The sequence below is a fragment of the Kribbella sp. NPDC004875 genome, from assembly GCF_042873375.1.
In the GTDB taxonomy this organism is placed as follows: domain Bacteria; phylum Actinomycetota; class Actinomycetes; order Propionibacteriales; family Kribbellaceae; genus Kribbella.
The window spans coordinates 424,003-481,673 of the sequence record NZ_JBIALI010000003.1 but is presented as its reverse complement, the minus strand read 5'-3'; the positions used below and the strand labels follow the sequence as shown (position 1 = coordinate 481,673).

The window sequence follows — 57,671 nt, the reverse complement described above, 5'->3', positions numbered from 1 at the left end:
CCAGCGCCACGGCTTGTCGGGCTCGGCCGGCGGGTCGGGTTCGGGGAATTCGAGCTTCGCGCCGTACCCGCCGTACTGCTGGTCGAGGCGGTCGAACTCCTGTGACACCAGGCGAAGCCGGGCTTTGATGCCGTCGGCAAGCGATGCGCGGTGCGCGCGGGCCGTGCTCTCCGCTTCGCCGAGTCCCTCGCGGGCCCGCTCGAGCGCGGCGTTCCGCTCGGCGCGCTGGCTGGCGATCTGCTGTTGCTGCAGGCTGTCGAACGTCTCGTGCTGCGCGAGGTGACTGCTCAGCGTCCGGTGCAGGGCCGGCACCAGCCCGACGCGGTCGCCGAGCGTGCCGTTCGTCCAGCCGTCGGGGCCGTTCAGGATCTCCCACAGCTCGGTCGGGATCTCCTCCCGCGAGCGGGCGTTCGGGAAGCAGCGGCGGATGACATCGTCGAGCTGGGTGCAGGCCTGGTGGTTCCAGTCGGCCGTCGTCCGGCGTTGCGCATCGTCGGGCAGGCCAACGATGAACTCCGCGGCCTCCGCAGGTGTCCCGCCCCACGCCGTGGTCCGCGTGGTGAGGTCGAGTGCGGTCTGCTCCTCGATCAGGGTGAGCCGGCGACCCGTCAGGTCGTCGAGGATCCGGTCGTGGTCGCGGCGGGTCGCCTCCAGGTTCTTCAGTCGCTCGTCGCGGACGAGCTGCTGCCCGGCTGCGGTCTCGGCCGACTCCTTGGCCGCCTGGAGCCGCGGCGCGAGCGAATCGCGGTCCGACTCGTGCCGGTCGACGGTCTCGCGGAGCGCGAGAATCTGTTCCTGCACCGACTCCGCGTCGGCGAGCGCGCGAGCGGCCGCCGTACGGCGTTCTGCCTGGTCGACCCGGGAGCGCGCCTGCTCGAGCGCGGCGGATGCTTCGGCGCGGGCTTCGACCGCCGCCTCGACGCGGCGGCGCGCAGCCTCGATGCGCGCCGTTCGGCCGGTGATCGGTTCGTCGAACTGTCCGACCGCGACCACACCGGCGACGTCGTCGATGTTGTCCTTGGTCGCGCGCTCGCCGATCGTCGCGAAGAACGCGTCCAGCTCGAACCGTTTGTCCGCCGACTTCGGCCCGCGCTTCGTGGATGCCTTCTTGTTCGCGCCGGGCCGATTCGCCAGCACCAGCAGGAATCCGGCATACCCGGCGTCGGCCAGCGCGGTCGACGCCACGGCCGCGTCACCGGCGTCGATGACAACAGCTTCCCGGTACGGCGCGAGGCGCGGCTCCCACTCGGCGCGGTCAGCGTTCGGCAGCTCGGTGATGTCGGTCAGCGCACCACACTCGATGCCCGCGTTCTCCAGGACCTGCTGTTGCGGCGCGGACACGGTCTGCCCGCTCTCCGCCTCGCGCAGATCCGCTGTCGCGTGTTCGACCGCGATCCGGGCCGCGTGGTCCTGGCCGATGTGCTCCTCGAGGACCACGCGCGCCTCGGCCTGCTCCGCGCCGGCCGCGGCGAGGTCGCGGCCGTCCGCCGAACGACCCGCCTCCAGCAGCCGCCGATGCTCCTGACCGAGCCGCTCCAGCTGCTCACGCACCGAACGCTGCGCCAGGTCCAGCTCGCGGTCGCGGGCGTCCAGCTTGTCCCGCTCCTGGCGGGTGAGCTGGACGTCCCGGAGCATGCCCTCCTCGTTGCCAAAGGCATCGATCTCGGTCTCGATCGCTTCCTTGCGGGCCTGCTGCTCGGCGACCCGCTCGTCCAGAACGGCAAGCTCCTGGACGATCTCGTCGTTCCGCGCGGCGCCGTCGATCAGGTGCCGGGCCGAACGCGCCTGCCAGGACTCCTTCGCGGCGGCGAGGGCCTCACGGGCCGCCGCGCGCTGCAGGATGCCGGCCTCGACGGTCGCCATCTCCTGCTCCCAGCGCTGCAGGTCCGCGGCCGCCTGCTTGGTCGCCTCGCGCTGCGTGTGCTCGGCGGATCGGTGCGCCTGCTCCTGCTCCAGCTCGTGGTCGAGACCGGTGAGGGTAGCGATCGCGTTGAAGATCCGGGCCGGGCCGAGCTCGTTCAGCGGCTCGGCGAGCAGGTTCGCGGTCGGGCTCGAGCGGACCGACGTGGACAGGAACGAGACGCAGCGGACCTGACCGCCGTACAGCACCTGGGAGAGCTTGTTGGCGTGGAAATCGGTGCGGCCGTTCGAGTGCGGGAGGGCGGCCCACAGTGCGTCGGCGCCAGCGGCGCGCTCGGCCTCGGTGGCGCCGTACGGGATGTGCAGGCCCTGTTTCCAGCGCAGATCGAGGTACGACGCCTTGCGGTTGATGCGGATCCAGACGGTCACAGCGGCCGCTTCGATCTCGTCGAGATCGGTCAGGTCGGGGTCGGAGAAGACACCGACGATGTAGCCGCGGTCGACGTTCGACCAGTTGCCTTCCTGGCCGGCGGCCTCCGCGGTGAACAGCAGCTCGGCCGCGCCCGGGGCACCGCTGGTGAGGCGCCACTGGTCGTCGGCATGCAGCAGACTGAGCGCCGCGATCCAGGACGACTTGCCGGCGCCGTTGGAGTCGGTCGGGCCCTGGCCGGCGACCGTGATCAGGCCGCGGCCGATCATCGGGATCGGATGCGTGGACAGCCGCGACAGGTCGACGACCTGAACGCCGAGCAGCACCTTCGACCCGAGGATGTCGAACGGCCCGTCTTCCGCAGCGCTCACGCGTCGTCTCCCGTCGTCGTCACTACTTCTGCTGGACCGCCGTTGCGCGCCCGGATGGCTTCGGCGATCGGGCTGGCCGGAGCGGCCGCGAGGATCAATTGGTCCTGCAACCGGCGGCGCGCGGCCGGTGTGAGGCGTTGCAGCTGCGGACCGGGGATGTACGACGGCCCGCCCGAGTGATCGCCGGACAGCTGGATCAACCCGGCGGCGCGGAGTCGCTGCAGCGCCAGGCGCCGCTCCTCGCCGCTGATCCTGGTGGTCCGCAGCTCGTCGACCGTCGTCGGGCGTGCGGACTGCCAGCTGTCGCCGGTGAGGATGCCCTCGCTGCGCGGGATCGCGACGGAGTGGATCAGGACCAGAACCAGCACCGCGCGATCGACGACCGACAACGGCTGCCACCCCTGCGCGGAGAGGCTCGCCGCGATGTCGTCGTCGTACCCCGCGGTCCAGTGGGTGCCGTCGACGTGGACGAGGGTGCGCCCGATGAGCTTGAGCATGCGCTGCACCTGGCGGCGCAGAGTCACGTCGCGCAGGCCGGCGAGCTGTACTTCGGGGACCGGGTGCGCGGCATACTGCACCGCGCTGAACGCGGCGAGCACCTCGTCACGCGACCGATCGCTGAGGTCTTGGAGCAACGAGTCGAACAACGCATGCTGCTCACTCATCCAGAACCTCCACCTCGCCGGTCGGCGCGTCGCCGGTCCGGGTCTTACCCGTCCGAGTCCCGTCGGGTCGCGCCTCATGCGGCGCCGCCTCGTCCGACGAGTCGGGGAGGGCTTCGGCGGGCTCGGGGTCTGGGTGGTGGGCCGACAGAACTGCGGGTGGTGGCTCGGGGAGGTGGCGACAGAGGTCGCGGAGGGCGGAGAGGTCGGCGGCGGTCCAGGTGACGACCCGGGGGCCGAGTCGGACCTCGGCGTTCTTCTCGTCCCAGCGGATCCAGTGCGTGGCGTGCAGGCGACGCAGGCTGCCGATGATCAGGGTGAGATCGCTCGACTGCTCGGCACGCCCGCGCATCCCGGCGTACACGGACCTGATCTGCGCGAGGGTGCCCGTCGTACCAGGCCAGGCCGGTGCGCTGCGGTCGGTCCAGCAGCAGGCGACGCAGATCGCGAGCAGGCGGGCTGTCTCGTTCGGCTGCTCGACGGCGACCGGGGGAGCGCCGAGCTCCTCAAGTACGCCGTGGCCCGCGCCGGACGGGAGCGTCGGCACCAGCCAGACGGTCGCGCCGTCCGGAGCAGCAGCCCGGGTGAGACCGGCGACGGCCGGGGTATCGGGGTCGACCTCGAGCGGACCGGCGGACTGCACCTTGGCCCACCAGAGCGCGTTGTACAGCCGCCGCTCGACCGCCTCGCTCATCGCGTCACCCGGCGGAACACGCCCTCGGTGGCCCACGGCGTCCCCGCCGTCGGGTCGATTCGCATCCCGTCGGACCAGACCAGCTCGTAGTCCAGTTCATCGTGCAGATGCGCCGCGGTCAGCTCCGCCAGCACGCGGCGCGCGGTGATCCAGTCACCGGCCTGGTCGATGACCTCGACGATGTCCACCGAGGGGCGGCCGGCCAGCACCCGGTCGGCCTCGGCGCGCAGGTCCTCGCGGTCCGTCGCGGCCGCGGACTCGGGCGCCTCCGCGTCGGCGGTCGGGCGTGGTGGCGCCATCCGCGCCGTACCGCTGCGGCGTCCTGTCTCCACTGCCTCGACCATTGTCTGTGCGGAGAAGTCCGGCGCGGCGGCATCGAACAGCAGACCGTCGAGTACGGCGGCCAAGGTCTCCGGCTCGCTGCCTCGGGTGAAGGTCAGCCAGGTCTCGATCGGGAGGAGGCCGAGCGCCCGCGTCGTACCGGCTCGCTCGACGAGGCGGCCGGCGGCGAGCTGGACGGCGTCGGCGTACGCGGCCAAGGCCATGCGGAGCGAGGTGCAGTCGCGGTGTAGCTCGGGCCAGCGGTCGAGGACGAGCCGGTGCACCTTCTCGGCCTGCTCGATGAGGCGTTCGTTGCCCCAGGCGAGCTGGGCGTTCTCCCGGAGCTGGGCTGTCGTGCTGGTCGAGACCAGGATGGCGAGTTCGTTGCCGAGCAGGCGGAAGACCTTGGTCAGGCGGCCGATCGAGGCGCTACCGTCGTCGGCGGTTGCCTGCGGGTCGCTGACGCTGTGCGCCTCGAGGGTGAGCAGCTGGTGCAGCTCGGCCTGACCGCCCTGGACGGACATCCGGCGGAGGAACATCAGCATCACGTACGGCGCGAAGGCGGCGCGGTGACGCAGCTCGTTCGGACGGTCGACCAGTTTGGTGATCGCGCCGTACTGCCGGAGGACGTCGAAGCGGCGGACGATCACGTCGTGCGGGTAGGCGCGGCAGGCGAGGGTGGCTTGCTCCACGGTGAGGCCGTCGCTGCCGGCCTCGGCGAACGCGTCCAGGATCGCCTGGTCGACGTCCAGCAGGTCGGGGTCGACGATCATCGCGCCGGCCTCGCGGGCGAGCACGGCGAACACCTGACGGTAGACGCGCAGCACAGCCGCTTCGGCTTCGGCGTCGAGCAGTGTCGCGTCCATCCGCACTCCCTCCCGTGTGATAGCAACCGCGGCTACCAGAGGAAAGGACTCTAACCACCGCCGCCGACAGACCAAAACTGACGCTCGCCCGGGCTGTGGAAAACGCGCTGGGGTGCTTGGGGTCCGTCGACGGACCAAGACTGACGCTCGCCCGGGCTGTGGAAAACGCGCTGGGGTGCTTGGGGTCCGTCGGCAGACCAGCTCACGCCCACCCGGCTGTGGGAGATCCGGGTGGTGCGCGTGGAAAACCGGGTGACGGAGGTGTTGGGGGTGTTTAGCATCCGGGGTGTGATGAGAATCCTTGGCTGACGCGGTCGGGAAGGCCGCGTCAGTACCACGGCGCCTCGAAGGCGTCGCCCCGCCGGTGCGGGCCCTGTCGCAGGGTCCCCGGCGCGCTTGCTGATTCTCTCCGTTCGGAGCTCTGCACATGACTGTGCATCACGCGCGTTCCATCGGCGCGCAACACCCCCGTGTCCGTGACCTGCTCACCCTGCGGAAGGACGGTTCGCCCGGCCGCATCATGGTCGAGGGAGCCTGGGAGCACAACCGCCTGCTCACCACGGCCACCACCATCGACACGTTCTTCTGGTGCCCCGAGGCGGGCACGACAGACCTCGATCCGATCGTCGAACGGATCGCCGCCCGCGCCACCGAGGTGTACCGCATCTCGGAGAAGCTGCTCGCCCGCCTCTCCCGCAAGACCCGGTCCGACGGCCTGATCTCGATCGCCCGCATCCCCGACTGGCAGCCGCACCTGCTGCGCTTCACCAGCCGGTCCCTGGTCCTGGTCGCCGACGGCGTCGAGTACGCCGGCAACCTCGGCACCCTGATCCGGACCGCGGACGCCGCCAACGCCGACTGCCTCGTCCTGACCAGTCGCCGCGCCCGCCCGACCCATCCGGCCGTGTACTCCGCGAGTCGCGGCACCGTCCTGTCCACTCCGATCGTGGAGTTCGACGACATCCCGGCCGCGGCGGACTGGCTGCGGAGCCACCGTTTCCGCGTCCACCTCGCGGACCCCGCCGCCACCGGCACCTACCGAGTTCCGCAGTACGACGGGCCGACGGCGTTCGTGGTCGGGTCGGAGGGCTCGGGACTGTCGAGGCAGTGGCATGCGGAGGGGTTCGACGCGGTGTCGATCCCGATGCTCGGGCACGCGGACTCGCTGAACGTCGCGCTGTCCGCGGGCATCCTGCTGTTCGAGGCGCGGGCTCGGAAGGAAGGGTGGTGACGCGCCAGGCAGAATGTCCGGGATTGGCGCCGCCGTCGACGAAGAGGAGCAAGTCGTGCCGTTCGAGCCTGGCGAAGTGGTCGCCCCGTCCGATCCGCGCATCGTCCTGGAGGGACAGTGGGGACACCAGCCCGGCGTCGCGGTCACCGTGAACTCCGGGTCGCGGATCTCGTTCTCGTACGCCGGTGAGCGGCTGCAGTTGCTGTTCGACACCGACGGCCTGACTGTCGCGCCTCACCTGTGGATCACGCTCGACGCAGGCGAACCCGAGTTGCACGTCATCGACGAGCCGGTCGTCGAGCTGTCCGCGCCGGACGGCCGGCACCAGGTGACGGTCGCGGTGAAGGACGTCAACGAGCACGCGAACCGGTGGAACCCGCCGTTCGAGTGCGCGGTCGTGTTCGCCGGGCTGGTCCTCGACGCGCGGTCGGTACTGCGGTTGAGCGGCCGGCCGAGCGGCCCGCGGCTCGAGTTCTACGGCGACTCGATCACCCAGGGCGTGCGGTCGCTCAGCACCCACCCCGAGTCCGAGGGCGCGGACGGTACGACGTCGTACGCGTATCTGACCGCGCAGGCGTTCGGCGCGACGTCGTACCAGGTCGGGTTCGGGAGTCAGGGGATCAGCAAGCCGGGGAACGGCGAGGTGCCGGCCGGTGTGGACTCGTTCGGCTGGAACTTCGCGGGCTCACCGGCCGAGCGGGTCGAGCCGTCCGAGGTCGTCGTCATCAACCTCGGCGTGAACGACCCGACGCTGGAGATCGACGAGTACGCCGGCTACGTACGCCGGGTGCGTGCGGCGTACCCCGAGACGACGATCGTGTCGCTCACACCGTTCAACGGGAAGCACGCGGAAACGATCCAGGCGGCGGTGAAGTCCCTCGACGATCCGAACCTCGTCTGCATCGACTCGACCGGCTGGATCACCGAGGACGACTGCACCGACCTCGTGCACCCGACGGTCGCGGGCCACGCGAAGATCGCCGAGCACCTGGTCGCCGAGCTGGAGAAGCACACCACGCTGCGCCGCCGCGGGTAACCCGCTCTTCCTTCTATCTATGACAAAAACGGGCTCCGCGCAACAGACTGTTCTTCGTCCAGCCGGACCGTCACACTGAGTGGCGGAATCCGGCGAAAGGACCAGGAATGGTGACGGCGGAAGACCTCGAAGTGGCGACCGACTGTGTCGTCGACGCGCTCCGGCCCGCGACGGACGCGGACTGGAGTGTCCCGGCCGGCTCGCTCGAGTGGAGCTGCCGGGACACGGCTCAGCACATCGGGCAGGCCCATTTGCATTGGGCTTCGCAGCTCGTGGTGGGGGCGCGGACGCAGTACGTGCGATGGTCCGCGCGGCCGCAGGAGCTGGCTCCACCGGCCGGCGTCCTCGACTTCGTGGAGGCGGCCGGGCGGATCCTCGCCTGCGTGGTTCGCGCCAGTCCGGCGGAGACCCGAGCCTTCCATCCGTATGGGTACGGCGATCCGGAGGGGTTCGCCGGGATGGGGTGTGTCGAGATGCTGCTCCACGGACAAGATCTGGCGACTGGTCTCGCTTGCTCGCTGGAGCCGCCGGCCGGGGTGTGTGAGCGAGTGCTGACGCGGTTGTTCCCGCACGAACCGCGAGTCGCCGACGACGCGTGGCTGGAACTTCGGCGGGTGACCGGGCGCGCCGTGGTCCCGGGTGCTCCCGCGCGAGATTCGTGGAAGTGGCGGTCGACGCCACTGAACGAGCCGTGGGACGGGTCCCCGACGCCGGAGCCGATGCCGTTCGTTCCGCTGACGGAGAGGCAGTCGAATGGCTGAGAAATTCGAGACGGTCGACGAGTACATCGCGTCGTACCCGCCGGAGGTCCGCGAGGTGCTGGAAAAGGTACGGCGGACGATCCACGCGGCCGCGCCCGGGGCGGGGGAGAAGATCAGCTACCAGATCCCGACGATCACCCTCGACGGCAGCGCTCTGATCCACTTCAGCGGCTGGAAGTCGCACATCGCGCTGTACCCGATCCCACCCGCTGACGAGACCCTGACCGCGGCCCTCGCGCCGTACCGCTCGGGCAAAGGCACGCTCAAGTTCCCCCTCGACAAGCCCATCCCGTACGACCTCCTCACCCGCGTGACCCAGGCCTTCGTCACCGCCCGCAAGAATCAGGAGTAGGCGGTTGCGATGGCGCGTGGTGACTGGGGATCGGGCGCATCTCGTCGTACGGCGTCGACCTGACCTCTGCGGCCGCCACATGTGGTGACTGGGGACAGGAAATGGTGTCTGGGGACCTGGTATTGCCTGTGTCCGGACACCATTAGGGTCCCCAGTCCCGAGAGCTGGCGGCTGATTCGGCGGATATGGCGGGTGGCTGGTGCCGGGGCGGTGCGGATGGTGCGGCTAGGTGCGAGCTCACCTGCGGTGTGTGTCGGCGCGTATGACGTCCTGCGGCCGCCGCTGGTGGTGACTGCGGACAGGGAATGGGGTCTGGGGACCTGGTATTGCCTGTGTACAGACACCGTTGGGGGTCCGCAGTCCCGACGGCTGACGGCTGACGCTGACGGATGACGGCCGATTCGGGGGATGTGGCGGGTGGCTGGTGCCGATGGCGGTGCGCGAGGTGCGGGTGGTGCGGGTGGTGCGGCCGCTGCGGGAGCTGAGGGTTTGGCGCGTGCCGGGGAGCTTAGAGGAGGTCTTGGGGGTTTGGGGCGGGTGGGCGGGTGAGGGTCCAGTCGTTGAACTGCTGGTCGAAGCGGTACCAGAGGTTGTCGTGGCCGAGGCGGAGTTGGAGTTTGCCGGTGGTGACTCGGTTGGCTTCGGTCGTGGCGGTCGGGAGGACTTCCAGGGCTTCGGCTAGGGCTTCTGGGGTGACGTCGTGGGGTGGGTCGACGGTCACGGCGAGGCCGCCGGGGCCGGCTTGGCGCCAGGCGGTGGCCCAGGTGGTGAGTTGGCGGGCCGAGATGCCGGCGCGGTGCGCCAGGTCGGCGAGGGTCGGCGTACCGAGGACGTCGGCTGCTCGGCGGGCGAGGTCCTGCTCGAACGTCAGCGTGAGGCCGCCGTCGCCGTCGCCGGAGGCGAGCTCCCAGGCTCGGCGGGCGGCGTCGGTTGCGAGCGCGACGAGATCACGTACGTCGACGCCGGACGAGCGCGGTGGATCCAGGACCTGCACCGCCGCCGGCACGCCAGGCGCGGCGAGAGGCCGCGGCGGGGTCGGCACCGGAACCACACCAGCAACCCGCCGCACAGCGCCGCCCCCTGCCCCCGGCTCACCGCTCGACCCGTTCTCACCATGCGACCCGCCGCTCGACCCGGGCTCGCCGCTCGACCCGGGCTCGCCATTCGGCCCGCCGACTGCCCCAGGCTCGCCGCTCGACCCGCCGACTAACCCGGGCTCGCCGCTTGCTCGAGTGGCCGATTCGGGCTCGCCGCTTGCTCGGCTGGCTGGCCCGGGCTCGCGGCCCGACCCGTTCTCGCCATTCGACCCGCCGACTGACCCGTTCTCGCCATTCGACCCGCCGACTAACCCGGGCTCGCCGCTGGGTGACGCGGGCTCGTCATTTGGTCCGCTGGCTGGCTTCGGCTTGCCGGTGGGGTCGCTGGGTGATGCTGGTTCGCCGGCTGGTGCTGTCGGCGCGATGGGTGGGTCGGCTGACGTGGAGGTGGTAGGTGCTGGGGGTGTGGAGAGGTGGCGGGCGAAGGCGGCTATGGCTGGGATGCCGGGTGGGGCGGGGGTGCGGGGTGGTGACGTTGAGGGTGCGGTCGTGGATGCGGCGCGGCGGGAGCGGAGGCTGGTGAGGAGCTCGTCCTTGGGGCGGCCGCGGAGGAGCAGGAGGGCGAACGGATCGTCGTCCAGCGCATCGGCGATCAGGTAGCAAACGGCCGCGGAATGCTTGCACGGTACGGCGAAATCCGGGCACGTGCAGTGCGTCAGAACCTCACCAGCCCCGGGCAGCAGGTCCAACCCAGCGGCGCGGACGTCGTCCACGACCTCGGGCGGCAGCTCGCCGTCGAGCAACGCCGCGACCCGCCCGATCTGCGCCGACACGATGGCGAGTACGGCGTCCCACTCGGCACTCCCGAACGCCTGGACCCGCACCGTCACCTGGTACGGCGTGACGCGGCTGCCCTGGACGACTGCCTCGACCTCGCCAGGCTTGACCGTCAGCTCCAGCACACTGCCGCGCCGTGCGTACGACCGTCCCCGCGACAGCCGCCCCGGATCCAGCCGGGCCCGTTGCTCGAGCGCCTCCAACCACGCGCGCCCCCACCACGTCGCTCCGAACGACCGCCGGCTGCCCGGTCCCTTGGCCGCGGGCAACCCCGCGTCCTCGCCCGTACGTCGCCAGGTCTGCCAGGGCACCCGGTCCTCGTCAGGCATCGGATTTCCCAACAGCAGAAGGGTTGTACGCACTCGCCGACCCCGACTTGGCCGGACCGGTCGACAGCTCGACCAGCTCGGTCAGCTCCGCGTCGGACAGCTCGCTCAACCACGCCTCGCCGGACCCGACGACCGCGTCGGCGAGGTCGCGCTTCGCGTTGATCACCGTCGAAATGCGGTCCTCGAGTGTGTTCTCGGTGACGAGGCGATGGACCTGCACCGGCCGGTCCTGACCGATCCGGTACGCACGGTCCGTCGCCTGATCCTCGACCGCCGGATTCCACCAGCGGTCGTAATGCACGACGTGCGTCGCCCGCGTCAGCGTCAAACCGACCCCGCCGGCCTTCAGCGACAGCAGGAACACCTGCGCCTCACCGGACTGGAACTGCTCGACGAGTTGCTCGCGCTTCCGCACCCCGATCCCACCGTGCAGGAACAACGACTTGACCTGCCGCGCCGCCAGATGCGCCTCGATCAGGCGGCACATCTCGACGTACTGACTGAAGATCAGCACCGACTCGCCCTCGGCCAGGATCACGTCGAGCAGCTCGTCGAGCGCGGCGAGCTTGCCCGAGCGCCGCTCCAGCGGGCCAGGCTCGTGCAGGAACTGTGCCGGGTGGTTGCAGACCTGCTTCAGCTGCGTGAGCAGACTCAGCACCAGCCCGCGCCGCGCGATGCCCTCGGCCGACTCGATCTTCGCGAGCGTCTCCTTCGCGACTGCCTGGTACAGCGTGGCCTGCTCGGTGGTGAGCGGTACGACGACGTCGCGCTCGGACTTCCGCGGCAGCTCGGGGGCGATGCCCGGATCGCTCTTGCGGCGGCGCAACAGGAACGGTCGCGTGACCCGGGCGAGCCGCGCGGTCGCCTCCTCGTCGTGGAACCGCTCCACGGGTACCGCGACGTCGTGGCGGAAGCGATCGAGGGTCCCGAGCAGACCTGGTGCGGACCAGTCGAGGATCGACCACAGCTCGGAGAGCCGGTTCTCCACCGGGGTGCCGGTCAGCGCGATTCTGGTTGCTGACGGCAACGTCCGGAGTGCGCGGGCGGTGCGCGACAGCGGGTTCTTCGCGTGCTGCGCCTCGTCCGCGACGGCCAGGCCCCACGCCACCTCACTGAGCAGACGGTGGTCCTGACGTACGACGCCGTACGTCGTGAGCACGACCTCGTCCGGGGCCAGGTCGCTGAGGGTGCGGCCGGCACCGTGGTAGCGCCGGGTCGGTACGCCGGGGGCGAATCGCTCGAACTCGCGCTCCCAGGTGCCGAGCAGGGTCGACGGGCAGACGACCAGCGTGGGGCCGCGGCGCTCGAGCTGGAGGTGCAGCGCGATCACCTGGATCGTCTTGCCCAGACCCATGTCGTCGGCGAGGCATCCGCCGAGGCCGAGGTTCGCGAGCTGCGCCATCCAGGCGACGCCGCGGCGCTGGTAGTCGCGGAGGGTCGCGCGGAGGCCGATGGGGTCGGTGAACGGGGCCGGCTCCTCGGCTGCGCGGAGCCGGGTCAGCATCGCGGCGAGCGAACCGTCGGCGTCGAACGGTACGAGCTCGCCGTCGATGTCGATGGTCCCGGTCAGGGCGGCTCCGAGCGCTTCTGCGCCGGTGAGTTCGCGGGTAGTGCCGGCGCGGAGTCTGCGGACGACGTCCTGGTCGACGCGGATCCATCGGCCGCGCATCCGGATCATCGGGCGCTTCGCCTCGGCCAGCGCGGCAACCTCGGCCTCTGTCAGGTCCGCGCCGTCGAGGGTCGGGCGCCAGCGGAACGCGACAAGGTCGTTCAGGCTGAAATCGGGGCCGGTGATCGCGCCGGGGGTCGGTGTGGCGACGGTGCCGCGGACAGCGAGTTCGCCGGCGAAGAGTTCGGTCGGCCAGAGGACCTCGATGCCGGCGCCTTCGAGGGCGGTGCTGCCTTCGGCGAGCTCCTCCAGCGCTTCGTCGTCGATCGGGACCTCTTCAGGGGCCGCGTCGCGCAGCGCGGAACCGAGCGGCGGCCAGACCCGCGCGCCGCGGCGGAGAGCGAGCAGGAGGTCGGTCTCGGCACGTTCCCCGAGCGCGGTGAGGACGGCGGCGGGGGCGTTCCACAGGTCCGCGACATCCACCAACAAACTCGGATCCACGCCACTCCGCAACTGCAACACCGCCCGAAAACTCTCCACATCACCCACTTCGTCATCCTCGTCGGATGAGCCGGGCGGTTCGATGCGGAGGACCAGGCGGGCGCCGGCTTGTTCGGCCAGGGCGGTTTCCTCCAGCCAGGTTGTCGGGCCGGGGAGGGGAGTGGGGTCGAGGGCTGCGAAGGGGGAAGCGCCGGGGCGGGTGGCGACGGCTGCGGCGGGGGTGCGGACCAATGAGTCGGCGAGCGCGTCCCAGAACGCGCGGACGAGCTGCTCAGGGTCGACCAGCCGCACCGGCCGAGTGCCTTCGATCGGGAGTGCATGCCCGTACGCCGGCATTGCGGCGCTCAGGTTGCGCAGCCAGGCGCGGTCGAGTGGATCGAGGGGCGCGACCCGCCAAGCGGCGTACCCTTCCGGACTCCGATCCGGGACCAGGCGCCCACGCCCGATCAACACCAGCCCGGCAAGCCCAGCCGCCCGCCAAGCGTCCCAACTCCCTGCCCCCTCCGCCGCACCGTCGGTCTCATCGGCGGCGGTCAGCCGGGTCAGGACCTCGTCGATGCGCAGCAGGCGGGCGGGGACCGTCGTACGTCGGACGGTGCTGCCGCGCGGGAGGACCAGGTCCACCGTCCCGTCCGCCGTCTCGCCCGCGGCCGGCAGGTCGCCGTACAGCGCCAGCCGCCCCGCGCGGGGCGGGTCGGCGGGGACGAAGACGGCGTCGAGCATGCCCTGCACAGTACGCCGGACCGCCGACAGTCCCGTGCTTGACCTGAACCAACGTTGAGGTTGCAGTCTCGGACCACCGAAGCAACGACGAGAAAGAGTTCAGATATGCGTGCAGCAGTAGTCACCGCGTTCGGCGGCCCCGACGTGATCGAGACCCGTGTCCTGCCGGATCCCGTGCCGGCCGAGGGGCAGGTCCTCGTCGAGGTCCAGACCGCCGACATCATCTTCGTCGAGACCGCCATCCGCCGCGGCCGGCACGGCCAGTTCTTCGACGTCGAGCCGCCGTACGTGCCCGGCAGCACGGTCGGCGGGCGGGTCCGCGCGGTTGGTCCCGGCGTACCGGTGGACTGGATCGGCAAGACGGTCGTCGGCCGCACGATCGGTTTCGGTGGCCATGCCGAGCTGGCCCTGACCTCCACCGACCTGGTCGAGGTGCCGCCCGAGCTCGACGTGCAGACGGCGGTCGCGGTGTACGGCGACGGCTTCACCGCCCTCATGCTCGAGGAGCTCGCGCCACCGATGGCCGGCAAGGACGTACTCGTCACAGCCTCCGCCGGCGGCATGGGTCTCCTGCTGATCCAGCTGGCACATCGGGCCGGAGCACGGGTCATCGCGGCCGCGCGAGGCGAGCAGAAGCTGGAGCTCAGCCGCGCGCAGGGAGCCGACGTACTGATCGACTACGGAAAGCCGGGGTGGGAGAAGCTGGCGCTCGAAGCCACGAACGGCGTCGACATCGTGTTCGAGGGCGCGGGTGGCGAGCTGGGCGCGGCTGCGTTCACGGTGGTGAAGGACGGCGGATGGTTCTCGGCCCACGGTGCGCCGAGCGGCGGCTTCGCCACCTTCGACCCGGCCGAAGCCGAGCGCCGCGGCGTTACGGTGAAAGGCATCATGGACCTCCGCGCCGACACGACGACCACGACGGTCACCGGCGCCGCCGTGATCGCCCGTGCGGTCGCAGGCGATCTCAAACCGGTCGTCGACCAGGTCTACGACCTCGACCACGTCGCCGACGCGCACCGGGCGCTGGAGAACCGCACCCTCCGTGGGAAAGCGCTGATCAGCGTCAGTCGGTGACCGATTGGTCGGACTGCTCCGGCTGCTCCACGTGATCCATGACGGCCGGCGGGTTCGGGCGGGCGGCGACGATCTGATTGCGCCCGGACCGCTTGGCCGTCAGCAGTGCGTCGTCAGCGGCAAGGATGAGCTGATCCATGGTCGACGCGACGTGCGGGTAGATCGCCGTACCGAACGAAGCCGGTACGCCGGTGATCGCGGCAGTCCCGCCGTTCGTCGTACTGACTGCGACCGTGAGGCCCACTAGCCGCTCGCGGATCCGCTCCGCGATCTCGAGCACCTCGCTCTCGGACGCACCCGGCAGCAGCACCGCTAGCTCGTCACCACCGACCCGGGCGACCAGATCGCCCTGCCGGACCTCCGCACGGATGCCCGCACCGACAGCACGCAGCGCCTCGTCACCCGCGGGGTGACCGTAGGTGTCGTTGATCTCCTTGAACTTGTCCAGATCCAGCATCAGCAGACCCACAGTGCTGCGCAGCGTGTCCGCGCGGGCGAGCTCTGCGGGCACTGCGCTCGCCCAGTACGACGAGGTGGCCAGACCGGTCTTCGAATCCGTCCCCGCCGCGCGCTGGTACTGCGGAAGCAGCAGATCGCGGTGCAGCGCCAGCACCGTCACCATGAGCACCGGAACGACCCACGGGTACGACGATTGCACCGCGGCGATCGCCACGCCGAGCCCGAGGCCGGCGCACACGACGAGCTGGTCCGACAGCTCACCGAGCGCTTCTCGCGCGGTGGCCTCGGGAGACGACAGCATGATCGCGCCGATCACCAGCGCGTAGTTCACCAGCCACCAGGTCGCGGCGGCCGCCAGGACGACCAGCAACGACCAGAAGCCGGTCGGCACCCGTGGCTCGGTCAGCAGACCACCTGCGCGCAGTACGGCGGCAGCGGCGGCGCTGGCCAGGATGTAGGTCGCGGTGGAGAAGACCTTGCGGTGTGCGACGGTCCGGCCGTACACGCGGAACCACGAGTAGGCGTAGGCCAGCACGACCAACGGAATGACCAGCGACAGCGGGAGCAGCAGCAGGGCCGCGAAGATCCACAGGCACTTCAGATTCGTGTGCGGCGAAGTATTCGCCGCCATCTCGCGTCGGCGCTCGATTCCGCGGGCACACTCCAGATGCAGGGTCGAGGCGACGGCGAGCACCACGAACGCCACCCACTCCGAGTGCCGGACGCCGGAATTCGGCCCGCTGAGCGTGCTCCGCACCGCGAGTGTGGTAATCGTCACCGCAATCACGTCAATCGCCAGCACATAAGCCAGCGCGGACCTCGGTAACGACCAGAGCTTCCATTGCCGGGGTGGCCCCCAACTGCTCCGACCGATCAGAATCATTTGAGCCTCACACACAGTCGATCTGAGCGGTTATGCGTTCATAGTAACGACCTGTTCACGTCAGGTCACCCCGATGGTCGGGGTATTCCACCAGTTGGTCACTAGAAGGGTCGAGAAATCATGCAGAAGGCAGCGCGCGTCAACAGCACCGGCAACGACTGGTTCACCGGCGGCAACGACTGGTTCCGCGGCGGGAACGACTGGTTCACCGGGGGTAACGACTGGTTCACCGGCGGTGGCAACGACTGGTTCACCGGAGGTAACGACTGGTTCGCGCCGAAGACCGCCGCACAGGGCAACGATTGGTGACGGAAGGTAAATCTTTACCTGTGTCTTACATTCCGGAGAACTCGGTCACGAGTTAAACCCGGGAGCCGGAGAATTTGCCGTACCGGGATTTCCGGAATCGCCGCCGATTCGGCGGGCGCGCGCCCAGGCGGCGCCCGCCAGGGCCGCCAGTATTGCACCGGCGGCACCGGTCACAGCGAGTGCGTCCGCGGCGCCCAACGGCTCCGCGAGCACGCCGGCGAGCAGAATGCCGAGGCCCTGGCTGCCTTTCAGCGCTGTACCGGCCACGCCGAATGCCTTGCCCCGTTGGTGATCGGGCACTGCCTGGATGAAGGCAGCGCTCGTCGGCAGGTGGTACGCCGACGCGGCTCCGGACAGTGCCCAGAGACAGACAGTGACGGCCAGCCCCGGCTGGAGCACGGAGAACACCAGTGGGAGACAGGCTGCGACCGCTAGCGGTCCGATCAGCCGCAGCCGTCGCTCCGGCGTCCACAGCGTGATCAGCCACATCCCGAGCACACAACCGGCCGGACTGGCAGCCAGCAGGATGCCCGCAGCTGTCGTGCCGTGGCCGATCTGGTGTGCATACGGGACGGCCAGGCCCTCCACGGTCACGTAGAACCCGGCGATCGTGGCCAGGAAGACGAGCGCGCGGAGTTGCGGCGTACGGGCGACGAGTGTGATGCCGGACTTCAAGTCGGTCAGGTAGCCGCTGGATGGCGCATCTGTGCCACTTGTCGGAACAGGCCGTTTTCGGACGCCGAAAGCGATCAGCGCGGCCGACAGGAGGAAGGTCGCCGCGTCGAGCAGCAGGCCGCCGGAGGTACCGACGGCGACCACCACGGCGCCGCCGAAACCGAAGCCGAGCACCTGGCTGAACTGCACGACCATGTCGTTCGCGGCCTTGCCGAGGACGTAGTGATCACCCGGCAGTACGGCGGGCAGCGTCGCTCCACGTGCCGCGTTGAACGGTGAGCCGAACGCCTGCAACGCGAGCAGCAGCAGGATCACCGCAATCAGCGGCAACGCCTGGATCGCCATGGCTGCAACGAGAATCGCCCGCGCCAGGTCGGTGACGATCATGACGCCCCGGCGGGGGAACCGGTCGGCGATCCCGGCCAGCAACGGCCCGAACAGCAGATCCGGTACGTACGTCAGCGCGTAGGTGATCGCGGTCAGTCCGGCGGACGCGGTCCGGTCGAAGACCAGCACCGACAGGGCCACGCGGGCGACTTGGTCGCCGGCCACCGACAGCACTCCGGCCAGGAACAGCGCGCGGAACTCACCGTGCCCGAAGACGTCGCGCCACCGCGCCCGTTCGCTCACCCCAACCGACATACCAACGACCGTAACCACATTCTGTGGCCCGACACCTCCCGGCTGTGACGAAGAGGGTGTCGAAGGGTGGTTCAAGGGTTTGCCTGCGGCGCATCTGTGCCAGTTCGAGCCGGATCGGGGGACCCGGTGGCGCGCTCTTTGGATGAACGCTCTACTCTGGAGATCTCCGGTAGCGGGGTCTGGGCGGGGCGGCCCCGACCCTGCTACCGGAGCTCTTCTTTGTCGGGCCGATCCGGCCCGTTCCCGCCGGAACTGTCGGTGGCTCCCAGTAGCGTTCTCAGTGCCAGGGGCGGCTCCTGGACGTGCTTCCTTCTCCTTCACCAGGCCAAGTAGCGCGTCCGCTCTCCGCCCCTGGCGCCTTCGTCGATGACGCGAGCGCCCAAGGGGGAGACGCCATGCCGGACCTGTCAGCGGACCCGCGGGCCGCGATTCTGCTGCGCCGCCGCCGGCTCGTCGACGCCCCGGCGCTGACTCCACCGGTCCGGCGTTCCGCCTGGCAGTGGCTGCGCCGCCCACTCACCATCCAGGCCGGTCTGTCCGCTCTCCAGGCCGACCTCATCCAGCGCGGCTTCCTGCTCTCCGTCGGCCTCTACCGGTACTGCGCTGCGCTGGCGGCTCCCGCACTCGCCGGGTTCGGCACGACGCTGCTCGGCCTGCTGGATTCGGAGTCCGGTCACGGCGCCGAACACACCCCGCTGTTCCGCGGTTTCCCGGAGAGCGTCCCGGGTAACACCGAGACCTTCTACGTGAACCGCGTCTTCGCCCGCCTGCTGCAGGAGCCCGAGCAGCCCTGTGTGCTCTGCGGCGACACCACCTCTGTGCACGCGGTCTCGCCGTGCGCGCATCTGGTCTGCCGCACCTGCTGGGACGGCAGCGACCTCAGCGCCTGCCCGCTGTGCCTGCGGCGGATCGACCCGGACGACCCGTTCCTCAAGCCGCCCGCGGCCGAGGAGCAGCCGGCCCATGTCCGCTCGGAGCGGCTGCGTCTGCTCTCGCTCGCGACAGCCGACTCGCTGCGCCAGACCATCGACGGGCTGCTGGCTCGGCGCGCGCCGTTGTCCGCTGCGGATCGTGCGGATCTGCAGGTGTTGCTGCACGGTTCGACCCCGGCCTGGCTGCCGGACGAAATCCCCGTCCGGGAGACCAGGGCGCTGGTGCTCGCGCATTTCCTCGCCGACGATCCGGGCCTGATCGAGCGCGCCACGACCGCGACCGACGTACTGCGGGTGGTCTACGCGCTGATGGATGCCGATCCCGGTCTGCGGACGCCGCCGGCCCGGCGCGCGTCGTTGCCTCGGGCAACACGGCGGCTGGTGCTGGGTCGGCTGGACCGGTTCCCGGTCGAGACCTTGGTCGAGGACATGCTGCGCCACGAGCGCGCCTGGAAGCGGATCGGGGAGAACCTGCACCCGTTCGAGTTCGCGACCCGGTTCCCGGTCGCCGCGCTGGCGTTCGCGATCCTGCGCCGTACCGATCTGGACCTGGCGACCGCGGCGGGGCGGGCGGTCGCCGGCGAGGCGTCGCGGCATCCGCTGGTCCGGGTCGAGAGCGGGCGGCTGGTGATGAGCACCTACGCCGCGCGGGTCGAAGGGGCCTTCGCGTCCGGGCGGCCTGAGCAGGCGCTCGACCTGCTGGGTCAGCGTCCGGGCGAGTTGGTGCGCCGCTTGGTGCACCTTGCGCGGGCCCTGCCGCCCGAGCAGCATGCCGCGCTCGTCGATGCCCTGACGACAGTGGTCTCGGACGTGTCGCCCGCGGTCGTGACGGCGGCGCTGGGTCAGTTGCGGACTCCGCCGGGCGATCTGCGGTTGTTCTTTCCGCGCGGCGGCACCACCCGGATCTGGACGTCCGTCGACGATCGTGAGCCGTTGCCGGCCGAGCTCAGCACCGAGCTCGCCGGTGCGCTCACCAACGAAATGTTGCGGCGGGCAACGGATCTGCCACGGTGCCGGCGCGCGTTCCTGGACGAGGAGCTGTCCCGGCTGGCCGCGCCCGGTTCGGAGCGGACCTCCTCGGCGAGCATGCTGCGGATGACACGGGGGAGTGCGGTGCCGATCCCGCAGGACGAGTTGCTGCGGTTGTTCCTGCACTGGGTCGAGCCGCGCGGCCGCCGGGTCGATCTCGATCTCTCGGTCGCGGTGTTCGACGAGGAGTGGGGGTTCGCGGGTCTCTGCGACTACACCCGGCTGCGCTTCGACGAGGACGCGCTGGTGCATTCCGGCGACCTGACGTCGGCGCCCGGGCCGGCCGGGTCGACGGAGTTCGTGGACATCGATCTGCGCGCGGTGCGCCGGGTCGGCGGTCGCTATCTGCTCCCGGTGGTGTTCAGCTACAACGACGTACCGTTCGAGGAGTTGGAGCGCGGGATCGTTGGGGTGATGCGGCAACCACATGGACTGTTCGACCCGGCCGCGGTGACGGACCGGTTCGACCTGTCCGGCCCGGCGAAGATCCTGATGCCGTTCGGCGTCGACCTGCAGACCAAGGAGCTCCGCTGGTACGACGTGAATCTCGGCGCGGCCGGCTATGGCCACAACATCGCGCGGTACGGCGGTCAGCTCGGGCTGATGGCCGCAACGCTCGAAGAGGTCCACGGCGCGGGCGACCGGGTGAGCCTGTGGGAGTTGTGCTGCTGGCACGCCGCGGCGCGCACCAACGAGATCGCGGTCCGGTGCGCCGACGGCTCCGTGGTCGGCTACCTGCGCGACCCCGCCGAGGACCTGGCGACCTTCGCGCGCCGGGTGATCGCCCGTCGCGAGCCCGACCGGCGCTGGGACGAGGACGCCGCACACCGGTCCGACTTCGTCGCGGTGCTCGCCGGTGACATCGCCCCACGACCGGGGGCGGAAGTGTACGCGCTGCATCCGCGCCTGCTGGACGGCGCGAGTCTCAGGTTGCTCGACGCGCCGCAACTGCTGGCCGTGCTGGCGCCGGACAGCCGCGCCCACGCCGGCGTCGGCGCGGCCTGAGCGGTCCTTGCACCTGCGGTCGGGCGAGTCTGGGGAGAACCTGAGAGGACTTTGACAATTCCGTGACGGACGCGCGGGGCGTCCTTTGGCGTGGTCCGGCGCAGGAGTACAACGGAAGTGACTGCGAAGGGAGCCACGCATGACGTACGACGTGGTGGTGCTCATCGAGCGGGAGATGAGCGAGGGCGACGCGCGCCGCGTTGCCGCCCTGCACGCAAGGCTCGAAGAATCCGTGGAGTACCACCTGTTGGTCTCCAGCCATCCGGAGCGTGGGTTCGGCGGCCCGATGGCGCTGCTCGGCTCGTCGTTCGCGGACGTCGCCGGTCTCACCGGCTCGGCGTCCGTGGTCGGCTCGGCCACCGGCCCGTCGGCGCGGGTCAGCCCGCCGGCGCCCAGCCGAACACCGACCGCGACCCTCGCGGACCCGGATGTCGATCTCGCCTCGGTGATCGAGCACAGTTCCCGCCAGCTCCGGATGGCGAGTGGCCGTCCGGTCAATGTCTCCATCACTCACGGCGAGGTGCTGCTCGCCCTGATGCAGATGGTGAAGACCACCGGCAGTCAGGACGTCGTGGTGGTGGCCTGGCCCGAGACCGCCGCGCGTTTCCTGTGCTCGGACTGGATCGTCAAGGCCCGCAAGCTGCTGAAGGTGCCGAGGGTCCGCATCCTCGAGCACGACACCTGAGGCCGGTGCCGAACGGCGGGAGGTAGTGCGACGCCGGAGTGGGCGGACTCCTGGCAGACCGGCGCTACCTCCTGTCGTTCTCCCCTGTCGTTGTCCCCAGGGGTACCGATCAGCCGGGCGGCTGCCGCGGCAACCGCACCTGCAGCGTCGTCTCACCGGGCCGTGAGGTGATGCCGATCGTGCCGCCGTGGTGTTCGGCCACGATCCGCTGCGCGATGTCGAGCCCGAGACCGGTGCCCTTGCCGACGTCCTTGGTCGTGTAGAACGGCTCGAACGCGCGCGCCGCGACCTCGGGCGGCATCCCCGCGCCGGTGTCGGTGATCTCGACGACGATCCGGTCGTCCTCGGTCCGGGTGGCGATCCGCAACGTGCCGGCGCCGTTCATCGCGTCGACGGCGTTGTCGATCAGGTTCGTCCACACCTGGTTGAGCTCCCCGGCGTACGCGTCGATCCGGGGTACGTCGGCGCCGTACCAGCGGACCACCTCGACGCCGTCGCGGAGTTTGTGCCCGAGCATCACCAGCGTGCTCTCGATGCCTTCGGTCACGTCGATGGTCTGGATCGAGCCGCGATCCATCTGCGAGTACGACCGGACCGCGGCGACCAGTTCGGTGATCCGCCGCGTCGACTCCTTGACCTCTCCGAGCAGGGTCGCCACGGACAGCGTGCTGGCCACCCACGCCAGACCCGGCTCCAACGCGTCTCCGAGTACGTCGGTGGCGCGCTCACACCATTGGGTGGTCGCACCGGCCGCGGCGAGCGGTGGCGCGATGAACCACGACTGCCCGACGCCACGGTCGTCCAGCCAGTCGGAGATCAGGTTCTCCTGGTCGGCGAGATCGACCGGGTCCGGTGCCGCCGTACCGGAGCCGAGCTCGAGGCGCAGCTCGTCGAGCGCGCTGAACTGCGCGGCGGTCACGTCGCCTTCCGCGAGCCGGCGCAACGCCGACAGCAGCGCGACGCAGGCGGTGTCGAGCGCACTGACCGAGCGCGCGGCGGCCGCGGCCGGGTTGTTGATCTCGTGCGCGAGCCCGGCCGCCAGGGTGCCGAGCGTGATCAGCGACTCGCGTTGCCGGGCCGTCGACTCGATCGCGCGGGCGGTCCCGTACACGCCCTTGATCAGGTGCCCGGCGAGCGGGAACCAGGCGTCGATCCGCTCCCGCAGGAGGTCGGCCGGAACCCGCAGGACCCGGCCCTCCGCGACCCCGCGGCCGCTGGCCAGGTAGACACCGTGCTCGTCCCAGGCGCGGAACCCGCCGGCCCAGCGGCCGGGGAGGTCCATCTTGCCCAGCACGGTGTCCTCGCGGCCGATCTTGCGGTGCAGCGCGATCGCGCCGTCGACGAGTACCCACCAGAAGTCGGCCGGCTCACCCTCGTGGAAGAGCTCCGTGCCGAGCTCGATCGGTACGGCGGTACTCCCGGCGACCAGCTCCTCGAGCTGCGCGTCGGTCACGCCCGCGAACAGCGGGATGTCGCGCAGGTCCGCGGCGCGCATCAGACGGTCGCAAGGTAGCGGTGGACGAGATAGATCGACATGGCGCCTTCGCCGACCGCGGAGGCGACCCGCTTCATCGAGTCGAGCCGGACGTCACCGGCCGCGAACACCCCCGGCACGCTGGTCTCCAACGCGTACGGCGTCCGCGCCAGCGGCCACCGCCCGAGCGTGACCAGGTCCGGCCCGGTGACGACGAACCCCTTGGCGTCGCGGGCGACCGCTTCGCCGAGCCAGTCGGTGTGCGGGATCGCGCCGACGAAGATGAACAGCCAGCTCGCCGGCACCTCCTCGACCCGGCCGGTGGTGCGATCGGTCAGCGTCAGCCCTTCGAGATGGTCGTCGCCGCGGCAGCCGGTCACCTCGGTCCGGCAGCGCACCTCGATCGTGGTCGCCTTGCTGATCTTGTCGACCAGGTACCGCGACATCGAGCTCTCCAGCGACGTGCCGCGCACCAGCAGGACGACCCGCTTGGCGTAGCGGGCGAGGTTGAGAGCCGCCTGGCCGGCCGAGTTCGCCGCGCCGACGATGTACACCTCGTCGCCCTGGACCTGGCTCGCTTCGCTGGCGGTCGCGCCGTAGTACACGCCGCGGCCGGTCAGGTCGCCGAGGCCGTCGACGTCCAGGCTGCGGTACGAGACGCCGGTCGCGACGATCAGCGCGCGGGCCTCGATCTCGCCGGCGCCTTCGAGCAGTACGGCGTGTACCGGACCGCGCGCCTCGACACCGACGACCGACCGGGCGAGCACCATCTCGGCGCCGAACCTGGACGCCTGGGCGACCGCGCGCTGGGCGAGATCCGACCCGGTGAGTCCGCGCGGGAAGCCGAGGTAGTTCTCGATCGCGGCACTCAGACCGGCCTGGCCGCCGGGCGCCTCGCGCTCGACGATCACGGTGCTCAGGCCCTCGGACGCGGCGTATACGCCGGCGGCGAGTCCGGCGGGGCCGCCGCCGACGATGCAGACGTCGTACAGCGGTTGCTCGGCCCGGGTACGCAGGCCGAGCGCGGACGCGAGGTCGAGGACGGCGGGGGAGCGCAGTGTCTCACCCTCCGGGGTGAGGATCAGTGGCAGGTCGGTATCCGTGGCGCCGGCAAGGTCCTTGAGGCGCGTGCCCTCGGCGTCGCGATCGACGTCGTACCAGCGGTACGGGACGTGGTTGCGCGCGAGGAAGGTCTTGATGTCGTGCGCGCGGTCGGACCAGCGGTTGCCGATCACGCGGACGTCGGAGGTGTGCTCGGGGTTGGCGTGCTGCCAGTCGCCGAGCAGGTCGTCGACGACCGGGAACAGCTGGTCCTCGGGCGGGTCCCAGGGTTTCAGCAGGTAGTAGTCGAGGCCGATGTCGTTGATCGCCCGGATCGCCACCTCGGTGTCGGCGTACGCCGTCAGCAGCAGGTACTTCGCGGTCGGGGCGTGCTCGCGGGCGCGTTCGAGCAGCTCGATACCGGTCATCGCGGGCATTCGCTGGTCGGTGGCGATCAGCGCGATCGGCTGGCCGCGCAGGGCGAGTTTGGTGAGCGCGGCGAGCGCTTGGTCGCCCGAGGTCGCGCGCACCACCAGGTAGTCGTCGCCGTACCTGCGACGCAGGTCCCGGGAGATGGCCGCGGAGACCATCGGATCGTCGTCGACGGTGAGAATCGCAGGTTTGCTCACGCAGTGCCCCCCACGGCAGTGAACCCCGAATCCCGTCAGGATGCCACGGTCTTCGTCAGTCCTCTACGAGCGCCCGCAAGGTTTCCTGCTCGGAGTCGGGCACGTACCCGGCGTAGTAGTCGAACATGTTCTGCCGGGCCAGCCGGGCCGCGGCGTGACCGTCGCCGGCCCGGATCGCGTCGACGACCTCGGCGTGGTGGTGCAGCGACTCCAGCATCAGCGCGCGGCTGTTCGGCGCGTGCGCGATCTTGTCGGAGATCAGGCCGAGAACGACGCCGCGCACCACCTCGTTGCAGGTCTCGATCAGTGAGTTCCGGCTGATCCGCGCGATCAGCTCGTGGAACGCGAGGTCGGCCTGGCTGAACGCGTCGAAGTCGACGTCGATCGCGTCCCGCATCGCGACCAGTGTCGCCTCGAGCTCGTCCAGTTGCTCGGGGGTCCGCAGCCGGGAGGCGACCTGGATGGCGGCGCCGTCCATGATCATCCGGAAGCCGATCAGCTCGCTCAGGGTCAGCTCGTCGACCCGGGCGAGCCGGACCATCTGCTTGCGCAGCCCGGTCTGGGAGAACGGCAGCACCTCTGGACCGTTCGGATCGCCGGGCCGGGAGCGGACCACGCCGTTGCTCTCCAGCACCCGCAGCGCCTCGCGGACGGTCGACCGGCTGACCGCGAACTGCGCGACCAGTTCCCGCTCGCTCGGCAGCCGCTGACCGGGGGTCAGGGTGCCGCGGGCGAGCGCGTCCTCCACCTGCTCGACGATCCGCTGGTAAGCGCGTACGGGCTGCACCGGTTCGAACCGCGGACCCGGCGCCGCGCCCGGCGAGCTGCGCTGAGAATCGCCCTGCGAACTCGCCGCTGCCGCGCCCTGCGAGCTGCCCTGCGGAGTGTCTGGCATCCGATGCGCCCCCATTCGCCTTGACAGAGCGGTGTGGTGCGACAAACCTAGTGGCCCACTGATACCTAGTCCACTGGTCTGACCAGTCACAGCTGGACGGCGAAGTCTGCCGTACCGGCGTGGCCGGTGCCGGTCCGGCGGGGGTGGCTCGTCAGAATGCGGCGACAGTCCGAGGCACTGGAGGAGTTCGCGTGAAGTTTCCCACCCGTGCGGCCGCATTCGCCGCGGCGGCGCTGCTGGCCGTCACCGCCTGTTCGGCCGGATCCGGTACGTCGTCCGGCAGCTCCCCGGGTGGTGACCAGAACCTGTCGATCGGCCTGGTCGCGGAACCGGCCAGCCTGGACTTCACCACCACCGACGGTGCCGCGATCCCGCAGGTGCTGCTCGGCAACATCTACGAGACGCTGGTCAAGCAGGACGACTCCGGCAAGATCGTGCCGTCCCTGGCGAAGTCGTGGACGGTGTCGCCGGACCGCAAGACCTACACGTTCGACCTGGTCGACAACGCGAAGTTCACCGACGACAAGCAGTTCACCGCGAACGACGCCGTGTTCAGCATCAACCGGGTGAAGACCGCATGGACGACGTCGCTGAAGTCGGCGATGGATGTCGTCGCGCAGGCGAAGGCTTTGTCCCCGACCCAGCTGCAGGTGACGCTCGCCAAGCCGAGCAACGACTGGCTGTTCCGGATGACGACCCGGATCGGCGCGATGTTCTCGGAGAGCGGCGTCAGCGCGCTCGCGACCGCCCCGATCGGCACCGGGCCGTACAAGTTCTCGAAGTGGAACCGCGGCGACTCGATCGTCCTGGTTCGCAACGACGCCTACTGGGGCAGCAAGCCGTTCTTCCAGCAGATCACGCTGAAGTACTTCAAGGACGCGACCGCGCTGAACAACGCGCTGCTCACCAGCACGATCAACGTGATCGGCACCGTGCAGGCTCCGGAGGCCCTGAGCCAGTTCACCAGCAACACGAAGTACCAGGTGATCGAAGGGACGACGAACGGCGAGGTACTGCTGTCGTTCAACAACGCGGCCCCGGTGTTCAAGGACCTCCGGACGCGGCAGGCGATCCGGATGGCGATCGACCACAAGGCACTGCTGGACACCTGTTGGGCCGGCCGCGGCAAGCTGATAGGCAGCATGGTCCCGCCGACCGACCCGTGGTACGAGGACCTCACCGGAATCGCGCCGTACGACCTGGCCAAGGCGAAGTCGTTGCTGCAAGCGTCGGGCGCGGCCGGGAAGACGCTCCGGCTCCGGCTGCCGACGTTGCCCTACGCGACATCCTGCGGCCAGGTGGTGAAGAGCCAGCTGGAGCAGGCCGGGCTGAAGGTGACGATCGACCAACTCGAGTTCCCGGCGGCGTGGCTGACCACGGTCTTCAAGAACGCCGACTACGACATGTCGATCATCGCGCACGTCGAACCGCGTGACCTTGGTGCGGTCTTCAACGCGAAGTACTACACCCGGTACGACGACCCGACGCTGCAGGGCTACCTCGCCGCGGCGGACAGCGGCGACGAGGCCGCGCAGGTCGACAACATGAAGAAGGCGGCCCGGCGGCTGTCCGAGCAGGCCGCGGGTGACTGGCTGTTCCTGCTGCCGAACCTGGTGGTCGCGGACAAGGACATCAAGGGCCTGCCGACCAACGCGATCACCGAGAACTTCGATCTCTCCAAGCTCGCGCGATGATTCTCCGCCTGATCGAGCGCGCGGGAGTGTTCTTGGTCAGTCTCGTGGTGAGCTCGGTGCTGGTCTTCGCGTTCATGGCGGTGCTGCCCGGGGACCCGGCCCGGGTCGCGCTCGGCGTGAACGCCTCCGACGCGGCGGTGGCCGAACTGCGGCGGCAGTTCGGCCTCGACCGGCCGCTACCCACGCAGTACTTCGACTGGCTCGGCGGACTGCTGCACGGTGACCTCGGAACGTCGTACGTCTCGAAGGTGGCGATCGGTCCGCAGGTGTTCGACCGCCTGCAGGTGACGCTGTGGCTCGTCGTCGCAGGCATGATCGTCGCGCTGCTGGTCGCGGTGCCGGCGGGGACCGTGATGGCGGCGCGGCACCGCAAGGTCTCCGGGCTCGCACTGTCCGCGGTCTCCCAGCTCGGCGTCGCCGTACCGGCGTTCCTGGCCGGGATCCTGTTGATCGTGGTGTTCGCGGTGAAGCTCGGGTGGCTGCCGGCCAACGGGTGGACGCCGCCGGCGCAGGATCCGGCGATGTTCCTGAAGCAACTGATCCTGCCCGCGCTCTCCCTCGGGCTCGTCCAGGGCGCGGTCCTGACCCGCTACGTCCGCAGTGCGGTGCTCGACGTACTGCGTGAGGACTACCTGCGAACCGCCCGCGCGAAAGGCCTCCGCCCGTTCCAGGCCCTATGGAGACACGGCCTCCGGAACGCCGCCGTACCCGTCGTGACGGTCCTCGGGCTGCAGTTGGCGACCCTGCTGATCGGCGCGGTCGTCGTCGAGCGGGTGTTCGTGATCCCGGGCCTCGGGAGCCTCCTGCTCGACGGCGTCTCGAACCGTGACCTGCTGCTCGTCCAGGACGTGGTGATGGTTCTCGTGATCGCCGTACTGCTGGTCAACTTCCTCGTCGACCTGTTGTACGTCGCCCTCGATCCGCGACTGAGGACGGCAGGATGAAGCGGCTCAATCCGAGTCTGGTCGTCGGCGGCGTGATCGTCGGCGTGATCGTGCTGATGGCGTTGCTGTCCTTCGTCTGGACGCCATACGACGCGACGCTCGTGACTCCCGCCTCGCGGTTGCTGAAGCCCTCGTGGTCGCACTGGTTCGGGACCGACAAGTTCGGGCGGGACGTGCTCAGCCAGATCATGGTCGGGTCGCGGACCACGCTGTTCGTCGGGGTCGTCGCGGTCGGCGTCGCCGCCGTGATCGGCGTACCGCTGGGGATCCTGGCGGCGATGGTCCGGCGGTGGCCGAGCGAGTTCATCATGCGTGCCAACGACCTGTTGCTGGCGTTCCCGGCGCTGCTGCTGGCGATCATGTTCGGTGCCGTGTTCGGGGCCGGCACACTGACCGCGATGGTTGCCATCGGCATCGCTTCGGTGCCGAGCTTCGCGCGGGTGATCCGCAGTGGCGCGTTGCAGGTGATGCGGACCGAGTACGTGCTCGCGGCGCGGGCCGCGGGGCGGCAGCCGTGGCCGATCGCCGTACGGCATGTGCTGCCGAACGTGACGAGTCTGATCACCGTGCAGGCGTCGGTGTCGTTCGCGATCGCGGTGCTGGCCGAGGCGGCGTTGTCGTTCCTCGGGTACGGGACGCCGCCGCCGACGCCGTCGTGGGGGCGGATGCTGCAGGAGAGCCAGGAGTTCTTGTTCAGCGCGCCGCGGCTGGCGATCTTCCCGGGTCTCGCGATCGCGATCGCGGTCCTTGGGTTCAACCTGCTGGGTGACGGTCTGCGCGACCGGTTCGATCCGAAGCTGGAGGACCGCAGATGACCGACGTACTGACGGTGCGCGGGTTGTCGGTGTCCGTGCGGGACACCGCACTGGTGTCCGATGTCGACCTGACGGTCGGCGCGGGGGAGCGGGTCGGCCTGATCGGCGAGTCGGGGTCGGGCAAGTCGCTGACCGCGCTGAGCATTCTCGGACTGCTGCCGGAAGATGTCCGCGCCGACGGCTCGGTGCGGGTCGAGGGCGTCGACCACGAGTTGGTCGACGCCGACGAACGGCGGATGTCCCGGGTCCGCGGCCGGGAGATCGCGATGGTGTTCCAGGAGCCGATGACCGCGCTGAACCCGACCATGCGGGTCGGTGACCAGGTCGCCGAGTCGATGCTGATCCACAAGACGAAGACCAAGCCCGCGGCACGCACGGCCGCCGCCGAGCTCCTCGAACGCGTCCAACTGCCGCCCGAGACAGCCAGGGCGTACCCGCACCAGCTGTCCGGTGGCCAGCGCCAGCGCGTCGTACTGGCCCTTGCCCTGGCCAACGATCCGGCGCTGCTGATCTGCGACGAGCCGACCACCGCGCTCGACGTCACCGTCCAGGCCCTCGTCCTCGACCTGATCGTCCGTGGGGTCGTCGACCGGTCGTCCGCACTCCTCTTCATCACCCACGACCTCGCCGTCGTCGCCACCGTCTGCGAGCGAGTCCTGGTGATGTACGGCGGCCGCGTCGTCGAGTCGGGTCCTGTCGCTGAGGTGTTCACGCGTCCCCGCCATCGCTACACCCAGGGTTTGCTGGCGGCCTCCGACCTGGAGACCACGTCGCGCCGGCTGACCACGATCCCCGGCAACGTCCCACCGGCTGGGCGGTTCCCGAGCGGCTGTGTCTTCCGCACCCGCTGCGCGCACGCGACCGCCCTCTGCGAGGAGATGCCGCAGTGGACCGGCTCGGGGACCGACGGCTTCGCCTGCAATCACCCCGCCGGGAGCGCCGATGCCTGACCCGACCGCGATGGACGAGGCCCCGACCGCCATCCAGGTGGTCGACCTCGTCCGCGACTACCCGCGTCCCCGCACCTCGGTACTGCGGCCGGCGCCGGTCGTGCACGCGCTCCGCGGCGTGAGCCTGGAGGTCAAGCAGGGCGAGCGCTTCGGCATCGTCGGTGAGTCCGGCTGCGGCAAGTCGACGCTGCTGCGCATCATCGCCGCCCTCGACCGCGCGACCTCGGGTCACGTGATCGTCGAGGACACCGACATCACCCGCCTCCCGGAGCGTCGGCTGCGGTTCCTCCGGGAGAATCTCCAGCTCGTCTTCCAGGACCCGATGAGCTCGCTCGACCCCCGAATGCGGGTCCGCGACATCATCGCCGAGCCGCTCGTCGTCCAGGGCCACCCGGCGTCCGGCGAGCGCGTCCGCGAACTGCTGGAAGCCGTCGGCCTGTCCGCGGACGCCGGCGACCGGTACCCGCACCAGTTCTCCGGTGGCCAGCGCCAGCGGATCTCGATCGCCCGCGCCCTCGCGCCACGCCCCCGGATCCTGATCGCGGACGAGCCGGTCAGCGCGCTCGACGTCTCGGTCCGTGCCCAGGTGCTGAACCTGATCTCGGACCTGGTCGACGAGCTCGACCTGACGCTGGTGTTCGTCTCGCACGACCTGTCCGTGGTCAAGCACGTCTGCGACCGGGTGGCGGTGATGAACGCCGGCCAGATCGTCGAGACCGGCTACACCGGCGACGTGTACGCCGCTCCGCAGCACCCGTACACGCAGCGCCTGGTCTCGGCGATCCCGACGCTCCAGCGCGCGCTCTCCGGGGCGACGACCTCCGACCTGCTCGCGAAGGGAGATCCAGCATGAAGTTCCCCAGCGGCCTGCCGATCGGCGAGTCCTGGATCGCGGCGCCGGCCACGACCCCGGTGATCTTCCCGTACGACGGTTCCGCGGTCGCCGACGCGCCGGTCGGTGACGTCGAGCTCGCGCGGGCGGCGCTCGATCACGCAGTCGGGGTCCGCGAGGCGGTTGGTCGACTTCCGTCGTACGTGCGGCGCAATGTCTTGCAGAGTGTGCATTCCGCCGTGCTTGCGGAGCGGGACGCGTTCGTAGAGCTGTTGGTGCTCGAGACCGGCAAACCTTTGGTCGACTGCCGGGTCGAGATCGACCGGACGTTGCTCACGCTGGAGACAGCGGCCGAAGAAGTGGCCCGGCTGCACGGCGAGACCGTGCCGCTCGACCTGCTGCCGAGTGGTGAGGGCCTACAGGGCTTCTGGGTGCGGAAACCGATCGGCGTCGTCGTCGGGATCACCGGGTTCAACTATCCGCTGCTGCTCGCGGCGCACAAGATCGCCCCGGCGTTCGCGGCCGGCTGTCCGATCATCGTGAAGCCGGCGCCGCAGACGCCCCTTGCGACGCTCTGGCTCGCACACCTGATGCGCTCCGCACTTGGCACAGCTGGTGCGCCGGAGAGTGCCCTGCAGGTGGTGACCGGGGGTCCTGAGGTCGGCGCGACCTTGACCACCGACAGCCGGATCGGCGCGGTCTCGTTCACCGGATCCGCCACGGTCGGCCACCAGATCGCCCGCGACGCCGCGCCCACCAAGACCCTCCTCGAGCTCGGGTCGAACTCCGCGCTGGTCGTCGCCGCGGACGCCGACCTGGACGCTGCCGCAGACGCGATCGTCCGCGGTGGGTATTACGCCTCCGGGCAGGCCTGCATCTCGGTGCAACGGGTGATCGCGGTCGAGTCGATCCGTCCAGAGTTGCTGGCGAAACTCGGGGCTCGCCTGCCTGGTGTGGTCGTGGGCGATCCGCGCGATCCGGAGACGCGGGTGTCGGCGCTCATCAATCCCGCCTCGACCGATCGTGTGCGGCAGTGGGTCGGCGACGCGGTGCACGCCGGCGCGTCGATCGCCTACGAGTCACCCGGCGAGGTGCTCGGGCCGATCGTGCTGACCGACGTACCGGATGGGTTGCCGGCGTGGGACGAGGAGATCTTCGGCCCGGTGATCGCGGTGCGGTCGGTGCCGGACGTCGACGGCGCGCTGCGGGCCGTGAACGAGACGCGGTACGGGCTGCACGCGAGTGTCTTCACGTCGTCGCTCGAGACCGCGTTCGCGGCGATCGACCGGCTCGACGTCGGCGGTGTGGTGATCAACGAGGTTCCTGGATTCCGCTCCGACGTGATGCCGTACGGCGGCGTGAAGGACTCTGGCATCGGCCGCGAAGGCCCGCGCTTCGCCATCGAAGAACTCACCACGACCCGGATGGCGATCATCCGCCCGCGCCCATGACCACCGCGGCGTCCGGTCGCCTGGCCGACCTTGTGCACCGGATCCGCACTGGAGGCGGCGCAGACCACGGATCTCGTGCACAAAGTCGATGGAGGTGGCCCCAGTGACCGACTACGCGAACCTGTTCCGGCTTGACGGCAAGCACGCGGTGGTGATCGGCGCGGGGAGTGGGATCGGGCGCGAGAGTGCGCTCGCGCTGGCGGCGCACGGCGCGCGGGTGACCTGTGCGGATCGCGATCTCGCCGCGGCCCGCGAGACGGCCGGGACCGAGCTCACGGCGTACGAGCTGGATGTGCTGGACGATGCGGCGATCGAGCGGGCGGTGGCCGCGCTCGGGCCGGTGGACGTGCTCGTGTTCACTGCCGCCACGAACGTGCGGAAGCGGATCCTCGACTACAGCGGTGAGGAGTTCGACCGGGTGGTGTCGCTGAACCTGCGGGCGTCGTTCCAGTTGGTGCGCTTGTTCGGGAAGGGGATGGCCGAGCGGGGGAGCGGCAGCATCATCGGGTTCAGCTCGATCCGCGGGACGACCGTGGAGCCCGGGCAGTCGGTGTACGCCGCGACCAAGGCCGGTCTTGTGCAGTTGCTGCGCACCGCGGCCGCCGAGCTCGGCCCGTCGGGCGTCCGCGCGAACGCGATCGCCCCCGGTGTCGTGGAAACGCCACTCACCGCGCAGATCAAGGCCGACCAGGGCTGGTACGACGCCTACGCGCGCAAGGGTGCTCTGGGACGCTGGGCCCAACCGAGTGAACTCGCCGGCGCGGTCGTGTACCTCGCCTCGGACGCGGCGAGCTTCGTGACCGGGAGCGTCCTCGCAGTCGACGGCGGCTGGACCGCCGTCGACGGCCGCTTCGACCCACCGAACTAGGGAGGCCACATGACCCTCGCAGACCTCACGGCCACCGAACTGATGGCCCGGTATGCCGATGCATCGCTCTCGCCGGTCGAGGTCGTCGACGCCGTGCTCGCGCGGGTCGAGGAGGTCGAGCCGCAGATCTGTGCGCTGTACGCACTCGACGCGTCGGGTGCCCGGGTCGCGGCGCAGGAGTCGGAGCGGCGCTGGCGCGAGGGTACGGCGGGGGCGCTGGACGGCGTACCGGTGACGGTGAAGGAGAACATCGCGACCAGGGGTACGCCGGTTCCGCAGGGGACCGCGGCGACCGAGCTGATCCCGGCGGTCGAGGACGCACCGGCGGCGGCGCGGCTGCGGGCCGCCGGCGCGGTGATCTTCAGCAAGACGACGATGCCGGAGTACGGGATGCTCTCGTCCGGGGTGTCCACGTTCCATCACCTGACGCGGAACCCGTGGGACCTGTCCAGGACCGCCGGCGGGTCGAGCGCCGGTGCCGCGGCCGCGGCGGCCGCCGGGTACGGTCCGATCCACGTCGGCACGGACATCGGCGGTTCGATCCGGCTGCCGGCCGGCTGGTGCGGGCTGGTGGGGCTGAAGCCGACGCACGGGCGCATCGCGGTCGGGAACCCGTACCCGGGCCGGGCGATCGGGCCGCTCACCCGAACGGCGCCGGACGCGGCGCTCGCGTTGTCGGTGATGTCCGGATACGACCCGCGTGACCACACGTCGATCCCGCCGGCGTCCGATGCCTTCGAGGTCGAGCTCGCGGGACTGCGGGTCGCGCTGCTGCTCGACGCGGGCGTCGGCCTGCCGGTCGACCGAGAGGTCGCCGCCGCGGTCTCGGCGACGGCCGCCCTGCTCGAGAGCGCCGGGGCGATCGTGGAGCCGATCGACCCGATCATCACCCGCGACATGCTCGACGGGCTGGACCATTTCTGGCGGGTGCGGTCCGCCAGCGACATCGCTGCGCTGCCCGAGGAACGCCGGGCCAAGGTCCTGCCGCAGATCCGCGAGTGGGTGGCGACGGCCGGGGAACTGTCCGCGTTCGACGTGTTCCACGGTCACAGTCAGATGGGCGCGATGGCCGCGGCGGTCGGGCAGGTGTTCACGACGTACGACGTGATCCTGTCGCCGGTCGCGCCGATCACCGCGTTCCCGGCCGAGCTGGCGTATCCAACCGACGACCCGGCCAGACCGTTCGAGCACATCGCGTTCACGGTGCCGTACAACATGTCCCAGCACCCGGCGATCACGGTCAACGCCGGGTGGTCGAGCGCAGGCTTGCCGATCGGCGTGCAACTCGCCGTACCGCACCACGAAGATCTGCGGGCGCTCGCGCTGGCCGACTACCTGGCCACCCACCGCACCGAGCAGCGAGGCTGGCCGATGCGGTGAGGGGGTCGGCGGCTACCGATCGCTCGGGGGTTGTCAGACCGGCTGGGCGCGGTCCAGCGGCGCGGGTGTGAGGACGGGGTTGGCGCGCAGGTAGGCGATGAAGCCTTCGTGGTCGCGGTCGTTGCGGACCGGATTCGTGAAGCCGGTGAACACCTTGGTCCCGTCGCCGCCGATCAGGGTGTAGGCGAGCGCGGCGACGCGGTAGTCGCGGTTGAGATCGAGCGGCTTGCCGTCGATGAGTACGGCGGCCGGGTCGACGCGTTGACCGACGGGCTTGCTGGTGTCGTAGCGGTAGCTGACGTTGTGCGAGAAGGCGAACGGCGCGAACTTCTCGGTGCCGTCGGCCTGCGGTACCCACTGCGCCTCGAACGCGGCGTGCAGTTGGGTGCCGGGCAGTGTCACGGTGAGCACCGGATTGCCGTAGCCGAAGGCGTTCCAGGCCTCGCCGAACAGCACCGTGCCGTCGGAGTCGGCCGGGTCGGTGCCCTTGGCGTACCGCAGGTCGCCGGTCAGCGCGTTCGAACCGGAGACCGGCTTGACCGAGATCAGCGCCAGGTCCGCCTGGCCGTCGGGGTGCTGGTTCGCGTCCCAATAGGCGAAGTCGGCGGCCAGGTTGCCCATCGTGCTCTCGCCCGACGCGTTCGGCGTCCGCGTGAAGTCGCCGGTGATGCGCGCCAGCGGGGTCGCGTACCGCTTCTTGCCCTGGGCGCTCCAGTAGTCGGCGATGTACTGGAGCTCCGGGTCGATCGGTACGTCGCGGGTGTTGGCGTGGTTGGTGGACGTGGTGAGCTCGCGGATCACCGCTCCGGTCCGCGGGTCGAGCTTCAGGTTGATCTCGCTGATCAGCGAGCCGTGGTTTCCGGCCTCGACCACCGGCCGGGGTACGCCGTTCGGGTCGGGAACCATCATGTTGAAGCGGCAGTGCCAGTGCCCGGTGACGATCGCGGCGATGTCGGGCGACGCGTTCGCGGCGAGCTGGAAGACCGGTCCGGACGGATTCGTCCCGGCGTTGTAGTCGTTCCCGGCGACGCCACCGTCGTGGATGTTGATCACGATCGCGTTCACGCCGCGCTTCTTCAGCTGGGCGGCGAGCTTGTTGGCCTGCTCGAGGTCCGACAGCGCGCGCAGCCCCGGCTGGTACGACGTGGAGCCGGTCGGGGTGTCGACCACGGTCAAGTGGATGAACGCGATCGGCAGCTTGCGGCCCAGCCCCGCGTCGACCCACTCGATGTTGTACGGCGGCAGGATGGTCCGGCCGGAGTCCGCGTGCACGATGTTCGCCGTGTAGAAACGGAAGTTCGCGCCCCGGAAGCGATGCCCCGTCGAGTCGACGAAGTTGTCGTCGCGGCCGCTGACCGGGTACGGCTTGCCGCGCTCCATGTGGTCGATCAGGAACTCGACCGACTGGTCGAGCTCGTGATTGCCGACGGTGCTGAACTGCAGCCCGAGTGCGTTCAGCGCCTCGACGGTCGGCTCGTTCGCGTGCGCGTCGACCTCGAACGGCCAGCCGGAGAAGTTGTCGCCGGACGAGAAGAAGATCGAGTTCGGCCGGCCCTCGCGCAGCCGCTTGAGGTGCGTGGCCAGGTAGCCCACACCGCCGACGGTGACCTGCACCCCGCCGGCGCCGGTGATGACGCTGCCCTGGCTCGGGGTCGTCGGCTGCAGGTAACCGTGCAGATCGGTGATGTTCAGCAGTTGGACGTCGACGTACTCCGAAGCGTTGTCGAGCGCGGCCGGCGTGGCGTAGGCGATGTCGCCGACGGCGGTTGCGGTGGCGACTGCCCCGGTGGCGGTGAGGAACGTGCGGCGGCGGATCCGACTGTTCACTGCAGACCTACTTCCTGAGCGGGAGGGACGCGCATTAGTGTTCATTATTGCCTCTTCCCGACATTAATAACCGCGGAAGCGGACGCGCGTCAATCGACTGCGGAAACAAAAGGCGAACGTCAGATACTGCGTGCGGTCAGGACCGGCAGCGCGCCGCGGGCGGGCGCGAGCAGCCGCTCGTCGACCGCATCCAGGGCCAGGCAGGCCGCGCCGATGGCCACGCACATGTCGCCGAGCGACGACGCGCGCAGCTCGGGCAGGCGTGGGCAGAGTCGGGCCAGCTCGTCGGCGAGCGGGTCCATCAGTACGTCGGCCGCCTGCGAGAACGTGCCGCCGAGAACGAGCAGTCGTGGGTCGACCACCGCGATCGCGGTCGCGGCTGCGACGGCCATCGCCCGGGCGTAGCGGCGTACGGCTCGTTGGGCTGCTCGATCCCCTTCGCGAGCGGCGGCGAAGGCGCGCTCGGCACGCTGCGCGATCGGGACTTCCGGTGGCACCACGGCATGCAGGTGCTCGATCGCTACTTCCCAGGCGACCGCCGGCAGCGCCGACATGTCCGCGGCGGCACCGTGCGCGCCGCGTCGGAGTCGCCCGTCGAGCACCAGAGCCAGACCGGTACGCCGGCCTGCGTGCAGCAGCACCATGTCCGCGACCTCGGCCGCCGCGCCGCGACGCTGTTCGGCCAGGGCGGCGAGCTGGCTGTCGTTGTCCACGACAACGAGTCGCGTCGGACTCTGAGCGAAGTGTTCGGTCAGGTTCGCGCCGGCCCAGTCCGGGATGGCGTTGGCCTGCACAACGATGCCGGCGGCATCGATCAGTCCGGTGGTGCCGGCGCCGACCGCCCAGACCTTGCTCGCCGCGACACCCGCGTCACGGGCACAGTCGGCGATCACCTTGTCGGCCGCTGCCAGCCTCTTGCGCCGCGACGCCTCGGGGGTCACGGACTTCCGGGCGCTCGCCAGGATGCGGCCGCCGAGGTCGGCGAGCACGCCGCGGACGGAGTACGCACCGATGTCGAGCCCGACGATGTAGCCGGCTTCGGTACGAAATCGGTAGCTGCGCGCCGGGCGGCCGCGGCCGCGAACGGCCGGGCTGCTCTCGGCCAGCCACCGACGGGACACGAGACTGGCCAGCACTTCCTCGACGGCGGTCCGTCCGAGGCCGGTGTGCTCCACGATCTGCGCGACCCGCAGTTCGCCGGCCGACCGCACCGCGGCCAGCACGGCCCGCTCGTTGAGCTGACGAAGCCGGGACTGATCCCCGGCCTCGGATGTCGTCGACCCCATGATCGGCCCAGCTTAGGTCGTGTCCGGTCATGGGCCGGCAACTCGCCCGGCAGCGTGCTTGCGGTCGGACAGTGGCGGGGGCATCGTGGAGGGGTGGCCAGGACGACATGGCAGGATCTGAGTCCTCGGAAGCGCCGGATCGTGGTTGTCGCGGGCGCTGTCGACGGCGTACTGAAGATCGCCGCGTTGGTCGATCTGTGGCGCCGGCCGGCCACCGAGGTGCGCGGCTCGAAGGCCTGGTGGGCGGCTGCCCTCGCGGTGACCAACTCGGCCGGCGTGCTGCCGATCGTCTATTTCATCTACGGCCGCGGCAAGCCCGACCAGGTCTGAGACTCGCCTGGTCCGAGGACACGGGTGCGCCCGAAGCAGCGCACGGTGATGGCTGGACCGGGGCCTGGGTCGACGGTGAGGGTCACCTCCGCCGCCGCCACTTCCGCGACGATCCGGTGGCCGCGATAGCGCAGTACCATCCGGAGCGTGCCGAGCCTGTCAGGCCAGTGCGGGTGCAGGCGGAGGAGGTCGTCCGCCGCGCTCAGGCCGGTGAAGCAGCGCTGGATCAGGTCGACGCCACCGGCCATCGCGGCGAGGTGGATGCCTTCCGCGGTCGTACCTGTCCGGCGTGGATCGCCGGCGTCGCTGTGCAGTGCCTGCTCGAGGAACCCCAGCGACCGGTCCGGATCGAGCATCGCCAGCCCCCAGGCATGGACGACGGCACTCAGCGACGAGCCGTGACAGGTGCGGGCGAGGTAGTACTCGATCGTCTCGCGGACGACCTCGGCGGTCAGTGAGTAGCCGAGCCGCCCCATCAACTGCCGCAACTCACGGCGAGGCAGCAGGTACATCAGCATCAGCACATCGGCCTGCTTGGACACCTGGTACGCCGTGACGTCGCGTCCCTCGGCCTCGAGGATCCGGTCCAGCCGCCGGATGTCGCCGTACGTCGCCCGGTAGTGGTCCCAGTCGAGCTCGGTCAGTCGCTCGTACCCCTCGAACTGGCTGATCACGCCGTCGTGGAACGGGACGAACATCCGGCGGGTCAGCTCGTCCCAGTGGCTGAGCTCCTCGGCACGCAGGCCGAGCGACTCGGTCAGCTCGATCCGCCGCCACCCGGGGAGCCGGTCGAGCGCCTTCGCGGCCACGCCGAACAACCAGACGGCCATCAGGTTCGTGTAGGCGTTGTTGTCGATCCCGGCGGCCGGCCGCTCCGGATAGCCGGTGTGGAACTCGTCCGGGCCGGCGACACCGCGGATCACGTAGCGATCGCGACCCTGGTCGTACTCCGCCAGACCGGCGAAGAACCGGGCGACCTCGACGATGACCTCCGCACCGTGATCCCCGAGGAACTCGAGGTCGCCGGTCATCTCGACGTACTGCCACATCGTGTAGGCGATCGCCAAACCGACATGACGCTGCCGGTACGTCGCGTCCTCGGTCCACCGTCCCGACAACGGGTTCAGGTGCAGTCGCTGGCTCTCCTCGCGGCCGTCACTCCCGGACTGCCAGGGATACATCGCTCCGGGGTAACCGGCTGACCGGGCCGCCTGTCTCGCGGCCGGCAGTCGCCGGTATCGGTAATGCAGTAGCGCCCGCGTCAGTGCGGGCATCCGGAGCGTCAGTACGGGGAAGATGAACAGCTCGTCCCAGAACACGTGACCGCGGTACGCCTCGCCGTGCAGTCCACGAGCAGGTACGCCGGCATCGGTCTCGGTGCTGTGCGGCGAAACCGACTGCAGCAGATGGAACAGGTTCAGCCGGACAGCCGCCAGCGTCCCGTCGAACGGCTCCTCGAGTTCCAGGGAGAAGCGTTGCCAGAGATGAGACCAGGCGAGCACGTGAGCCGCGAGCAATCGGTCGAAACCGGGTGCGTTCGCGAGTGCGACGCGCGTGGCCAGGAGCGGCTCGGAGATGCCGGGATCGCGCGATCCGTGCACCGCGACCACCTTCTCCGCGGTGACGACATCGCCGGCCCGGACGGGTACGACGAGTTCGGCGTACGCGCCGGTCCCGAAGGTCCAGTCGGTGACCTGTGATCCGTTGCGCGCGGCGGTGGTCCGGGTTCCGATGGCGATGCGATGGCGTGACTGGCTCAGGGTCGCGCTGACCAGCAGGCTGGCGTCCGCCGTTGAGGTGCGTACGTCGGTGAGGTGATGACCGCTGAGTTTCTGGTATCGCTCGACACCCGAGTTCTGGACGTCGGCGTTCACCGCGGTCCCGAGCCGGAGGCGACCGTTCCAGTTCGGGACGGTGATCACGAGCGTCTGGCCGCCCAGATGAGGCTCGGCCATGCTCACGAAGCGGCGCTCGACGGCACTGACCTCCCGGCCGAGTGGATCGCGGAGCCGGAACCGCCGCGTGAGGACACCGCGGAGCAGGTCCAGCTCCTGGTCGTGCTCGAGGACCTCGCAGTTGCCGGGCGTGAGCCAGCCACCGTCGTCGACGGCCACGGTCAGGGGCAGCCAGTCGGGGAGGTTCACCAGGCTCTCGTTCTCGACCTCGTGGTCGTCGACCTGATCCGGGAGCCGGTTGTAGTAACCCGCCAGATAGGTCCCCGGGTAGTGGTGCGGGCCGGCGACAGTGCCCGCCCAGGCACCTCGCGTGGCGAAGTACCCGTTCCCGACGGTGCAGAGCGCCTCGCGCCGGCGTTCGTCCGCGGGGTCGTAGCCGCAGAAGCGGAAGGCCCAGTCGTTCACGGCCCCAGGCTGCCCCTTTCGGCCGATCGCTACGTCGCAGCCGGTACGGCGTCGGCGTCGCGGGCCGTGCCGGCGGAGTACTCCACCTCGCACGTCTGGCACGGCGGGGACAGCAGTTCGGTGAGATCGGCCCGGCGCACGGTGCCGACCACTCGGGTGCCGTCGACGACGGGGAGACCGTCCACCATCGCCGCGCACATCCGGTCGAGGGCCTCGTGGATCTCGTCGTCAGGACCGATCGTGACCACGTGATGGCGCATCGTGTCACCGACACACTGCCGGCCGGCCTTTTCGAGGTCTGGTCGGCGGACGACCCCGACGAGAACCCCGCGGCGGTCCACGACCGGAATCGCACCGATCTGTTCGTCTCGCATCAACCGAGCGGCCGCCTCGGTCGAGGCCTGCATCGTCACTGTGGCCGCCGGCGTGGTCATGGCCTCACGGACCAGCATGATCCCCACCCTCCAGACCCCCGCTGGTTGTCTCCCGTTGGTTTCTCTCCTCAGTATCCGGCCGATCGTGCTCGTTCCTCCAGGCCTGAAGGCACTCTTCTGGAAGGACCTTCGGGTCTCACCTGATCGTCGTACACACGTAGCGCTCGACGAGTTCGTACGGGTCGCCCTGGACGGAGGCCTCGTTGCGCCAGATCATGGTGTCCTCGCCGGTGATCTGCCAGTGCAGCCGGATCCGGACCGGCGGCCGGCCGGTGCTCTGGAACGTCAGCAGATCGCCCGCGATGCGTCCCGCGAGCACCTCGAGATGACCGTAGTTGTCGGCGATCACGGCGCGGTACTCGCTGTCCTGGGCCGACCATCCGGCGGTCCAGTGCAGTTCCCAGGTGAGGACGAAGGTCCCGTCGAGCAGGTACTGGTCCTGGCGGTAGTCGCCGACGATCCAGAGCCCGTCCTGGATGATCCGGTGGCGTCCCTCGCCGACCGCGGTCATGGCGGGACTGTCCGGTCCCATCGCCCCCGGCTGGATGCTGCCGGTCCAGCGGACGTCCCGGTGGAACCGAGCCAGCGCGGTCATCTCCGCACCGGCCCGGAGCGGGAGCGGGACTGCGGGTGTCGTCATCTCGGATCCACTGGTCGAGTCCGTTGGTCTTGCCAACTCCACCTTCCGCCTCGTCCACGGGTGCTGGCAACAGGCCTGGGCCGTGTGTTGACATCCGGCGCACCGGGCACGACCATTACGGTCAGGACCGTAATTGAGATCCGACACGCGCCAGCTGTCCGAAGACCCCGCCGGAAGAAGGTGCCTGCCGTGCTGTTGATGGGTTCGGCGACTGCCGACATCACGCCGACGAGTCCGGTGGAACTGGCCGGGTTCGCCGCGCGGACCGGGCCGTACGCACGGATCGCGAGCCCGCTGCGGTTACAGGCCTTCGCGTTCGCCGGTCGGCAGGCTTCGGCCGGGGAGGCGATCCTGGTGTGTGCCGACCTGTTGTGGTGGGGAGCTGAGAGCCGGGCCCGGATCGCGGCCGCGGTCTCCGACGCCGTCGGGGTGAGTCCTGACGCGGTCGTGCTGCATGCGTCGCACACGCACGCCGCTCCCCATACCGAGCCCGCGTTCTCGCCACGGCTCGGCAAGGTCGATCTCGGGTACGTCGCCGAACTCGAGTCGCGGACCGTCGCGGCGTGCCGGCGAGCAGCGGAGTACCTGGTGCCCGTTGAACTGTCGATCTCACACGGCTGGAGCGACGCGGGGATCGCGCGCCGCGGCGGCGGGCCTCGTGGTCCGATCGTTCCCGATCCGGATCGCCGGGTGGACAACACCGTCCGCGTGATCACCGCCCGGAGCGAGGGGGAGGTGCAGGCCGCTCTGGTGCACTTCGCGTGCCATCCGGTCACGGTGCAGGGGCACACGGTCTCGGCCGACTTTCCCGGTGTCGTGCGCGACCGCATCGCGGCGTACCTGGGGACGGGCAGCGTCGCGATGTTGCAGTCGTGCGCGGGTGACGTGAACCCGTCGGTTCTGGTTGACGGCACTTCTTTCCACGCCGGAGACGACGACGATGCGGTTTCGGCCGGTTCGGCGCTGGCCGACGCGGCGACCTCGGCGCTGGCGTCGGGGGAGAAGCCCCTGCATGCGAACCAGGTCGAGTTCGCGCGGCTGTCCGTCGACCTTCCACTCTCCCGCGTCGCAGAGCCGGGCGGTGGCGTATGGGCGGAACTGAACGAACGCCGCGCAGCGCTGGCCGTGACCGAGCCGCGGCTGGTTCTCAGCGGACTGCGGCTTGGTCAGCTCACGCTGCTGGGGATGAACGCCGAGGTGACCACCGAAGTCGGTGACGCACTCAAGGCTGCGATCGGTGACGAACTTCTTCCGCTGACGTGCAGCGACGGGATGATCGGGTACCTCGTCGGTCCCGGAGACCTGGCGCGTGGCGGCTACGAGGCGGAGGAGTCGTACGCCTACGTCTACCGCGACGGGCCGTTCGCTCCCGACGCGCTACCGACCGCGGTACAGGCCGTCGAACGACTCCTCCAAGCCTTGCGCTGAAGGCCGGCCACTCGAAGTCGCCGGTTGGTTCCGGCGCTTTCCAGACGCTGCGATGCCTCGCGGATGGGCGGCCTGGCCCCGTAATCGACGAGGGCCGGCTTTCTCGCCGGCGACCTGCTGATATCCCCATTTGGCCACCGAAGGCCAGCTCCTGGGTGAAGTCTTGACACCGGTTGTGATGAAACTTACTCTTCGAAAGTCTCGGCGCTGGCCCGAAACTTTCAGTGGGTGGGTCTGTGAAAGTACGTCCAAGCTGTCCGGACAACTCGAACCCCGCCGATCTCGAAGAGGAGAATCATGACCTTCGTGTCTTCGACGCCGATCAGGCGTCGTCATTTCCTGGGGCTGGCCGCTGCCGCTACAGGTGGGCTGTTCGTTGCTTCCGGATGTAGCACGGGCGGCAGTAAGAGCGGGGCCGCCGAAGACCTGAAGGATCAAGCCACCGGGGCGATGGACGGATTCGCCGCGGACAGCCAGTTCACAGCGACCGCACCGTTCACGGTCTCCATGCTGTGGACAGACTGGCCCGACCTGCCCGTGACGAAGACATGGGAGGTGTTCGACGAGATCAAGAAGCGGACAAAGGTCGAACTGAAGTTGACCCACATCCCGTTCAGCGACGCCACCGAGAAGCGAAGCCTGCTGCTCAGCGCCGGCGACGCGCCGGCAGCAATCCCCCTCATCTATACCGGTGATGAGACGCCGTTCGTGTCTTCTGGCGCGATCCTGCCGATGAGTGACTATGTCCAGCACATGCCCAACTTCCAGAAGTACGTCAAGGAGTGGAATCTGCAGGGCATGATCGACAACCTGAAGCAGGCCGACGGCAAGTACTACATGGTGCCCGGCTTGCAAGAGGTGTCCGTGCCGGTGTTCACGTTGATCATCCGCAAGGATGTCTTCGACAAGGTTGGAGCACCGCCTCCTGAAACCTGGGACGACCTTCGAACCGGTCTGCGGCTGATCAAGAAGGCGTACCCGGCGTCGATGCCGCTGGCCGACGGGTTCGAGGCACAGTCGTTGATCAACTACGCGTCACACGCTTTCGGTACCCGGGCAGGTTGGGGATTCGGCGACGGAACGATGCCCAACGGTTCCGGCGACCTGGAGTACTGCGCGATCGGCGACGGTTACAAGCAGATGCTCGAGTACTTCAACAGCCTGGTGACCGACGGCTTGCTCGATCCGGAGTCGTTGACCGCGAGCAATGACGGCAACGGCGGCGGGAGCGTCGCGGAGAAGATCGCCCAGAACAAGGTATTCGCCGCGTCGGGATCGAACGGCACGGTGATCGATTTCGCGAAGGCGCTCAACGAGACCGTCGGGCCGAGGAACTTCGAACTGCTGCAGATCGCGCCACCCGGAGGGCCGGCCGGCATGGTCGTGGAACCGCGGAACTTCTGGCACGGTTTCTGCCTCAACTCCAAATTGAAGGATTCGGAGAACCTGCTGGCCACGTTGCAATTCATGGACTGGATGTATTACAGCCCGGACGCCCGCGAGTTCTGGCGGTGGGGCGTCAAGGACCAGACATACACCAAGGACGCCGGCGGGAAAATCGCTCTCAAGCCGCAGTACTCGCTGGGAGCCTTCGACATCAACCCGAAAGGCAAGACCGACATCCAGAAAGTGCTCGGCTTCTCCACCTTCCCGGCGGAGGCAACCGAGTCCAGAGCGCTGAAGGAGTCCTACAACTCCAAGGCCTTCATCAACTACATCGACACCGTCCTCAAGACCCGCAAGCCGCGCGACCCGAATCCGCCGGCACCACTGACCGAGGGCGAGCTCGAGCAGGCAACCTTGCTCGCGACGCCTCTCAAGGACGCGGTCGACACCAACACGCTGAAGTTCATCCTCGGCAATCGGCCCTTGAGCGACTGGGACAAGTACGTCTCCGAGCTGAAGGCCAAGGGCCTGGATCAGTACCTCGAGATCAAGAACAAGGCTCGCCAGCGGTTCAAGAAAGAGCACGGCTGATACGTGATCCCGCAGGCGACTGAGAGGCAGGCATCGACGTGACTGTCACGGGAGGTGACTCCGCTGTAGAACCCGTGGGTCGTTCCAGCGAAGACGCGAACAGAACGCTCACCACAGGTCTGCGCGAAGAGACCTCGGCCAAGAACAAGCGAGCGAGGAAGACCAGTAGTCCCCATCGCTCGTGGAGACAGGATCTGCGCCGCGATTGGCAGCTGTATGCGTTGGCGATCCTGCCCGTGGTTTTCCTCCTCGTCTTCCGCTACGCGCCGATGCTCGGCAATGTGATCGCGTTCCGCCGCTTCCGGCCTGGTGGGAGCATCCTCGGGGACGAATGGGTCGGCCTGCGCTACGTCAGGATGTTCATCCAGGACCCGTCCTTCTGGCACGTCTTCGCCAACACCGCCATCCTCGGTGGCTTGACCATGGTGGTGACGTTCCCGCTGCCGATCGTCCTGGCCCTGATGATCAACGAGGTGCGCAGGTCCCACTTCAAGAAGATCGTGCAGTCGATCACGTACCTGCCACATTTCTTGTCGGTGGTGATCATCGCCGGAATGACGATCCAGCTCTTGTCGGCGACCGGCACAGCAAACCAGTTGATCACCGCCTTCGGCGGCGAAGCGATCCCGTTCCTGCAAAGGCCCGAATGGTTCCGCACGATCTATGTAGGTAGCGAGGTCTGGCAGACGGTTGGCTGGGGGACGATCCTGTACCTGGCCGCGCTGACGACGATCGACGACAGCCTGTACGAGGCGGCGGCCATCGACGGCGCGAGTCGTCTGCGGCAGACCTGGCACGTCACACTACCGGGGATCAGGCCGACCATGATCACCTTGCTGATCCTCAACATCGGGTCATTCCTCGCCGTCGGGTTCGAAAAGGTGCTGCTGCTGTACAACCCGTTGACCTACTCGACCGCCGACGTGATCTCCACCTATCTGTATCGAGTAGGACTGATGTCGAACAACCTCAGCTACTCCGCGGCCATCGGGCTCTTCCAAGCCCTGATCGGACTCGCGATGGTGCTGTCCGCGAACACGATCTCGCGACGACTGGTGGGAGCGAGCTTATGGTGAACCACATCTCCCAACCCGCATCCGAGGTGCGGCCGGCCACATCTCGTCGTACCGCCGGGATGCGCGATTCCCGGAGTTACCGCGCCTTCCGGGTCGTCAACGCCGCGTTCCTGATCGCCTTGTGTGCGCTCATGCTGTACCCCTTCATCACGGTGTTGGCTCAGTCGTTCAGCTCCGAGGGCGCGATCAAGGCAGGGAAGGTCAGCTTCCTGCCGGTCGGCTTCAACGTCGAGACCTACCGGGCGGTGATGGAGGACGGCACCTTCTGGCGCAACTACGCCAACACCGTCATGTACACCGTTGTCGGCACGCTGATCGCCATCGTCCTGACGACCACCTTCGCCTTCGTGCTGTCCAAGCCGCATCTCCGCGGCCGCAACCTGCTCATCGGCGTAGCGGTGTTCACGATGTTCTTCAACGGCGGCATCGTGCCGAACTATGTGCTCATCTCGTCGTTGGGCATGAAGAACACCATGTGGGCGATCGTGTTGCCGGGCGCGCTGTCGGTATTCAACCTCTTGGTGATGAAATCGTTCTTCGAGAGCCTTCCCAAGGACCTCGAGGAAGCTGCTCAGATCGACGGACTCGGCTGGTTCGGGATCTTCTTCCGCATCGTCCTCCCGCTGTCGAAGGCGATCATCGCCACGATGGTCTTGTTCTACGCGGTCGCCTACTGGAACGACTGGTTCGCGGCCTTCCTCTACCTCGATCAGAGCGACAAGTTCCCAGTCACGCTGTTCCTGCGCAACCTGATCGCCGGTGCCTCGACGACGGCCAGCGAAGGAGCGGCCGCGGCAGGCACCACCACTGCCGCGGTCTCGGCGAACATCCAGTCGGTGACCATGATCCTTACCATCATCCCCATCCTGTGCGTCTATCCCTTCGTTCAGCGCCACTTCGTCAAAGGCGTGATGCTCGGTTCGGTGAAGGGGTAGGGACATCGCGGACACACCCCGGCCGGACGGCATGACCCGGGCCGACCAGAACGATGAGACAGGATCCGGCATCCTGTCCCGGCTCGCCGCCGCGGTCTACCGCTACCTGATCCTCGCCGTGTTCGGATTCCTGAACGGCCTTCCGACGTTGATCTTGTGGACATTTCTCCGAGCCGACCCGTCGAACGTGGTCTTGTTCATGGCCGCTCTGGTGCCCATCGCCCCGGCCGGGTCCGCGGCGGTCTATGCGTTGCGGGCTTGGAGAGATTCCCCGGATCTCGAGCCTTCGAAGGCGCTGATTCGTGGCTACCGACTGAATCTCGCCGACACCCTGAAATGGTGGGTCCTGGTACTGGTCGTCGCAACGTTCCTGGTGATGAACGTTGTCCTCGCTGGTTACGCCGGGGTGTGGCCAACGATGCGACCGGTCAGTCTCGCTCTGCTCGTGTTGCTAGGCGTCTGGTCTGCCCAGCTGCTCGTGGTCACGTCGTTGTTCTCCTTTCGCACCCGTGACGCGATGAGGATCGCGGCCGTCGAGGTCATCAGCCAATGGAAGGCGAGCCTTGGTCTGCTGTCCCTGATGATCGTCGCGGTGGCTGTGGCCGGGTTGTGGTCCAAGGCTGTGCTGGTCCTGATGAGTTGGGCGTTCGTTTGCCTGTTATGGCTCATTGCCAAGCCGATCGAGGCCGACGTGGCCGCCAGGTTCATCCGCGACGAGTGAGCTGGACCAGCGACGCCCTGCTGCGAAACCAGCTCCCGCAACGAGAGGATCGAAGTGACGACTGCGGTCGACCGAGGAAGCGTCTATGAGCACCGCCAGACCCACGCGGTGATCACCGTTGCAGGTCCTGATGGTAGGCCGCTGACCGACCAATCGGTGCGAATTCGCCAACTCCGGCACGCCTTCGGCTTCGGCTGTACGCCCCCGCACATGACCTCCGAAGGTACGCCGTTGCTGGAACCGTGGCTCGCGCTCTTCGACACCGCGACGCTCCCGTTCTACTGGGGGCGCTACGAAGCTGCGCCAGGGCACACCGAGCGTGATCGTCTGCTTCTGGTCGCTCAGCAACTCGCTGACAGAGGTGTCCGGTTGAAGGGCCATCCGTTGGTGTGGCACACGGTCAAGGCCCGGTGGGCCGACGCCATGCCGCTGGCCGAGGCGGAGCAGGCACTGCGCCTGCGGATCCGCCGTGAAGTCGGTGACTTCAAGGGGTTGGTCGACGTGTGGGACGTGATCAACGAAGCACTGATCATGCCTGTCTTCAGCAACGAACCCGACGGGGTACCCAACGCCGTAAGCCGGATGTGTGCGGACAAAGGGCGCGTCGAGATGGTTCGGATGGCGGTCGACGAGGCACGGTCCGTCAGCCGTGACGCGACCCTGGTGATCAACGACTTCGACCTCGGTCCGAGATTCGAGGAGCTGCTGGCGCAGCTGCTTGACGCCGGCGTCGCCATCGACGTCATCGGCCTGCAGTCCCATATGCATCAGGGATTCCGCGGGGAGGAGTATCTCCTGGACGTCTGCGACCGTTTCGCCCGATTCGGCCTGCCACTGCACTGGACCGAAACGACCCTGGTGTCGGGCCACCTGATGCCATCGGAGGTGAACGATCTCAACGACTATCGGGTCGAGACGTGGCCGAGCACAGCCGAGGGTGAGCTCCGCCAAGCTGACGAGATCGTCAGGCACTACCGCACTCTGGTGTCCCATCCGGCCGTACAAGCTGTCACCTACTGGGGATTTGACGACGCGAGCGCCTGGTTGGGAGCACCCTGCGGCCTGATTCGCGCCGACGGATCGGAGAAGCCGGCGTATCACGCGCTCCGCTCACTGGTGCGCGACGAATGGTGGGTCGCCGAAACCGAGCACATCACCGATCGCGACGGCCGGATCGCGTTGACTGCCTTCGCCGGAGACTTCGAATTCTCGGTGGGCGATCTGAACGGGATCGCGCATCTTCCGGTCGGTGCCGTGCGAGCCGAGGCGAGACTCGGCCGCTGAAGCCCTCCTAGCTGTCAGCCGGCCGGCGGCGCAGTCGTCTTCCGCACGATCAGTTCGGTCCCGAGCTCGACCCGATTGGCCGACAGTGGCTCGCCGCGGGACATTGAGATGAGCATCTGAGTGGCGAGCGTCGCCATCTCCGACAGCGGCTGCTTCACCGTGGTCAGCGGCGGGGTGACCCATTCCAGCAGCGGTACGTCGTCATAGCCCACGACCGACAGGTCCTGCGGTACCCGGAGACCGAGGTCGTGGGCGGCCCGGATCACACCGAGGGCCTGGGAGTCGGACCCGGCAAAGATCGCTGTCGGCCGATCCGGTTGCTGGAGCAACCGGACAGCATGGTCGTACCCGGCCGGTGCTTCGAAGTCTCCCCAGCAGATCAGCTTCGGATCGACGGGGATCCCGGCCTCGTCGTGCGCGGACCGGAAGCCGTCCACCCGGGCGCGGCTACACAGCACATCCTCAGGACCGGAAATGACCGCGATCCGGACGTGGCCGAGACCGATCAGGTGCCGGGTGGCGGACAGGCCCCCACTCCAGTTGTTCGACCCGACCGACGGCAGCCCGGCCGGCGGCTCGCCGTCCGTGTCCAGGACGACGAACGGGATGGACCGCGAACTCAGTTGGTCGCGTTGCGTCGCGTCAAGACCGGAGAGGACCAGTAGAACGCCCACAGGCCGGCGCGCCATGATGCTGTCCAGCCACTCCTGATCCGGCCGATGAGAGCCTCCGAGTTCGGACAACACGATACTGATGTGCTCGGGAGCCGCAGCTCGCTCTACGCCGACGATGATCGCCTGTGCCCAGGCGCTGCCGAACCAGTGAAACACGACATCGATCAGCTGGCTGGAGCGAGCGGCTGGGTTCGAAGCCACGGGTTTGCGGTACTGATGGCGGGTCAGCGCCTCCTCGACCCGAGCCCGCGTGGCCTCGGCCACGTCGCTGCGCCCGTTGAGGACCCGTGAGACGGTCGGGACGGAAACCCCGACCTCGGCCGCTATCGCCGCGATCGTCGCTCGCTCCTTAGCCACCGAACTACCTCCCCGTGCGACGGCTGAAACTTTCGGAACGATCGTATCCTCCGGCCCCACACGTCTGTCCCCTCAGGCCGCCTGCCGGATGCCCCGCCCGACCCACGAGCGCCGCCCTCCGGGGCCTCAGGCCGTGACATCCTGACTGGCCGGTGCGGCTCCCGAGCGTGAGCTGCAGGTCCGAGCATCGGCACGATCCGCTCGGTGTCGTTCTTCGGGAGGGCATAGACGTAGTGCTGGCCGAGCCGCTTGATCTGTCGCCGGACTCGAATGACTTCCGCCTCGAATTTGGTGGACGTACTCGACTACCCGCTGCCGCATCTGGACGAGCCGCTGCCGGCGTCCGCGGGGCAGTATGCGGGGGAGCACACGAGGCGCTGGTCGGAGACGATCGACCGGTTCGACGGGTACGTGTTCGTGACGCCGGAGTACAACCACTCCACGTCCGGTGCGTTGAAGAACGCGATCGAGACTACCTGTACCGCGAGTGGAACAACATGGCCGCCGGGTTCGTGGGGTACGGCGTTGTCGGCGCGGCTCGCGCGGTCGAGCATCTGCGCCTGATCGTCGCGGAACTGCAGCTCGCGACAGTTCGCGGCCAGGTCGTGCTGTCGTTCTTCACCGACTTCGAGAACTTCACCGTCCTCCGCCCGGCGCAACGCCAGGAAGACGCCCTCACCGAGCTCCTGGACCAGCTCGTCTCCTGGTCGAACGCTCTCGGGGTCGTCCGCCATGGCTGAGCCGGAGCTCCTCACAGAAGTCTGTCGAGGCTGTGGCGCGACCGTCGACTTTCGGGCTAGGTCCTGGGCTTTGCCCGCCGCAGAGCGTCGCGGAGATAAGGGGCGGTTGCGCTGGTGTGGTTGGCGACCTCTGTGGTGGTTCCTGTAGTGACGACCCGGCCTCCGTCGGCGCCGGCGCCTGGACCGATGTCGATGACGTGGTCTGCCTGTGCGACGATCCGCATATCCAGTTCGACCATGACGACGGTGTTGCCGGCGTCGACGAGTCCTTGCAGATGCGTGAGAAGCCGGTCAGCGTCGGCGGGATGGAGTCCGGCCGAGGGCTCGTCCAGGACATAGAGCATGTCGCCTCGTTGCGCTCGTTGCAGCTCAGAGGCGAGTTTGACGCGTTGGGCTTCTCCTCCGGACAGCTCGGGTGCTGGTTGGCCGAGGCTCAGATAGCCCAGCCCGACATCCCGCAGGACGGCGAGTGGCGCGGCGACTTCATCGTGGTCGTGAAAGAACTGGTGGGCTTCGTCGACGCTCATGGTGAGCACTTGCGCGATGTTGCGATCTCGCCAGGTCACCTCGAGTGTGCTCGGGTTGTACCGGGTGCCGTGGCAGTCGGGGCAGGGCGTGTAGACGCTCGGTAGAAAGAGCAGTTCGACCATGATGAAGCCCTCGCCTTCGCACGTCGGGCAGCGGCCCGCGGCGACGTTGAAGGAGAATCGACCGGCTTTGTAGCGCCGTCGCCGCGCTTTGGGCGTGGTGGCGAACAGGTCACGCACGTGATCGAACAGTCCGGTGTACGTCGCCACATTCGACCGCGGGGTGCGGCCGATCGGCTTCTGATCGATGGCTACGACTCGCCTGATGGTTCCGTGTTCTACCTCGGCTCGGCCGTGCACCGAGCCTTGATCACCGGTGAGTAGCACGTCGGCGTCGGCCGGTGTATCGGTGGCGCTTCGGCCTAGAGCGGCGTTCACGAGCGTCGGCAGGGCCTGGCTGACCAGGCTGGACTTGCCCGATCCGGAGATACCGGTGACAGCGGTGAGGCAACCTAGCGGGATCTGGACCGACACATCGTGAAGGTTGTTGCGGGTTACCTGGTGCAGGGACAGGTAGCTGCTTGGTTCACGGGCTGTCCGCCTTGCCGGTGTGGTGGCGTCGAAGAGGTAGCGCCGGGTGACCGACTCGCTGACAGCCTTCAATCCCGCAGGGGGACCGCTGTACAGGACTCGCCCGCCATGCTTCCCTGCAGCAGGGCCGATGTCGACCAGCCAATCCGCTTCGGCGATGACCGGCAGGGAGTGCTCCACCACGAAGACGCTGTTGCCGCGTTCTTTGAGGCCGCGAAGGATTCTCAGCAGGGCATCGAGGTCGCGCGGATGGAGTCCGGCTGACGGCTCGTCCAACACGTAGGCCACACCGAACAGCTTCGAGGACAGCTGTGTTGCCAGGCGGAGTCGCTGCAGTTCGCCGCCCGACAGCGTCGGTGTAGCGCGGTCCAAGGACAGATATCCCAAGCCCAGGTCGATGATGGGTTGGAGTCGCTCGAGGAGTTCCTCTACCAGCCGCCGAGCCGCAGCGATCTTCTCTTCTGACATGTTGACAGTGCGACGCACATCCGGAGCGCCGGTGTGCGCGGACCCCCCGGCGGCGGCTCGGCGCTGTGTCGCTGCCTTGCGACTGGCCCGGTCCAAGACTGCTTTCGGGCCGCTGTCGGCGGGTACCCAGTCCTGGGCGAGGACACCTTCGGCCAGCTCGGCCAGGCTTGCCATCGGCAGCCTCGTCAAATCGGCGATGTCCAGGCCCTCGAACGTCACGGTCAACGCTTCAGGTTTCAGTCGCTTGCCGTGACATTGCGGGCATGTCTGGCTGGTGACGAACTGGGACACGCGCTTCTTCACCACGGTGCTCTTGGTGTTCGCGAAGGTGTCCAGCACGTACCGTCGCGCGCCGACGAATGTGCCCTGGTAGCTCGGTTCCCAGTCTTCCTGGATCGCCTGCTGGGTCTCCGCGGGGGTGAGGCCGGCGTAGACCGGGACAGTGGGACGTTCGTCGGTGAACAGGATCCAGTTGCGCTGCTTCCTGGGCAGTTGGCGCCAGGGGATGTCGACGTCGTAGCCCATGGACGTCAAGATGTCGCGCAGGTTCTGTCCGTGCCACGCGGTCGGCCAGGCGGCGATCGCGCGTTCGCGGATCGTCAGCGAAGGGTCAGGGACCATCCGCTCTTCGGTGGCCTCGTAGACCCGTCCGATGCCGTGGCATGTCGGACAGGCTCCCTGAACGGTGTTGGGAGAGAAATCCTCGGCGTACAGCATGGCTTGGCCCCGCGGATAGACGCCGGCGCGCGAGTACAGCATCCTGACCAGACTCCCCAGGGTGGTCAGGCTTGCAACGCTCGAGCGCGCGTTGCCGGCTCCTCGCTGCTGCTGCAGTGCGACGGCCGGCGGGAGACCTTCGACCTCGTCGACATCGGGAACGCCGGCCTGATCGATCAGTCGCCGGGCATAGGGCGCCACCGATTCGAGGTAACGTCGTTGCGATTCGGCGAACAGGGTGCCGAAGGCAAGGGACGACTTTCCTGAACCGGAGACGCCGGTGAACAGTACGATCGCGTCCCTCGGCACGTCGACGTCGACGTTCTTCAGGTTGTTCTGCCGTGCCCCACGCACCCGCACGCCCTCGTGCCAAGGGGCATCTCGGCCGGCGGATCCTTTGGTCGCGGAAGAGGCCATGGAAGCGACTGTACTCAGGGGTCGCGATCGGCGGGGAGCGTGCGGCACGAACGGTCACAGTGCTGGCACACGACCGAAGGGGCGCGCCAAGTAGCCGCGGATGTGTAACGACTGAGCTCGACTGTCACCCGGAGACCGACGAACCGCCGGTCAAGCCCGTCCGCCTGCGTGCGAGCTGCACTCTCACTGGTGGTGTAGTCCACGATCGGACACCCGCCGAACCAGACGCGAATCCGGACGATGCCGGCCGCATCCCTTTCCGTTGCTTCGCTCACCCTTTTCACTTCCCTTGCCACTCCGGTACCCACAACAGTTGTCCAGACACACGAGCAGCAAGGCCGCCGGCGGACATCGCAGCGTTGTTCTTCTAGCAGTCGATATCAATTGGGTGGCTGGTCGCCAAGGAGCTGGCGAAAGTTGTCGACAAGGTGCTGACCAGATCGGTGTCGCCACGACCGTCACGACCCCGGTATTGATCACTGTTCTGGCTACGATCGGCGGAGTCCTCGTGGTCGGTGCCGGCTGTGGGTTGATCCGCCCGATGCAGCGACGCTGGGAACGCCGGCTCGACAGGGCGGACACCGAACTTCCGGCGGCGAAGGCCCAGGCCGAGGCTCACAGCGAGGCCGCGAGGACATGCGCCGGTCAGCAGCCGGCCAATCGGTTGGTCAACCCACGCAGCCGCTGGCTGAGCCTGTGGCCAGGCGTCGGTCCTCGACCTGACGAGTGGTCAGCGGCTTCCTGTCGCCGGGATTGAGGCTCGCGCGGTCCAAAACGAGGCGTCGGAGCGGTCGTGCATCGGGGCCTCGCTGCTCCGTCATTGCTCCGTGGAGTGCCGACAAGCGTTGGCAGTCGATGGGTACCAACCGGCAAGAACTCGCAGGTCAGGGACTGGCCCACGACGATCCATGAGCCAATCTGTCGTGCGTTGCAGATGCGGCGACTGGACGTCGGGCCTCCACTGCGGTGGGCGCTAGAAGTCGCCGTAGATCTGGACCTTGGTGCCGATCGGGGTGTCGGCGAAGATCTGGTGGATCTCCGGGCGCATCACGCGGACGCAGCGGTGGCTGGCGGGGTACGGCTTGATCAGGGAGTTGACCCGGGAGCCGTGCAGCGCGATGCCGGGGCGGTCCTTCAGGAAGTAGAGCGAGTCGTACATGTACGCGTCGTCGTACAGGCTGCTCTCGTGGGCGCCGGCCCACTTGCGCCAGACCTTGCCGGTGCGGTTCGGGGTGTCGTAGCCGGGCGCGCCGGTGGAGATCCAGACGATCCGCTTGTAGGTGTTCCCGACGATTTGGTACAGGATCTGGCAGGTCTTGTTGACGTACAGGCCGGGGGAGCGGGTCGGAGTGGGGCGCTTGGTCGCGTTCAGCACCGAGTACGCGTCGGTCAGCGTCAGGCCGTCGCGGCTGACCGGCAGCCCGTTGGTCTCGCGCCATGCGCAGAGCGCCTGCTTGGCGCGGGCGGTGATGTCACCGTCGATGTCGCCGACCGGGTAGCCGAGCTTGTCCAGTTGCCGTTCGACGCGCAGGGCGTAGTACGCCGGCTTCTGCTTCACCTTGGGCTTCGGTTTCGCGGTGGGCGTCGGCTTCACCGTTGGGGTCGGCGTGCTCGACGGCGTCGCGGTCGTGGTCTTGCTCGAGGACGGTGTGTCCGAAGGGCTCGTCTCGCTCGCCGCCACGTCGGAACATCCGGCCAGGACGAACGACAGTACGACGGCACCGGCAACCAGACCTCGTCGACGCGACACGGGCGACCTCTCTCCCTCAGCTTTTTCAGAGTCGCAGAAACACGCCGGGTGAGCGCGCAGCGACCCGCCGAGACTAATCCGCGAGAGGTTCCCGCACCGCCTCCTCACCGGATCCCGTCACCGAACCGTTGCCGAGCACGGGGTCGGGGTCGTCGCGCAACCTGCTGTAGAGATACCCGTCCCGCATCCGCCCGCCGCGGAACTCGCAGCCGCGGATGACGGCTTCGAACCGGAAACCCGCCTTCTCCAACGCTTTCTGCTCCGCGACGTTCTCCGGATGCGTCGCTGCCTGGACCCGATAGATCGGCGTGTGCTCGAACAGGTACGCCGTCAGCAGCGCCTGCGCCCGCCACCCGATCCCGCGCCCGCGGTACTCGGGCAGCAGCGCGATCCCGATCTCCCAGTACTTCGTCCGCCCGTCGAACGACCCCGACCGCCAGCTCACGAAGCCGGCGGTCTCGTCTCCGGACCGGACGATCAGCCGCCCGTCATCGGGGCCGAGGAACCCGTCCTCGGCGTACCGCCGGACCGGGCTCTGTGCGTCCCGGAACCCGTTCCAGTCCAGCCCGATCAGTCCCGGTTCGACCGCGAACCGCTGGAACAGCGGCACGTCGTCCGCGCCGGCAGGCCTCAGTACGACATCCATGCCCGCCAGCCTAAGGACGCTCGGGCTCGCCGCTGATGGCCGGCGTTGTGCTCACAGGCCGAGATCGCGGAGGAACTCGGGCTTGTACGCCTGCATCACGACGTACCGGGGGTCGGGGACCTCCATGTTCGCGTTCTTCGCCGCGTCACTGGCCGCGTCGTGCGGGCCGACGGGCTCACTCGGGTCGGCCCATTCCTGCTCGGCCGCGTTCCACCGGGTGATCGTGTACGTCGCCTCGAGGTGGTCGTGCGCGACCAGGTCCTTGGCGGTCCGCTCGGCCTCCTGGGCGTCGTCGAGCGTGTGCGTGTACATCAGCATCCGGTTCCCGTCCCGGGTCACCGTGACCTGACTCCCGAGCCGCTTCTGCGCGTCGTCGTCCAGATCCAGCGCGCGCAACCGCTCCCAGAACGTCAACCCGTGCTCCTCGTTCCCGAGCACAACCTCAACCCGAAACTCCTCATCCGCCATGCGACCACCCTACCCAGCGGCAACCCCGCCTCCGGGCATCGGCCCGCGGCGGACCTGTACCACCCACCAACCCGCCCGGCACCCCGATCGCCCAGCACCACTGAGCGTGCGAGCGCCAGGCGCCGCCGGCTTGCTGAGTGACACAGGTCCGGTTCTGCAGGCCATCACAATCCCGGTACGACGACCTCGGCCCGCGGAGCCCGTCGTCACCCGCGTGATTGAGATGGCCTGGAAGTCCGCTGTCGCGGATCGACAACATGCGGGACAGGTGAATCGATTTCTTTCGATCGACTACAGTTCTGAGTCATGGAGCTGAGGCACTTGGAACACTTCGTCGCGGTGGCCGAGCAGAAGCACTTCACCCGGGCCGCCGAGGCGATGTCGATCTCGCAGTCCGGGCTGTCCGCCTCGATCCGTGCGCTCGAGCGTGAGCTGCGGGCCTCGCTGTTCGTCCGCAACACCCGGAGCGTGGAGCTGACCGAGGCCGGGCGGGCGCTGCTCTGCGAGGGTCGCCGTACGCTGGCTGCCGCGGAAGCCGCCAAGGACGCGGTCGCCGCGGTCCAAGGGCTGCTCCGTGGGCACCTGACCGTCGGGTTGGAGCAGTGCCTCGGCGTGGTCGACGTACCGGCGTTGCTCGCGAAGTTCCGGTCCGCGTACCCCGGTGTCGAGATCGAGGTCCGGCAGGGTGGCTCGACGCCGATGCTCGACGAGCTGGCGTCCGGGCGGCTGGACGTCGCGTTCGTCGCCACGGACGGCTCCCCGGTCGACGGCCTGGACCTGCGGCCGTTGTCCCGCGAGTCGATGGTCCTCGTCTGCGCCCCTGACCACCGGCTCGCCAAGGCGTCCGGCGTGAGCCTGGACGACCTGGCCGGCGAATCCTTCGTCGACTTCGACCCGACCTGGGGCGCCCGCGCGATCTCGGACCGCGCGTTCGCCGCCGGCGGCGTCGCGCACCCGGTCACGATCGAGGTCAACGACGTCCACACGCTGCTCGCCCTGGTCGCCCACGACCTCGGCGTCGCCCTGGTCCCCGAACGTATCGCCGCCAAGCACGGCGATCACGTCACCGTCTCCCTGGCTCCCGGCACGGCCTCCGACTGGCAGGTCTCGGTCGCCGTCCCCACCGGCCCCGCCGCGTCCCTCGCCGCCGACGCCCTGATCGGCATGCTCCCGACCACGGCCGGCCACCACTGAGACAGCCGGCCGTCGCACTTCTGCGACGACCGGCTGCCTCGGCGTCCTGCGCTTCGCGGCCGCTGTGGACCTGTGTCGACCGACTGCCTCGGCGTTCTGCGCTTCGCGGCCGCTGTGGACTTGCGTCGGCCGGCTGCTTCGGCGTCCTGCGGCCGATGCGCGGTGTCGTGCGGCGGCCGGCTGGCCGGAGGATCTACCAGGCGTAGTCCTCGGGGGCGGTCTTGTAGCCCGGGAAGATCTCGTCCAGTCGGGCGAGCGCCTTGTCGTCGAGCTTGATGTCGACCGCGCGGACGGCGGACTCGAGCTGCTCCATCGTCCGCGGACCCACGATCGGGCCCGTGACACCCGGCTGGTGCAGCAGCCAGGCCAGTCCGAGCTCACCCGGCTCGTGGCCGAGCTCGTCCGCGAACGCCTCGTACTGCTCGATCTGCGGGCGCAGCCTCTCCAGGGTCTCCTTCGAGCGGCCTTCCAGCCGGCGTACCCCTTCGTTCTCCTTGCGGATCACGCCACCCAACAGCCCACCGTGCAGCGGCGACCA

At 68.9% G+C, this 57,671-nt stretch carries 48 protein-coding genes (2 of these 48 only partly in view); 26 read left to right on the top strand and 22 right to left on the bottom strand.

Annotated elements, in window-relative coordinates:
- The 4 genes in view from ACFYRH_RS19435 to ACFYRH_RS19420 are tightly spaced (each overlapping or abutting the next) and all read right to left on the bottom strand, a layout consistent with a single transcriptional unit that may run on beyond the window.
- A protein-coding gene (locus ACFYRH_RS19435) for a chromosome segregation ATPase (protein ID WP_387776603.1) crosses the window boundary here: on the bottom strand, positions 1-2,661 show its 5' portion. Its footprint begins 453 nt before the window's first position; the window shows 2,661 of its 3,114 coding nt (coding positions 1-2,661); it begins with the start codon at positions 2,659-2,661; its stop codon lies beyond the left edge, outside the window.
- Complete coding sequence (locus tag ACFYRH_RS19430; RefSeq protein WP_387776600.1) at positions 2,658-3,326, bottom strand: hypothetical protein; 669 nt, start codon at positions 3,324-3,326, stop codon at positions 2,658-2,660. Before ACFYRH_RS19430 ends, ACFYRH_RS19435 begins: the two co-directional genes overlap by 4 nt.
- Positions 3,319-4,017, bottom strand: coding sequence for a hypothetical protein (locus ACFYRH_RS19425; RefSeq protein WP_387776597.1), 699 nt, complete (start codon positions 4,015-4,017; stop codon positions 3,319-3,321). The genes ACFYRH_RS19430 and ACFYRH_RS19425 overlap by 8 nt, the downstream gene beginning before the upstream one ends.
- A complete protein-coding gene (locus ACFYRH_RS19420; protein ID WP_387776594.1) occupies positions 4,014-5,204 on the bottom strand; it encodes a hypothetical protein in 1,191 nt (396 codons plus the stop codon). Before ACFYRH_RS19420 ends, ACFYRH_RS19425 begins: the two co-directional genes overlap by 4 nt.
- Before the next feature lie 427 nt (positions 5,205-5,631).
- Here ACFYRH_RS19420 and ACFYRH_RS19415 point away from each other — a divergent pair, with 427 nt between their 5' ends.
- From ACFYRH_RS19415 to ACFYRH_RS19400, 4 genes are all read left to right on the top strand, one after another.
- Positions 5,632-6,435 (top strand): TrmH family RNA methyltransferase, encoded by an 804-nt coding sequence (locus ACFYRH_RS19415; protein WP_387776591.1) that lies wholly within the window; start codon positions 5,632-5,634, stop codon positions 6,433-6,435.
- A gap of 55 nt (positions 6,436-6,490) precedes the next feature.
- The gene (locus ACFYRH_RS19410) at positions 6,491-7,471 is read left to right on the top strand and encodes a GDSL-type esterase/lipase family protein (protein ID WP_387776588.1); all 981 of its coding nucleotides are present in this window, start codon (positions 6,491-6,493) and stop codon (positions 7,469-7,471) included.
- A 107-nt stretch (positions 7,472-7,578) separates the two neighbouring features.
- The gene (locus ACFYRH_RS19405; protein ID WP_387776585.1) at positions 7,579-8,232 is read left to right on the top strand and encodes a maleylpyruvate isomerase N-terminal domain-containing protein; all 654 of its coding nucleotides are present in this window, start codon (positions 7,579-7,581) and stop codon (positions 8,230-8,232) included.
- The gene (locus ACFYRH_RS19400; RefSeq protein WP_387776582.1) at positions 8,225-8,584 is read left to right on the top strand and encodes an iron chaperone; all 360 of its coding nucleotides are present in this window, start codon (positions 8,225-8,227) and stop codon (positions 8,582-8,584) included. The genes ACFYRH_RS19405 and ACFYRH_RS19400 overlap by 8 nt, the downstream gene beginning before the upstream one ends.
- Positions 8,585-9,092: 508 nt before the next feature.
- Here ACFYRH_RS19400 and ACFYRH_RS19395 read toward each other — a convergent pair.
- Together ACFYRH_RS19395 and ACFYRH_RS19390 are read right to left on the bottom strand one after the other, a co-directional pair.
- A complete protein-coding gene (locus tag ACFYRH_RS19395; RefSeq protein ID WP_387776579.1) occupies positions 9,093-10,787 on the bottom strand; it encodes an SWIM zinc finger family protein in 1,695 nt (564 codons plus the stop codon).
- Positions 10,780-13,620: a DEAD/DEAH box helicase gene (locus ACFYRH_RS19390; RefSeq protein WP_387776576.1), complete on the bottom strand. Its 2,841-nt coding sequence runs from the start codon at positions 13,618-13,620 to the stop codon at positions 10,780-10,782. Before ACFYRH_RS19390 ends, ACFYRH_RS19395 begins: the two co-directional genes overlap by 8 nt.
- A 105-nt stretch (positions 13,621-13,725) precedes the next feature.
- On the opposite strand from ACFYRH_RS19390, the gene ACFYRH_RS19385 reads away from it, so the two are divergent.
- On the top strand, positions 13,726-14,694 hold the full coding sequence (locus tag ACFYRH_RS19385) for a zinc-binding dehydrogenase (protein ID WP_387776573.1): 969 nt from the start codon (positions 13,726-13,728) through the stop codon (positions 14,692-14,694).
- Here ACFYRH_RS19385 and ACFYRH_RS19380 read toward each other — a convergent pair.
- Entirely contained in the window at positions 14,684-15,931 is a 1,248-nt protein-coding gene (locus ACFYRH_RS19380) for a diguanylate cyclase (protein WP_387776570.1), read from the bottom strand. The two genes, ACFYRH_RS19385 and ACFYRH_RS19380, sit on opposite strands and share 11 nt — an antisense overlap.
- A gap of 225 nt (positions 15,932-16,156) precedes the next feature.
- Here ACFYRH_RS19380 and ACFYRH_RS19375 point away from each other — a divergent pair, with 225 nt between their 5' ends.
- Positions 16,157-16,345, top strand: coding sequence for a DEAD/DEAH box helicase (locus ACFYRH_RS19375; RefSeq protein WP_387776567.1), 189 nt, complete (start codon positions 16,157-16,159; stop codon positions 16,343-16,345).
- 45 nt (positions 16,346-16,390) lie between these two features.
- Here ACFYRH_RS19375 and ACFYRH_RS19370 read toward each other — a convergent pair whose 3' ends face one another.
- Positions 16,391-17,662, bottom strand: a complete 1,272-nt coding sequence (locus ACFYRH_RS19370; protein WP_387776565.1) for an MFS transporter — start codon at positions 17,660-17,662, stop codon at positions 16,391-16,393.
- A 395-nt stretch (positions 17,663-18,057) separates the two neighbouring features.
- On the opposite strand from ACFYRH_RS19370, the gene ACFYRH_RS19365 reads away from it, so the two are divergent.
- Together ACFYRH_RS19365 and ACFYRH_RS19360 are read left to right on the top strand one after the other, a co-directional pair.
- Complete coding sequence (locus tag ACFYRH_RS19365) at positions 18,058-20,628, top strand: MXAN_6230/SCO0854 family RING domain-containing protein (protein WP_387776562.1); 2,571 nt, start codon at positions 18,058-18,060, stop codon at positions 20,626-20,628.
- Between the two features lie 139 nt (positions 20,629-20,767).
- Positions 20,768-21,313, top strand: a complete 546-nt coding sequence (locus tag ACFYRH_RS19360) for a hypothetical protein (RefSeq protein ID WP_387776559.1) — start codon at positions 20,768-20,770, stop codon at positions 21,311-21,313.
- 109 nt (positions 21,314-21,422) lie between these two features.
- Here the strand turns inward: ACFYRH_RS19360 and ACFYRH_RS19355 are convergent, their stop codons facing one another.
- The 3 genes from ACFYRH_RS19355 to ACFYRH_RS19345 are packed head-to-tail and all read right to left on the bottom strand — an operon-like array spanning position 21,423 to position 25,352.
- Entirely contained in the window at positions 21,423-22,808 is a 1,386-nt protein-coding gene (locus ACFYRH_RS19355; RefSeq protein WP_387776556.1) for a sensor histidine kinase, read from the bottom strand.
- Complete coding sequence (locus tag ACFYRH_RS19350) at positions 22,808-24,457, bottom strand: FAD-dependent oxidoreductase (RefSeq protein ID WP_387776553.1); 1,650 nt, start codon at positions 24,455-24,457, stop codon at positions 22,808-22,810. The genes ACFYRH_RS19355 and ACFYRH_RS19350 overlap by 1 nt, the downstream gene beginning before the upstream one ends.
- Before the next feature lie 55 nt (positions 24,458-24,512).
- Positions 24,513-25,352 carry a FadR/GntR family transcriptional regulator gene (locus ACFYRH_RS19345; RefSeq protein ID WP_387776550.1) on the bottom strand — a complete coding sequence of 280 codons (840 nt, stop codon included), beginning with the start codon at positions 25,350-25,352 and terminating at the stop codon, positions 24,513-24,515.
- Positions 25,353-25,543: 191 nt separating this feature from the next.
- On the opposite strand from ACFYRH_RS19345, the gene ACFYRH_RS19340 reads away from it, so the two are divergent.
- The 8 genes from ACFYRH_RS19340 to ACFYRH_RS19305 all read left to right on the top strand — a co-directional run bounded on the left by ACFYRH_RS19340 (position 25,544) and on the right by ACFYRH_RS19305 (position 34,286).
- Complete coding sequence (locus tag ACFYRH_RS19340) at positions 25,544-27,046, top strand: ABC transporter substrate-binding protein (protein ID WP_387776547.1); 1,503 nt, start codon at positions 25,544-25,546, stop codon at positions 27,044-27,046.
- Positions 27,043-27,990, top strand: coding sequence for an ABC transporter permease (locus ACFYRH_RS19335; RefSeq protein WP_387776544.1), 948 nt, complete (start codon positions 27,043-27,045; stop codon positions 27,988-27,990). Before ACFYRH_RS19340 ends, ACFYRH_RS19335 begins: the two co-directional genes overlap by 4 nt.
- Entirely contained in the window at positions 27,987-28,805 is an 819-nt protein-coding gene (locus ACFYRH_RS19330) for an ABC transporter permease (RefSeq protein ID WP_387776541.1), read from the top strand. Before ACFYRH_RS19335 ends, ACFYRH_RS19330 begins: the two co-directional genes overlap by 4 nt.
- Positions 28,802-29,755 carry an ABC transporter ATP-binding protein gene (locus ACFYRH_RS19325; protein WP_387776538.1) on the top strand — a complete coding sequence of 318 codons (954 nt, stop codon included), beginning with the start codon at positions 28,802-28,804 and terminating at the stop codon, positions 29,753-29,755. The genes ACFYRH_RS19330 and ACFYRH_RS19325 overlap by 4 nt, the downstream gene beginning before the upstream one ends.
- The gene (locus ACFYRH_RS19320) at positions 29,748-30,608 is read left to right on the top strand and encodes an ATP-binding cassette domain-containing protein (protein WP_387776535.1); all 861 of its coding nucleotides are present in this window, start codon (positions 29,748-29,750) and stop codon (positions 30,606-30,608) included. The genes ACFYRH_RS19325 and ACFYRH_RS19320 overlap by 8 nt, the downstream gene beginning before the upstream one ends.
- A complete protein-coding gene (locus ACFYRH_RS19315) occupies positions 30,605-32,038 on the top strand; it encodes an aldehyde dehydrogenase family protein (RefSeq protein WP_387776532.1) in 1,434 nt (477 codons plus the stop codon). Before ACFYRH_RS19320 ends, ACFYRH_RS19315 begins: the two co-directional genes overlap by 4 nt.
- A gap of 103 nt (positions 32,039-32,141) precedes the next feature.
- Complete coding sequence (locus ACFYRH_RS19310; RefSeq protein WP_387776529.1) at positions 32,142-32,906, top strand: SDR family NAD(P)-dependent oxidoreductase; 765 nt, start codon at positions 32,142-32,144, stop codon at positions 32,904-32,906.
- 9 nt (positions 32,907-32,915) lie between these two features.
- The gene (locus tag ACFYRH_RS19305) at positions 32,916-34,286 is read left to right on the top strand and encodes an amidase (RefSeq protein ID WP_387776526.1); all 1,371 of its coding nucleotides are present in this window, start codon (positions 32,916-32,918) and stop codon (positions 34,284-34,286) included.
- A gap of 33 nt (positions 34,287-34,319) precedes the next feature.
- Here ACFYRH_RS19305 and ACFYRH_RS19300 read toward each other — a convergent pair whose 3' ends face one another.
- Complete coding sequence (locus ACFYRH_RS19300; protein WP_387776523.1) at positions 34,320-36,113, bottom strand: bifunctional metallophosphatase/5'-nucleotidase; 1,794 nt, start codon at positions 36,111-36,113, stop codon at positions 34,320-34,322.
- A 119-nt stretch (positions 36,114-36,232) separates the two neighbouring features.
- Entirely contained in the window at positions 36,233-37,399 is a 1,167-nt protein-coding gene (locus tag ACFYRH_RS19295; RefSeq protein ID WP_387776520.1) for an ROK family protein, read from the bottom strand.
- A gap of 93 nt (positions 37,400-37,492) precedes the next feature.
- On the opposite strand from ACFYRH_RS19295, the gene ACFYRH_RS19290 reads away from it, so the two are divergent.
- The gene (locus ACFYRH_RS19290; protein ID WP_387776517.1) at positions 37,493-37,729 is read left to right on the top strand and encodes a DUF5652 family protein; all 237 of its coding nucleotides are present in this window, start codon (positions 37,493-37,495) and stop codon (positions 37,727-37,729) included.
- Here the strand turns inward: ACFYRH_RS19290 and ACFYRH_RS19285 are convergent.
- From ACFYRH_RS19285 to ACFYRH_RS19275, 3 genes are all read right to left on the bottom strand, one after another.
- Positions 37,699-40,089 (bottom strand): glycoside hydrolase family 65 protein, encoded by a 2,391-nt coding sequence (locus ACFYRH_RS19285; RefSeq protein ID WP_387776514.1) that lies wholly within the window; start codon positions 40,087-40,089, stop codon positions 37,699-37,701. The genes ACFYRH_RS19290 and ACFYRH_RS19285 overlap by 31 nt on opposite strands.
- A 29-nt stretch (positions 40,090-40,118) precedes the next feature.
- Positions 40,119-40,541, bottom strand: a complete 423-nt coding sequence (locus ACFYRH_RS19280; protein ID WP_387776511.1) for an HPP family protein — start codon at positions 40,539-40,541, stop codon at positions 40,119-40,121.
- Between the two features lie 118 nt (positions 40,542-40,659).
- A complete protein-coding gene (locus tag ACFYRH_RS19275; protein ID WP_387776508.1) occupies positions 40,660-41,163 on the bottom strand; it encodes a hypothetical protein in 504 nt (167 codons plus the stop codon).
- Between the two features lie 189 nt (positions 41,164-41,352).
- On the opposite strand from ACFYRH_RS19275, the gene ACFYRH_RS19270 reads away from it, so the two are divergent.
- From ACFYRH_RS19270 to ACFYRH_RS19245, 6 genes are all read left to right on the top strand, one after another.
- On the top strand, positions 41,353-42,591 hold the full coding sequence (locus ACFYRH_RS19270; protein ID WP_387776505.1) for a hypothetical protein: 1,239 nt from the start codon (positions 41,353-41,355) through the stop codon (positions 42,589-42,591).
- Positions 42,592-42,888: 297 nt separating this feature from the next.
- Complete coding sequence (locus tag ACFYRH_RS19265; RefSeq protein WP_387776502.1) at positions 42,889-44,568, top strand: extracellular solute-binding protein; 1,680 nt, start codon at positions 42,889-42,891, stop codon at positions 44,566-44,568.
- A 221-nt stretch (positions 44,569-44,789) separates the two neighbouring features.
- Positions 44,790-45,644: an ABC transporter permease gene (locus tag ACFYRH_RS19260; RefSeq protein WP_387776499.1), complete on the top strand. Its 855-nt coding sequence runs from the start codon at positions 44,790-44,792 to the stop codon at positions 45,642-45,644.
- Complete coding sequence (locus ACFYRH_RS19255) at positions 45,641-46,579, top strand: carbohydrate ABC transporter permease (protein WP_387776496.1); 939 nt, start codon at positions 45,641-45,643, stop codon at positions 46,577-46,579. Before ACFYRH_RS19260 ends, ACFYRH_RS19255 begins: the two co-directional genes overlap by 4 nt.
- Before the next feature lie 31 nt (positions 46,580-46,610).
- A complete protein-coding gene (locus tag ACFYRH_RS19250) occupies positions 46,611-47,300 on the top strand; it encodes a hypothetical protein (RefSeq protein ID WP_387776493.1) in 690 nt (229 codons plus the stop codon).
- Between the two features lie 210 nt (positions 47,301-47,510).
- On the top strand, positions 47,511-48,584 hold the full coding sequence (locus ACFYRH_RS19245; RefSeq protein WP_387776490.1) for an endo-1,4-beta-xylanase: 1,074 nt from the start codon (positions 47,511-47,513) through the stop codon (positions 48,582-48,584).
- A gap of 14 nt (positions 48,585-48,598) precedes the next feature.
- Here ACFYRH_RS19245 and ACFYRH_RS19240 read toward each other — a convergent pair whose 3' ends face one another.
- Positions 48,599-49,615 carry a LacI family DNA-binding transcriptional regulator gene (locus ACFYRH_RS19240; protein ID WP_387776487.1) on the bottom strand — a complete coding sequence of 339 codons (1,017 nt, stop codon included), beginning with the start codon at positions 49,613-49,615 and terminating at the stop codon, positions 48,599-48,601.
- 270 nt (positions 49,616-49,885) lie between these two features.
- On the opposite strand from ACFYRH_RS19240, the gene ACFYRH_RS19235 reads away from it, so the two are divergent.
- Entirely contained in the window at positions 49,886-50,179 is a 294-nt protein-coding gene (locus ACFYRH_RS19235; RefSeq protein ID WP_387776484.1) for an NADPH-dependent FMN reductase, read from the top strand.
- Positions 50,128-50,355, top strand: coding sequence for a hypothetical protein (locus tag ACFYRH_RS19230; RefSeq protein ID WP_387776481.1), 228 nt, complete (start codon positions 50,128-50,130; stop codon positions 50,353-50,355). Before ACFYRH_RS19235 ends, ACFYRH_RS19230 begins: the two co-directional genes overlap by 52 nt.
- Before the next feature lie 56 nt (positions 50,356-50,411).
- On the opposite strand, the gene ACFYRH_RS19225 is transcribed toward ACFYRH_RS19230, so the two are convergent.
- From ACFYRH_RS19225 to ACFYRH_RS19210, 4 genes are all read right to left on the bottom strand, one after another.
- Entirely contained in the window at positions 50,412-53,075 is a 2,664-nt protein-coding gene (locus ACFYRH_RS19225) for an excinuclease ABC subunit A (protein WP_387776478.1), read from the bottom strand.
- Between the two features lie 973 nt (positions 53,076-54,048).
- Positions 54,049-54,825, bottom strand: coding sequence for a L,D-transpeptidase family protein (locus tag ACFYRH_RS19220; RefSeq protein ID WP_387776475.1), 777 nt, complete (start codon positions 54,823-54,825; stop codon positions 54,049-54,051).
- A gap of 73 nt (positions 54,826-54,898) precedes the next feature.
- On the bottom strand, positions 54,899-55,471 hold the full coding sequence (locus tag ACFYRH_RS19215; RefSeq protein ID WP_387776472.1) for a GNAT family N-acetyltransferase: 573 nt from the start codon (positions 55,469-55,471) through the stop codon (positions 54,899-54,901).
- A 51-nt stretch (positions 55,472-55,522) separates the two neighbouring features.
- Positions 55,523-55,939, bottom strand: a complete 417-nt coding sequence (locus ACFYRH_RS19210) for a hypothetical protein (RefSeq protein ID WP_387776469.1) — start codon at positions 55,937-55,939, stop codon at positions 55,523-55,525.
- Positions 55,940-56,245: 306 nt separating this feature from the next.
- On the opposite strand from ACFYRH_RS19210, the gene ACFYRH_RS19205 reads away from it, so the two are divergent.
- Positions 56,246-57,133 (top strand): LysR family transcriptional regulator, encoded by an 888-nt coding sequence (locus tag ACFYRH_RS19205; protein ID WP_387776466.1) that lies wholly within the window; start codon positions 56,246-56,248, stop codon positions 57,131-57,133.
- Positions 57,134-57,326: 193 nt separating this feature from the next.
- On the opposite strand, the gene ACFYRH_RS19200 is transcribed toward ACFYRH_RS19205, so the two are convergent.
- A protein-coding gene (locus ACFYRH_RS19200; protein ID WP_387776463.1) for an aldo/keto reductase crosses the window boundary here: on the bottom strand, positions 57,327-57,671 show its 3' portion. The gene runs 633 nt beyond the window's last position; the window shows 345 of its 978 coding nt (coding positions 634-978); the start codon falls outside the window, past its right edge — the gene reads right to left on this strand; the stop codon is at positions 57,327-57,329.

Bases quoted from the DNA above. Each gene is read 5' to 3' on its own strand.
- ACFYRH_RS19430 (WP_387776600.1), bottom strand. From the start codon at position 3,326: ATGAGTGAGCAGCATGCGTTGTTCGACTCGTTGCTCCAAGACCTCAGC.
- ACFYRH_RS19425 (WP_387776597.1), bottom strand. From the start codon at position 4,017: ATGAGCGAGGCGGTCGAGCGGCGGCTGTACAACGCGCTCTGGTGGGCC.
- ACFYRH_RS19420 (WP_387776594.1), bottom strand. From the start codon at position 5,204: ATGGACGCGACACTGCTCGACGCCGAAGCCGAAGCGGCTGTGCTGCGC.
- ACFYRH_RS19415 (WP_387776591.1), top strand. From the start codon at position 5,632: ATGACTGTGCATCACGCGCGTTCCATCGGCGCGCAACACCCCCGTGTC.
- ACFYRH_RS19405 (WP_387776585.1), top strand. From the start codon at position 7,579: ATGGTGACGGCGGAAGACCTCGAAGTGGCGACCGACTGTGTCGTCGAC.
- ACFYRH_RS19400 (WP_387776582.1), top strand. From the start codon at position 8,225: ATGGCTGAGAAATTCGAGACGGTCGACGAGTACATCGCGTCGTACCCG.
- ACFYRH_RS19395 (WP_387776579.1), bottom strand. From the start codon at position 10,787: ATGCCTGACGAGGACCGGGTGCCCTGGCAGACCTGGCGACGTACGGGC.
- ACFYRH_RS19390 (WP_387776576.1), bottom strand. From the start codon at position 13,620: ATGCTCGACGCCGTCTTCGTCCCCGCCGACCCGCCCCGCGCGGGGCGG.
- ACFYRH_RS19385 (WP_387776573.1), top strand. From the start codon at position 13,726: ATGCGTGCAGCAGTAGTCACCGCGTTCGGCGGCCCCGACGTGATCGAG.
- ACFYRH_RS19375 (WP_387776567.1), top strand. From the start codon at position 16,157: ATGCAGAAGGCAGCGCGCGTCAACAGCACCGGCAACGACTGGTTCACC.
- ACFYRH_RS19370 (WP_387776565.1), bottom strand. From the start codon at position 17,662: ATGTCGGTTGGGGTGAGCGAACGGGCGCGGTGGCGCGACGTCTTCGGG.
- ACFYRH_RS19365 (WP_387776562.1), top strand. From the start codon at position 18,058: ATGCCGGACCTGTCAGCGGACCCGCGGGCCGCGATTCTGCTGCGCCGC.
- ACFYRH_RS19360 (WP_387776559.1), top strand. From the start codon at position 20,768: ATGACGTACGACGTGGTGGTGCTCATCGAGCGGGAGATGAGCGAGGGC.
- ACFYRH_RS19355 (WP_387776556.1), bottom strand. From the start codon at position 22,808: ATGCGCGCCGCGGACCTGCGCGACATCCCGCTGTTCGCGGGCGTGACC.
- ACFYRH_RS19345 (WP_387776550.1), bottom strand. From the start codon at position 25,352: ATGCCAGACACTCCGCAGGGCAGCTCGCAGGGCGCGGCAGCGGCGAGT.
- ACFYRH_RS19335 (WP_387776544.1), top strand. From the start codon at position 27,043: ATGATTCTCCGCCTGATCGAGCGCGCGGGAGTGTTCTTGGTCAGTCTC.
- ACFYRH_RS19330 (WP_387776541.1), top strand. From the start codon at position 27,987: ATGAAGCGGCTCAATCCGAGTCTGGTCGTCGGCGGCGTGATCGTCGGC.
- ACFYRH_RS19325 (WP_387776538.1), top strand. From the start codon at position 28,802: ATGACCGACGTACTGACGGTGCGCGGGTTGTCGGTGTCCGTGCGGGAC.
- ACFYRH_RS19320 (WP_387776535.1), top strand. From the start codon at position 29,748: ATGCCTGACCCGACCGCGATGGACGAGGCCCCGACCGCCATCCAGGTG.
- ACFYRH_RS19315 (WP_387776532.1), top strand. From the start codon at position 30,605: ATGAAGTTCCCCAGCGGCCTGCCGATCGGCGAGTCCTGGATCGCGGCG.
- ACFYRH_RS19305 (WP_387776526.1), top strand. From the start codon at position 32,916: ATGACCCTCGCAGACCTCACGGCCACCGAACTGATGGCCCGGTATGCC.
- ACFYRH_RS19295 (WP_387776520.1), bottom strand. From the start codon at position 37,399: ATGGGGTCGACGACATCCGAGGCCGGGGATCAGTCCCGGCTTCGTCAG.
- ACFYRH_RS19280 (WP_387776511.1), bottom strand. From the start codon at position 40,541: ATGCTGGTCCGTGAGGCCATGACCACGCCGGCGGCCACAGTGACGATG.
- ACFYRH_RS19275 (WP_387776508.1), bottom strand. From the start codon at position 41,163: ATGACGACACCCGCAGTCCCGCTCCCGCTCCGGGCCGGTGCGGAGATG.
- ACFYRH_RS19265 (WP_387776502.1), top strand. From the start codon at position 42,889: ATGACCTTCGTGTCTTCGACGCCGATCAGGCGTCGTCATTTCCTGGGG.
- ACFYRH_RS19250 (WP_387776493.1), top strand. From the start codon at position 46,611: ATGACCCGGGCCGACCAGAACGATGAGACAGGATCCGGCATCCTGTCC.
- ACFYRH_RS19245 (WP_387776490.1), top strand. From the start codon at position 47,511: ATGACCTCCGAAGGTACGCCGTTGCTGGAACCGTGGCTCGCGCTCTTC.
- ACFYRH_RS19235 (WP_387776484.1), top strand. From the start codon at position 49,886: ATGACTTCCGCCTCGAATTTGGTGGACGTACTCGACTACCCGCTGCCG.
- ACFYRH_RS19225 (WP_387776478.1), bottom strand. From the start codon at position 53,075: ATGGCCTCTTCCGCGACCAAAGGATCCGCCGGCCGAGATGCCCCTTGG.
- ACFYRH_RS19215 (WP_387776472.1), bottom strand. From the start codon at position 55,471: ATGGATGTCGTACTGAGGCCTGCCGGCGCGGACGACGTGCCGCTGTTC.
- ACFYRH_RS19210 (WP_387776469.1), bottom strand. From the start codon at position 55,939: ATGGCGGATGAGGAGTTTCGGGTTGAGGTTGTGCTCGGGAACGAGGAG.
- ACFYRH_RS19205 (WP_387776466.1), top strand. From the start codon at position 56,246: ATGGAGCTGAGGCACTTGGAACACTTCGTCGCGGTGGCCGAGCAGAAG.